Annotated in this window: 52 protein-coding genes, 1 tRNA gene and 1 other RNA gene (1 of these 54 running past the window's edge); 26 read left to right on the top strand and 28 right to left on the bottom strand. The window is 71.3% G+C overall.

What is annotated here, in order from left to right:
• On the bottom strand, positions 1-622 hold a 622-nt coding region (locus tag AB0K28_RS13580), incomplete at its 3' end, for a transposase (RefSeq protein WP_364368928.1).
• 149 nt (positions 623-771) lie between these two features.
• Between AB0K28_RS13580 and AB0K28_RS13575 the strand changes: the two genes are divergently transcribed.
• Together AB0K28_RS13575 and AB0K28_RS13570 are read left to right on the top strand one after the other, a co-directional pair.
• The gene (locus tag AB0K28_RS13575) at positions 772-1,038 is read left to right on the top strand and encodes a DUF6510 family protein (RefSeq protein ID WP_345392893.1); all 267 of its coding nucleotides are present in this window, start codon (positions 772-774) and stop codon (positions 1,036-1,038) included.
• Positions 1,039-1,131: 93 nt separating this feature from the next.
• A complete protein-coding gene (locus AB0K28_RS13570; RefSeq protein WP_364368925.1) occupies positions 1,132-2,532 on the top strand; it encodes an LCP family protein in 1,401 nt (466 codons plus the stop codon).
• Between the two features lie 69 nt (positions 2,533-2,601).
• On the opposite strand, the gene AB0K28_RS13565 is transcribed toward AB0K28_RS13570, so the two are convergent.
• A complete protein-coding gene (locus tag AB0K28_RS13565; protein WP_345392899.1) occupies positions 2,602-2,772 on the bottom strand; it encodes a DUF3073 domain-containing protein in 171 nt (56 codons plus the stop codon).
• Positions 2,773-2,858: 86 nt separating this feature from the next.
• Here AB0K28_RS13565 and AB0K28_RS13560 point away from each other — a divergent pair, with 86 nt between their 5' ends.
• Positions 2,859-3,191, top strand: coding sequence for a metalloregulator ArsR/SmtB family transcription factor (locus AB0K28_RS13560; RefSeq protein WP_043615149.1), 333 nt, complete (start codon positions 2,859-2,861; stop codon positions 3,189-3,191).
• Here AB0K28_RS13560 and AB0K28_RS13555 read toward each other — a convergent pair.
• Positions 3,184-3,363, bottom strand: a complete 180-nt coding sequence (locus tag AB0K28_RS13555; protein ID WP_345392902.1) for a hypothetical protein — start codon at positions 3,361-3,363, stop codon at positions 3,184-3,186. The two genes, AB0K28_RS13560 and AB0K28_RS13555, sit on opposite strands and share 8 nt — an antisense overlap.
• A gap of 117 nt (positions 3,364-3,480) precedes the next feature.
• Between AB0K28_RS13555 and AB0K28_RS13550 the strand changes: the two genes are divergently transcribed.
• Positions 3,481-4,359 (top strand): 1,4-dihydroxy-2-naphthoyl-CoA synthase, encoded by an 879-nt coding sequence (locus AB0K28_RS13550; RefSeq protein WP_345392905.1) that lies wholly within the window; start codon positions 3,481-3,483, stop codon positions 4,357-4,359.
• A gap of 9 nt (positions 4,360-4,368) precedes the next feature.
• Positions 4,369-5,298, top strand: coding sequence for an aminoglycoside phosphotransferase family protein (locus AB0K28_RS13545; RefSeq protein WP_364368920.1), 930 nt, complete (start codon positions 4,369-4,371; stop codon positions 5,296-5,298).
• A gap of 84 nt (positions 5,299-5,382) precedes the next feature.
• On the opposite strand, the gene AB0K28_RS13540 is transcribed toward AB0K28_RS13545, so the two are convergent.
• On the bottom strand, positions 5,383-6,306 hold the full coding sequence (locus tag AB0K28_RS13540) for an NADP-dependent oxidoreductase (protein ID WP_364368917.1): 924 nt from the start codon (positions 6,304-6,306) through the stop codon (positions 5,383-5,385).
• A 133-nt stretch (positions 6,307-6,439) separates the two neighbouring features.
• Between AB0K28_RS13540 and AB0K28_RS13535 the strand changes: the two genes are divergently transcribed.
• The 3 genes from AB0K28_RS13535 to AB0K28_RS13525 are packed head-to-tail and all read left to right on the top strand — an operon-like array spanning position 6,440 to position 13,898.
• Positions 6,440-6,991 (top strand): hypothetical protein, encoded by a 552-nt coding sequence (locus tag AB0K28_RS13535; RefSeq protein ID WP_364368914.1) that lies wholly within the window; start codon positions 6,440-6,442, stop codon positions 6,989-6,991.
• On the top strand, positions 6,991-9,084 hold the full coding sequence (locus AB0K28_RS13530) for a flotillin family protein (protein WP_364368911.1): 2,094 nt from the start codon (positions 6,991-6,993) through the stop codon (positions 9,082-9,084). The genes AB0K28_RS13535 and AB0K28_RS13530 overlap by 1 nt, the downstream gene beginning before the upstream one ends.
• Positions 9,081-13,898, top strand: a complete 4,818-nt coding sequence (locus AB0K28_RS13525; RefSeq protein WP_364368908.1) for a DNA repair ATPase — start codon at positions 9,081-9,083, stop codon at positions 13,896-13,898. The genes AB0K28_RS13530 and AB0K28_RS13525 overlap by 4 nt, the downstream gene beginning before the upstream one ends.
• Positions 13,899-14,052: 154 nt before the next feature.
• Here AB0K28_RS13525 and AB0K28_RS13520 read toward each other — a convergent pair whose 3' ends face one another.
• On the bottom strand, positions 14,053-15,681 hold the full coding sequence (locus tag AB0K28_RS13520; RefSeq protein ID WP_364368905.1) for a TlrC/CarA/OleB/SrmB family ABC-F type ribosomal protection protein: 1,629 nt from the start codon (positions 15,679-15,681) through the stop codon (positions 14,053-14,055).
• Between the two features lie 146 nt (positions 15,682-15,827).
• The gene (dapA, locus tag AB0K28_RS13515) at positions 15,828-16,706 is read right to left on the bottom strand and encodes a 4-hydroxy-tetrahydrodipicolinate synthase (RefSeq protein ID WP_364368902.1); all 879 of its coding nucleotides are present in this window, start codon (positions 16,704-16,706) and stop codon (positions 15,828-15,830) included.
• 71 nt (positions 16,707-16,777) lie between these two features.
• Between dapA and AB0K28_RS13510 the strand changes: the two genes are divergently transcribed.
• Positions 16,778-17,647, top strand: a complete 870-nt coding sequence (locus tag AB0K28_RS13510) for a LysR substrate-binding domain-containing protein (RefSeq protein ID WP_345392929.1) — start codon at positions 16,778-16,780, stop codon at positions 17,645-17,647.
• 45 nt (positions 17,648-17,692) lie between these two features.
• Here AB0K28_RS13510 and AB0K28_RS13505 read toward each other — a convergent pair whose 3' ends face one another.
• From AB0K28_RS13505 to AB0K28_RS13490, 4 genes are all read right to left on the bottom strand, one after another.
• The gene (locus AB0K28_RS13505; RefSeq protein ID WP_364368899.1) at positions 17,693-18,622 is read right to left on the bottom strand and encodes a serine hydrolase domain-containing protein; all 930 of its coding nucleotides are present in this window, start codon (positions 18,620-18,622) and stop codon (positions 17,693-17,695) included.
• Positions 18,623-18,624: 2 nt separating this feature from the next.
• On the bottom strand, positions 18,625-19,131 hold the full coding sequence (locus tag AB0K28_RS13500) for a flavoprotein (protein WP_345392935.1): 507 nt from the start codon (positions 19,129-19,131) through the stop codon (positions 18,625-18,627).
• 40 nt (positions 19,132-19,171) lie between these two features.
• A complete protein-coding gene (locus AB0K28_RS13495; protein WP_364368895.1) occupies positions 19,172-20,533 on the bottom strand; it encodes an MFS transporter in 1,362 nt (453 codons plus the stop codon).
• A gap of 113 nt (positions 20,534-20,646) precedes the next feature.
• Complete coding sequence (locus AB0K28_RS13490) at positions 20,647-21,378, bottom strand: class I SAM-dependent methyltransferase (RefSeq protein ID WP_345392941.1); 732 nt, start codon at positions 21,376-21,378, stop codon at positions 20,647-20,649.
• A gap of 127 nt (positions 21,379-21,505) precedes the next feature.
• Between AB0K28_RS13490 and AB0K28_RS13485 the strand changes: the two genes are divergently transcribed.
• From AB0K28_RS13485 to AB0K28_RS13475, 3 genes are all read left to right on the top strand, one after another.
• On the top strand, positions 21,506-22,888 hold the full coding sequence (locus tag AB0K28_RS13485; protein WP_364368892.1) for an LCP family protein: 1,383 nt from the start codon (positions 21,506-21,508) through the stop codon (positions 22,886-22,888).
• Between the two features lie 147 nt (positions 22,889-23,035).
• Positions 23,036-23,974: an ATP-binding protein gene (locus AB0K28_RS13480; RefSeq protein WP_364368889.1), complete on the top strand. Its 939-nt coding sequence runs from the start codon at positions 23,036-23,038 to the stop codon at positions 23,972-23,974.
• 77 nt (positions 23,975-24,051) lie between these two features.
• Complete coding sequence (locus AB0K28_RS13475; RefSeq protein ID WP_345392950.1) at positions 24,052-24,438, top strand: SCO5389 family protein; 387 nt, start codon at positions 24,052-24,054, stop codon at positions 24,436-24,438.
• Between the two features lie 131 nt (positions 24,439-24,569).
• Here the strand turns inward: AB0K28_RS13475 and AB0K28_RS13470 are convergent, their stop codons facing one another.
• From AB0K28_RS13470 to AB0K28_RS13460, 3 genes are all read right to left on the bottom strand, one after another.
• Positions 24,570-25,550 carry an LLM class flavin-dependent oxidoreductase gene (locus AB0K28_RS13470; protein WP_345392953.1) on the bottom strand — a complete coding sequence of 327 codons (981 nt, stop codon included), beginning with the start codon at positions 25,548-25,550 and terminating at the stop codon, positions 24,570-24,572.
• Between the two features lie 64 nt (positions 25,551-25,614).
• Positions 25,615-26,286: a ribonuclease HII gene (locus tag AB0K28_RS13465; RefSeq protein WP_364368885.1), complete on the bottom strand. Its 672-nt coding sequence runs from the start codon at positions 26,284-26,286 to the stop codon at positions 25,615-25,617.
• A 27-nt stretch (positions 26,287-26,313) separates the two neighbouring features.
• On the bottom strand, positions 26,314-27,333 hold the full coding sequence (locus tag AB0K28_RS13460; RefSeq protein WP_364368882.1) for a LysR family transcriptional regulator: 1,020 nt from the start codon (positions 27,331-27,333) through the stop codon (positions 26,314-26,316).
• A gap of 79 nt (positions 27,334-27,412) precedes the next feature.
• Between AB0K28_RS13460 and AB0K28_RS13455 the strand changes: the two genes are divergently transcribed.
• The 3 genes from AB0K28_RS13455 (at position 27,413) to AB0K28_RS13445 (ending at position 32,765) form a co-directional block, all read left to right on the top strand.
• The gene (locus AB0K28_RS13455) at positions 27,413-28,696 is read left to right on the top strand and encodes a pyridoxal phosphate-dependent aminotransferase (RefSeq protein WP_364368879.1); all 1,284 of its coding nucleotides are present in this window, start codon (positions 27,413-27,415) and stop codon (positions 28,694-28,696) included.
• Positions 28,697-28,837: 141 nt separating this feature from the next.
• Positions 28,838-29,482 (top strand): GNAT family protein, encoded by a 645-nt coding sequence (locus AB0K28_RS13450; protein ID WP_364368876.1) that lies wholly within the window; start codon positions 28,838-28,840, stop codon positions 29,480-29,482.
• 256 nt (positions 29,483-29,738) lie between these two features.
• On the top strand, positions 29,739-32,765 hold the full coding sequence (locus tag AB0K28_RS13445) for a BTAD domain-containing putative transcriptional regulator (protein ID WP_364368873.1): 3,027 nt from the start codon (positions 29,739-29,741) through the stop codon (positions 32,763-32,765).
• A gap of 275 nt (positions 32,766-33,040) precedes the next feature.
• Here AB0K28_RS13445 and AB0K28_RS13440 read toward each other — a convergent pair whose 3' ends face one another.
• Positions 33,041-34,444, bottom strand: a complete 1,404-nt coding sequence (locus AB0K28_RS13440; RefSeq protein ID WP_364368870.1) for a methyltransferase — start codon at positions 34,442-34,444, stop codon at positions 33,041-33,043.
• A 155-nt stretch (positions 34,445-34,599) separates the two neighbouring features.
• Between AB0K28_RS13440 and AB0K28_RS13435 the strand changes: the two genes are divergently transcribed.
• Entirely contained in the window at positions 34,600-34,992 is a 393-nt protein-coding gene (locus tag AB0K28_RS13435; protein ID WP_364368867.1) for a hypothetical protein, read from the top strand.
• 18 nt (positions 34,993-35,010) lie between these two features.
• On the opposite strand, the gene AB0K28_RS13430 is transcribed toward AB0K28_RS13435, so the two are convergent.
• Positions 35,011-35,604 carry a TetR/AcrR family transcriptional regulator gene (locus AB0K28_RS13430; protein ID WP_345392964.1) on the bottom strand — a complete coding sequence of 198 codons (594 nt, stop codon included), beginning with the start codon at positions 35,602-35,604 and terminating at the stop codon, positions 35,011-35,013.
• 4 nt (positions 35,605-35,608) lie between these two features.
• The gene (locus AB0K28_RS13425; protein WP_364368864.1) at positions 35,609-36,118 is read right to left on the bottom strand and encodes a GNAT family N-acetyltransferase; all 510 of its coding nucleotides are present in this window, start codon (positions 36,116-36,118) and stop codon (positions 35,609-35,611) included.
• A gap of 76 nt (positions 36,119-36,194) precedes the next feature.
• Between AB0K28_RS13425 and AB0K28_RS13420 the strand changes: the two genes are divergently transcribed.
• The 4 genes from AB0K28_RS13420 (at position 36,195) to AB0K28_RS13405 (ending at position 39,641) form a co-directional block, all read left to right on the top strand.
• Positions 36,195-36,656 (top strand): helix-turn-helix domain-containing protein, encoded by a 462-nt coding sequence (locus AB0K28_RS13420; protein WP_364368861.1) that lies wholly within the window; start codon positions 36,195-36,197, stop codon positions 36,654-36,656.
• Between the two features lie 38 nt (positions 36,657-36,694).
• On the top strand, positions 36,695-37,531 hold the full coding sequence (locus tag AB0K28_RS13415; RefSeq protein WP_364368858.1) for an SURF1 family protein: 837 nt from the start codon (positions 36,695-36,697) through the stop codon (positions 37,529-37,531).
• 10 nt (positions 37,532-37,541) lie between these two features.
• Entirely contained in the window at positions 37,542-38,285 is a 744-nt protein-coding gene (locus AB0K28_RS13410) for a tyrosine-protein phosphatase (protein ID WP_364368855.1), read from the top strand.
• 159 nt (positions 38,286-38,444) lie between these two features.
• Positions 38,445-39,641 carry an amidohydrolase family protein gene (locus AB0K28_RS13405; RefSeq protein ID WP_364368852.1) on the top strand — a complete coding sequence of 399 codons (1,197 nt, stop codon included), beginning with the start codon at positions 38,445-38,447 and terminating at the stop codon, positions 39,639-39,641.
• Here AB0K28_RS13405 and AB0K28_RS13400 read toward each other — a convergent pair.
• From AB0K28_RS13400 to AB0K28_RS13385, 4 genes are all read right to left on the bottom strand, one after another.
• A complete protein-coding gene (locus AB0K28_RS13400) occupies positions 39,638-39,985 on the bottom strand; it encodes a YkvA family protein (protein WP_345392976.1) in 348 nt (115 codons plus the stop codon). The two genes, AB0K28_RS13405 and AB0K28_RS13400, sit on opposite strands and share 4 nt — an antisense overlap.
• A 69-nt stretch (positions 39,986-40,054) precedes the next feature.
• Complete coding sequence (locus AB0K28_RS13395) at positions 40,055-41,473, bottom strand: amidase (RefSeq protein WP_345392979.1); 1,419 nt, start codon at positions 41,471-41,473, stop codon at positions 40,055-40,057.
• A 3-nt stretch (positions 41,474-41,476) separates the two neighbouring features.
• A complete protein-coding gene (locus AB0K28_RS13390) occupies positions 41,477-42,433 on the bottom strand; it encodes an LLM class F420-dependent oxidoreductase (protein WP_364368848.1) in 957 nt (318 codons plus the stop codon).
• 57 nt (positions 42,434-42,490) lie between these two features.
• Positions 42,491-43,159 (bottom strand): TetR family transcriptional regulator, encoded by a 669-nt coding sequence (locus AB0K28_RS13385; protein ID WP_364368845.1) that lies wholly within the window; start codon positions 43,157-43,159, stop codon positions 42,491-42,493.
• Positions 43,160-43,333: 174 nt separating this feature from the next.
• Here AB0K28_RS13385 and AB0K28_RS13380 point away from each other — a divergent pair, with 174 nt between their 5' ends.
• Positions 43,334-44,263: a hypothetical protein gene (locus AB0K28_RS13380; RefSeq protein ID WP_345392985.1), complete on the top strand. Its 930-nt coding sequence runs from the start codon at positions 43,334-43,336 to the stop codon at positions 44,261-44,263.
• 108 nt (positions 44,264-44,371) lie between these two features.
• Here the strand turns inward: AB0K28_RS13380 and AB0K28_RS13375 are convergent, their stop codons facing one another.
• The 5 genes from AB0K28_RS13375 to AB0K28_RS13355 all read right to left on the bottom strand — a co-directional run bounded on the left by AB0K28_RS13375 (position 44,372) and on the right by AB0K28_RS13355 (position 48,267).
• The gene (locus AB0K28_RS13375; RefSeq protein ID WP_364368842.1) at positions 44,372-45,436 is read right to left on the bottom strand and encodes an aspartate-semialdehyde dehydrogenase; all 1,065 of its coding nucleotides are present in this window, start codon (positions 45,434-45,436) and stop codon (positions 44,372-44,374) included.
• Positions 45,433-46,707: an aspartate kinase gene (locus tag AB0K28_RS13370; RefSeq protein ID WP_364368839.1), complete on the bottom strand. Its 1,275-nt coding sequence runs from the start codon at positions 46,705-46,707 to the stop codon at positions 45,433-45,435. The genes AB0K28_RS13375 and AB0K28_RS13370 overlap by 4 nt, the downstream gene beginning before the upstream one ends.
• Before the next feature lie 84 nt (positions 46,708-46,791).
• The gene (locus AB0K28_RS13365; protein ID WP_345392988.1) at positions 46,792-47,322 is read right to left on the bottom strand and encodes a DUF5063 domain-containing protein; all 531 of its coding nucleotides are present in this window, start codon (positions 47,320-47,322) and stop codon (positions 46,792-46,794) included.
• Entirely contained in the window at positions 47,315-47,914 is a 600-nt protein-coding gene (recR, locus tag AB0K28_RS13360; protein WP_219508192.1) for a recombination mediator RecR, read from the bottom strand. Before recR ends, AB0K28_RS13365 begins: the two co-directional genes overlap by 8 nt.
• Before the next feature lie 2 nt (positions 47,915-47,916).
• A complete protein-coding gene (locus AB0K28_RS13355; RefSeq protein WP_345392995.1) occupies positions 47,917-48,267 on the bottom strand; it encodes a YbaB/EbfC family nucleoid-associated protein in 351 nt (116 codons plus the stop codon).
• A 426-nt stretch (positions 48,268-48,693) separates the two neighbouring features.
• Between AB0K28_RS13355 and AB0K28_RS13350 the strand changes: the two genes are divergently transcribed.
• Entirely contained in the window at positions 48,694-50,130 is a 1,437-nt protein-coding gene (locus AB0K28_RS13350; RefSeq protein ID WP_364368835.1) for a GAF domain-containing protein, read from the top strand.
• A 230-nt stretch (positions 50,131-50,360) separates the two neighbouring features.
• On the opposite strand, the gene AB0K28_RS13345 is transcribed toward AB0K28_RS13350, so the two are convergent.
• A complete protein-coding gene (locus AB0K28_RS13345; protein WP_364368832.1) occupies positions 50,361-52,895 on the bottom strand; it encodes a DNA polymerase III subunit gamma and tau in 2,535 nt (844 codons plus the stop codon).
• A gap of 31 nt (positions 52,896-52,926) precedes the next feature.
• Positions 52,927-53,022, bottom strand: an RNA gene (gene ffs, locus AB0K28_RS13340) — signal recognition particle sRNA small type.
• Between the two features lie 105 nt (positions 53,023-53,127).
• Between ffs and AB0K28_RS13335 the strand changes: the two genes are divergently transcribed.
• From AB0K28_RS13335 to AB0K28_RS13325, 3 genes are all read left to right on the top strand, one after another.
• Positions 53,128-53,212, top strand: a tRNA-Ser gene (locus AB0K28_RS13335).
• A gap of 248 nt (positions 53,213-53,460) precedes the next feature.
• Positions 53,461-54,027, top strand: coding sequence for a hypothetical protein (locus AB0K28_RS13330; RefSeq protein ID WP_364368829.1), 567 nt, complete (start codon positions 53,461-53,463; stop codon positions 54,025-54,027).
• A gap of 81 nt (positions 54,028-54,108) precedes the next feature.
• Positions 54,109-54,552 (top strand): HIT family protein, encoded by a 444-nt coding sequence (locus tag AB0K28_RS13325; protein WP_364368826.1) that lies wholly within the window; start codon positions 54,109-54,111, stop codon positions 54,550-54,552.
• Positions 54,553-54,556: 4 nt separating this feature from the next.
• Here the strand turns inward: AB0K28_RS13325 and AB0K28_RS13320 are convergent, their stop codons facing one another.
• Positions 54,557-55,198, bottom strand: coding sequence for a LysE family translocator (locus AB0K28_RS13320; protein ID WP_364368823.1), 642 nt, complete (start codon positions 55,196-55,198; stop codon positions 54,557-54,559).
• Between the two features lie 98 nt (positions 55,199-55,296).
• Here AB0K28_RS13320 and AB0K28_RS13315 point away from each other — a divergent pair, with 98 nt between their 5' ends.
• Positions 55,297-55,808, top strand: partial view of a neutral zinc metallopeptidase gene (locus AB0K28_RS13315; RefSeq protein ID WP_364368820.1) — the 5' portion only. It continues 439 nt past the right edge of the window; the window shows 512 of its 951 coding nt (coding positions 1-512); its start codon is at positions 55,297-55,299; its stop codon lies beyond the right edge, outside the window.

Raw genomic sequence — 55,808 nt, 5'->3', positions numbered from 1 at the left:
GCTTGGGGTTGACGATCTTCTCGCCGGTCGAGAGCGTCGCCAGCGCGGTGATGCCCGCATCCACCCCGACGCTCCGCCCGGCGGGCGGGAGCGGGATGATCTTCTCCTCGACCAGGAGGGACACGAACCAGCGTCCCGCGCCGTCACGGGAGACGGTGACCGTGGACGGCCGCGCACCCTCCGGCAGCGGACGCGACAACACAATGGCCAGCGGCGTGTCCATCTTCGCCAGCCACAACCGGCCCTCACGCCAGCGGAACGCCGAGCGGGTGTACTCCGCCGACGCCCGGGACTTCTTGCGGGACTTGAATGTGGGGTAGTTGGCGCGCCTGGCGAAGAAGTTCGCGAACGCCGCCTGAAGATGCCGCAGCGCCTGCTGAAGAGGGACCGACGACACCTCCGACAGGAAGTCATAGTCTCCGCTGCGCTTCCACTCCGTCAGGCGCGCGGAGGACTCCACATAGGAGACACGGCGGCCTTCCAGCCGGTAGGCGCGGGTGCGCTCCTCGAGTGCCTTGTTGTAAACGAGACGGACGCAGCCGAACGTCCTGGCAAGCTCGCCGGCCTGCTCAGGGGTCGGATAGAAGCGGTACTTGTAGGCCCGCTTCACGATCTGCGCCACGCCCCACATGCTACCGAACGATCAACCAAAGCTCGCTCCTGTGTTCGATACACCGGTTCACCTGACGGCGAACCGGCTGCCCCTGTCCTGCCCCGCAGGGGTCCGAATCCTTCCCCGCCTGAAGGCGGGGGTTTCCACGGAGGTATCTGATGACGGCGGAACACCTCGACGGCAACGCGCTGGCCGGCCCGCTCGGCGAGATCTTCGCGGTGGACGTGGTCTCCGCGACCGGCCGCTGCGCGAGCTGCGGCCTCACCGGGCCGGTGGCGTCACTGCGCGTGTACGGGCCGGAGCCCGGCCTGGTCGCCCGCTGCCCCGGCTGCGACGAGGTGGTGCTCAGGCTGGTGCGCGGCCCCGGCACCGCCTGGCTCGACCTGCGAGGCAGCGTATCCCTGCGCATGAGCGTGCCTGACTGAGTACACTCTGGCACTGTTCACCGGCCGAGATCTGTACGGCGAGGCTCTTGGCCACGGGCGGCTACCCTCGGCCCCGGTCTAGGGGGAAGTCACGTGAGCAGCGGGCTTGTCGAGGTGCCACCGTCCGATCACCGCACGCCGCGGCGGCGCCGCCACTGGTTGCGCTGGGTCATCACGATCAGCGTGGTCGTCGTGCTCCTCGTCGTCGGGGTGGCGGTGGGCGTCTTCGCCCGGCTGACCGGCAACGTCAAACACACCGACCTCACGGCCGACGACCTCGGCGCCACCCGCCCGCCCAAGGTGGCAGGCACCGCGATGAACCTCCTGGTCGTCGGCTCCGACCAGCGCAACGGCAAGAACGCCAAGTACGGCCGGGTCGCCGGCGAGCGCACCGACACGATCATGCTGGTCCACGTGTCGTCGCAGCGCGACAACGCGATGGTGATCAGCTTCCCGCGCGACTCGCTCGTCCAGCTGCCCGCCTGCCGGGCCACCGGCGCCTTCCCCGGCCAGCAGGCCCACCTCGGCATGATCAACGAGTCGTTCAACTCCGGCGGCATCGGCTGCACCTGGAAGACGATCGAGTCGCTCACCGGCATCCACATCGACCACTTCGTGAAGGTCGACTTCACCGGCTTCAAGGGCATCGTCAACGCCGTCGGCGGCGTCGAGGTGTGCCTGCCCGAGCCGGTCGACGACAAGAAGGCGCTGCTGCACCTGCCCGCCGGGCGGCAGAGCCTCAACGGCGAGCAGGCGCTCGGCTACGTACGCGCCCGCTACAGCCTCGGCGACGGCTCCGACATCGGGCGCATCCAGCGCCAGCAGATGTTCATCGCCTCAATGGTGAAGAAGGTGCTGAGCGGCGAGACGCTCACCGACCCCGCCAGGCTGCTCGCCATCCTCGACGCGGCCACCCAGGCCGTCACCACCGACCGCGGCCTGACCCTCGGCGTCATGAAGGACCTCGCCACCAGCCTCCAGGGCATCGACGTCGGCAAGATCCGCTTCATCACCACCCCGTGGCACTACTCGCTCACCCAGCCGGGCCGCGTGGAGTGGGTGCAGCCGCAGGCGCGCAAGTTGTTCCAGATCGTCGCCAAGGACGAGAGCGTCGAAGGCGTCAAGGGCGGCCAGGAGAAGGTGGCCCGCTCGAAGATCCAGGTCGAGCTGCGCAACGGCACCTGGCGTACGGGGCTGGCGACCGAGGTGGCCGCCGCCCTCGAACAGCGCGGCTATCACATCGCCAAGATCGGCGACACCGCCCGCAAGCCGCAGAAGCAGACCACCGTCTTCTACGGGCCCAACGGCGAGACCCGGGTGCCCACCCTGTCCAAGGACGTGCTCAAGAGCCGGCCGAAGGAGCTGGCGGCGGCGCGTACGAGCCGGTTGGTGCTGGTCATCGGCGACGACTGGCAGGGGCTCAAGCCGCTGCGGGCGGGCGACACCGAGGCGCTCAAGGGTTTCGACGCCACGCACGACACCTGCGCCACCTGACCGGCGGACGCGGCGTCATGGGGGTCGCCGGAGCCCAGGGCTCCGGCGATCCGCGCAGCGGGCCCCTGGTCAACGCCCGCGTTCGGACTCCTGCTCCGACGGCGTAGGCGGGTACATCTCCTCGCGTCGCGTGTCGGCGCCCAGCTCCTCGCGCAGCCGGTCGTAGTCGATGTTGTGGTTGGCGTACTTCAGCTGGCGAGCGACCTTCGTCTGCTTCGCCTTGGCTCTTCCTCGGCCCATGGCTTCTCCCTAGTCCCCGCTGTCATGCTATCCAACAACATAGCGACTTGAAGAATTATGCAACTGAACTAGATTACTCTGAAGCTATGCACGTGGAGGTCTACCAGGCCAAGGCCGACTTCTTCCGAACGCTCGGCCACCCCGCTCGCATCCGAGTGTTGGAGCTACTCCAGGAAGGGCCACTGCCCGTCAGGGACCTGCTGGCCCAGATCGACATCGAGGCCTCGAGCCTCTCCCAGCAGCTCGCCGTCCTGCGCAGGGCCGGCATCGTGAGTGCGATCCGCGAGGGCAGCACCGTGGTCTACACGCTGGCCACGCCCGAGCTCGCCGACCTGCTGGGCGCCGCCCGACGCATCCTCACCGACATGCTGGCCGACCAGGGGGAGCTGCTCGCGGAGCTGCGCGCCGAGGTCACCTAGCCGACACCCGCCGCACGTGGCCGGGATACCACGCGGTGAAGGCGGCGGGCACCACGAACGAGAGCACTTTGATGGCGACCACCGTCGCCGTCGCGTGAAGGGAGGCGTGCAGCACCACGGTCAGGGCGATGGCGGCGACGGTGAAGGCCACCGCCCAGGCCGGGGTGAGCACGGTGTCGAGCCGGAGGAAGCGCGGGTGGTCCCAGGCTGATCTACGGCCGCCGCCTCGCCGAGAGCCGGCGCCAGTGGGGCGAATGGGCGGAAAACCAGATCGGTTAGGCTCTCGGCCATGGTCTCCGAGTTGTTCGATCCCAAGGCGTGGCAGCCCGTCGAGGGCTTCGACTTCACCGACATCACTTACCACCGGGCCGTCGACCACGGCACCGTGCGCGTCGCGTTCAACCGGCCCGAGGTGCGCAACGCCTTCAGGCCCCAGACCGTGGACGAGCTCTACCGCGCGCTCGACCACGCCCGGCAGACCACCGACGTCGGCTGCGTGCTGCTGACCGGCAACGGCCCCTCGCCCAAGGACGGCGGCTGGGCCTTCTGCTCCGGCGGCGACCAGCGCATCAGGGGCAAGGACGGCTACCAGTACGCCGACGGCACCCCCTCCACCGGCCGCCTGCACATCCTCGAGGTGCAGCGGCTCATCCGGTTCATGCCGAAGGTCGTCATCTGCGTCGTGCCGGGGTGGGCCGCGGGCGGCGGGCACAGCCTGCACGTCGTCGCCGACCTCACGCTCGCCAGCGCCGAGCACGCCCGCTTCAAGCAGACCGACTCCGATGTCGCCAGCTTCGACGGCGGCTACGGCTCGGCGTACCTCGCCCGGCAGGTCGGGCAGAAGTTCGCCCGCGAGATCTTCTTCCTCGGCGAGACCTACAGCGCGGCCGACGCCCACCGCATGGGCATGGTCAACGCCGTGGTGCCGCACGCGGAGCTGGAGGCGACCGCGCTGGAGTGGGCCCGCAAGGTCAACGGCAAGTCGCCGACCGCGCAGCGCATGCTCAAGTACGCCTTCAACGCCGTGGACGACGGGCTGGTGGGCCAGCAGCTGTTCGCGGGCGAGGCGACGCGGCTGGCGTACATGACGGACGAGGCGGCCGAGGGCCGCGACGCGTTCCTGGAGAAGCGCGAGCCCGACTGGTCGCCCTACCCCTGGCACTACTGATCCGGAGCCATGCGGATCACGGTGCCCGCCGCGCTGACCGCCTCGCACCTGCGTCACGCGGACGACGCGGGGCCCGCCTGGGTGGCCGCGCTGCCCGGGCTGGCCGAGCGCTTCCTCGACGAGTGGGAGCTGCGGCCTGACGGCGAGCCGAGCCACGGCATCGTGGCGCTCGTGCTGCCCGTGGTGCGGGCCGACGGGACGCGGGCGGCGCTCAAGCTCCAGCCCGTCACGGAGGAGACCGCCGGCGAGGCCCTGGCGCTGCGTACGTGGGCGGGCGACGGCGCCGTACGCCTCCTCGCCGCCGACCCCGGGACCGGCACTCTGCTCCTCGAACGCCTGCATGCCCGCCGCTCCCTGGAGGACGTCCCCGACGTCACCGCGGCCCTGGAGACCCTCACCGCCCTCCTGGGCCGCCTCTCCTCCCATCCCGCGCCGGCGTCCGGGTGGCGGCGGCTGGAGGACATCGCGTGGCGCATGCTGGACGAGGTGGACGCGGCCGTCGCCGCGTTGCCGCGCGAGCGGGACCGCGCCTGGTTGCGGCGGTGCGCCGATGCCGTCGCCGAGCTGGTTCCCGAGCTGGCGGGCGGGCATCGTGACCGGCTGCTGCACTGGGACCTGCACTACGCCAACGTGCTGGCCGCCGACCGGGAGCCGTGGCTGGTCATCGACCCGAAGCCGCTGGCCGGCGATCCAGGGTTCGAGCTGCTGCCCGCCCTGTGGAACCGCTGGGACGAGGCGGTGGCGACCGGCGACGTACGCAGGGAGACGCTGCGCCGCTTCGACCTCATGACCGAAGGACTCGGCGCCGACCGGCGGAGGGCGGCCGGCTGGACGCTCGGCCGGGTGCTGCAGAACTGCCTCTGGCTGGTCCGCGAAAACGACCGCGAACTGGACGACGTCCAGCTCACGATCGCCGAGGCCGTGCACACGCGCTGGTGACCGGCCGAGCGACCAGAGACACTCCACCCACCCCGAACGCCTGCCGGCCGCCCGGGCGGCCCGCCCCATGACGGGGTGGGGGCGTCAAGGGGTGATGACGACCTTGCCGGCGCCGTGGCGGCCCTCGACGTCGCGGTGCGCCTCCGCCGCCTCCTCCAGCCGGTACGTCCGCCGCACCCGCCAGGAGACGGAGCCTTCCGCGTACAGCCGCGCGTACCGTCCGAGCCGCTCGGCCGACCGCTCCCCCTGCACCAGCCGCACCCCGAGCGCGCCGGCCTTGTCGTGCTCGACCATGGTGACGATGCGCCGCCGGTCGGCGACCAGGTCGAGCGAGACCTCAAGCGCGTGCCCGCCGGCCCCGTCGAGGGCGGCGTCCACCCCGCCGGGCGCGAGCGCGCGGACCCGGTCGGCCAGTCCCTCGCCGTAGGTGACGGGGATGGCCCCCAGCTCACGCAGGTAGTCGTGGTTGGCCTCGCGGGCGGTGCCGATCACGGTGGCCCCGCGCCGCCTGGCGATCTGCACCGCCGCCGTGCCCACGCCGCCCGCCGCCGCGTGCACGAGCAGTGTCTCGCCGGCGGCCAGCCCGAGGTTGTCGAGCGCCAGCTCGGCCGTCTGCACCCCGGCGGTGAGGCTCCCCGCCACCTCCCACGGCACCCCGGCCGGCTTGGGCGTCACGTTGGCGGCCGGCACCACGACGTACTCGGCGCAGCAGTTGAGCACGTTGAACCCGAGCACCTCGTCGCCCGCCGAGAACCCGGTCACGTCCGGCCCGACCTGGTCGATCACGCCGGCGAACTCGTTGCCTGGAATGCGCGGGAACGGGATGTCATCGAGGTAGCCGGGCATCCAGCCCGCCCGGATGGCCGTGTCGAACGGCTGCACGCCCGCCGCCCGCACCCGGACTCGCACCTGGCCGGGCCCCGCCTGGGGAGCGGGCAGCTCCATCATCTTCAGCACTTCCGGTCCGCCCGTTTCCGTGAAGGCGGCCGCTCTCATCAGATCGCTCATGCGATCAAGCCTGCTACCTCAACTTGGCTTGAGGTCAACACCATATCGACTCGGGAACTTTTTCCTTTACTCGTGCTTTATCTAGATATAGTCCTATTGGACACACACGGGGACGGGGCAACACCGGGGCGGCATGACCGACTTCTTCAGCATCGCGTTAAGTTTTCCGACTGTCATTTTCACCTTCCTGCTCGGGGTGGTCGTCGCCTATTGGCTGGCCGTGATCACCGGTCTGTTCGAGATCGAGGACGACGCCGCCTGGCTGGGGTTCGGGGGAGTTCCCGCCGGCGTCGCGCTGTCGTTGCTCGTCGCGCTGGCCTGGCTGCTGTGCCTCATCGGCGCCGTGCTGACGAGCGGCGGCCTGCTGATCGTCGTGCCGCTCGCCGCGTCGGCGGCGGCCTGGCTCGCCGTCCGTGCCCTGCTGAGACCGCTGCGCGCACTCTTCCCCCAAGGGGAGACCCGCTCGCGCGACGAGTTCGTGAGCCAGCCGTGCGTGATCCGCACCGGCACCGCGACCCCCGACTTCGGCCAGGCCGAGGTCACCTCCGCCGACGGCTCGTCCGCGATCGTGCAGGTGCGTACGACCGGCGCCGACCGCCTGAAGCGCGACGACGCCGCCCTCATCTTCGACTACGACAAAGACGGCGAATTCTTCTTGGTCATGCCGTACGAAAGTGAGCACTGATGGACGTCATCTCCACCGGCTTCGGCGTATTCCTCGCCGTCGTCCTCGTCATCGTGATCGGCCTGCTGCTCGTGATCGGCCGCCTTTTCCGCAAGGTCGAACAGGGCAAGGCACTCATCGTGTCGAAGGTCAACAAGGTCGACGTGACGTTCACCGGCGCGGTGGTCCTTCCGGTCGTCCACAAAGCCGAGATCATGGACATCTCGGTGAAGACGATCGAGATTGAACGCACCGGCCGCGAGGGCCTGATCTGCCGCGACAACATCAGAGCCGATATCAAGATCACTTTCTTCGTCCGCGTGAACAAGACCGCCGAGGACGTCATCAAGGTCGCCCAGGCCATCGGCACCGCCAGGGCCAGCGACGAGACGACCCTGCAGGAGCTGTTCAACGCGAAGTTCTCCGAGGCGCTGAAGACGGCGGGCAAGCACCTCGACTTCGTCGACCTCTACACCAAGCGCGACGAGTTCCGCGACGAGATCGTCCGGCTGATCGGCACCGACCTCAACGGCTACAGCCTTGAGGACGCGGCCATCGACTACCTGGAGCAGACCGCGCTGAACCAGCTCGACAAGAGCAACATCCTCGACGCGCAGGGCATCCGCAAGATCACCGAGCTGACGGCGATCGAGCACGTGCGGACCAACGAGTACCAGCGCAACGAGGAGAAGGAGATCACCCGCCAGAACGTGGACGCCCGCGAGGCCATCCTGGAGCTGGAGCGCCGCCAGGCCGACGCCGAGCTGAAGCAGCGCCGCGAGATCGAGACCGTCAAGGCCCGCGAAGAGGCCGAGATCGCCCGCGTCCAGGCCGAGGAGCGGCTGCGCGCCCACGCCGCGAACCTCAAGACCGACGAGCAGCTCGGCGTCGCGAACGAGAACAGGGCCCGCGAGGTCGCCGTCGCCGAGAAGAACCGCGAGCGCGTGATCGCCATCGAGGCCGAGCGCATCGAGAAGGACCGCCTGCTGGAGGTCATCGCCCGCGAGCGGGAGACCGAGCTGTCGCGCATCGCGAAGGACATGGAGGTCGAGACCGAGAAGCGGTCGATCGCCGAGGTCATCCGCGAGCGCATCGCGGTGGACAAGACCGTCGCCGAGCAGGAGGAGTCGATCAAGCGGCTGCGCGTGGTCGAGGAGGCCGAGCGCACCCGCCAGCAGGTCATCATCGCCGCCGAGGCCGAGGCCCAGGAGAACCTGGTCAAGGACATCAAGGCGGCCGAGGCGGCCGAGGCCGCGTCCAAGTTCAGGGCCCGCGAGGAGCTCGTGCTGGCCGAGGCCAGGCAGCAGGCCGCCGACCTGGACGCGCGCGCCAAGATCCGGCTGGCCGAGGGCATCCAGGCCGAGACCGCCGCGGCCGGCCTCGCGGAGGTGCAGATCAAGGAGCGCGACGCCGAGGCCATCGAGAAGGTGGGCCGCGCCGAGGCTCTGGCGCTGAAGGAGCGGCTGGCCGCCGAGGCCGACGGCGCCAAGGCGATGGCCCTGGTCGAGGGCGAGCGGCTCAAGGCCCGCGCCGAAGGCGAGCAGGCCATGGCGCTGGCCGGCGCCGCGGCGGTGGGCGAGAAGCTCAAGGCCGAGGCCGAGGGTCTGACCGAGAAGGCCGCCGCGATGGCCGCGCTGGACGAGGCCAGCAGGGCGCACGAGGAGTACCGCCTGCGCCTGGAGGCCGACAAGGAGATCAGGCTCAAGCACATCGACGTCAACAGGCAGGTCGCCGAGTCGCAGGCCAGCGTGCTCGCGGCCGGTCTGGCCAAGGCCAACATCGACATCGTCGGCGGCGACACCATGTTCTTCGACAAGGTGGTCGGCTCGATCACCGCGGGCAAGGTCGTGGACGGGTTCGTGGGCCACTCGCAGGTCGCCGAGGCGGTCGTGTCGCCGTACGTGAACGGCAGCGCGAGCCTGGCGTCCGACCTCGCGCGCGTGGTCGGCGGCGTCAGCACCGAGGACCTCAGGAACGTCACCGTCTCCGCCCTGCTCATGAAGCTCATCCAGGACGGCGGCCCGCAGTCGTCGGCCCTCGGTGAGCTGCTGGAGACCGCCCGCAGGCTGGGTGTCGCGGACTCGCCGGTGGCGGCGCTGGCCGGCGCGAAGTGAGCACGCTCGAAGCGAGTCTGGAGGCGGGGACGTACGAGGTCCTCAGGAACCGCCTCCAGGCTCAGGCCAAGGCGCTCGCGGAGGCGGCGGCCAGGCTCAACGACGCGCGGCTGAAGGTCTTCGGCGGGGCCGAGCTGCGCCTGCTCGGCACCGAGCGCATCCGTACGGAGCACAACTGCGTCCCCAGGGACATCGTCTCCCTGGGCGACGTGATGTTGTTCGGCTACAACGTCTTCATCGGGCTCAAGCCGGAGACGACGGTGGCCGACGTGTTCGCCGTGCACCGCTTCTCCAGGGACGGCGACGCCTTCAGGTTCGACGCCGACCGGCTGGCCGCGCTGGACGACCCGGCGTTCAGGAAGGACTTCGCCGAGCTCTACCGCTACTACAAGGAGACCCGGCTGCAGCAGCTCAGGCGGGTCGAGGGCAAGCTGCTCGCGGTCTTCAGGACCGGTCCTGGGGACACGCGGGTGCTGCGCTGGACGGTCAGCACCGCCGGAGTCTCGAAATATCTGGATAACAGGGGTGAGCGCGACCACGAGTTCCCCCCGTCCCACGACTTCGAGTGGACCGCCACCACCCGCGACGACCACGTGCTCGGCCGCCACCCGCACATCTCCATCGACGGCGAGGTGTTCGTCGAGACCGTCGGCGGCGACCTCACCATCAAGGTCGAGGACAACACCGAGACAGGGGCCGGCATCTACTCCGAGCCCGTGGCCGAGCCGCTGCAGAGCCTCGGGGACGCCGACGTCGAGTACGCCCGCGTCGGGCCGCTCATCCTCATGCGGATCCGGCCGTACAAGGAGCCCGACTGGCGCCACCTCGTCTTCAACACCCGCACCAAGGGCGTCGAGCGGCTCGACGGCATCGGGCAGGCGTGCCAGCGGCTGCCCGAGGACCAGGGGCTCATCTTCCCCGGCGGCTACTACCTCGCCACCGGCGTCAGCAAGACGTTCGACACCGACGTGACGGACCTGGAGTTCGAGCGGATGGTGCGCTCCCCCAACGGCGAGGACGTCCTGTACGTCTTCCACGCCAGGGGCGACGGGCGCTCGCTGCTGCTGCCGTACAACGTGATCAGGAAGGAGGTGGCCACCCCGATCGTCTGCCACGGGTACTCGCTGTTCGACGACGGCACGATGGTGGTCTTCCGCGCCACCTCCGACGAGCCCACCCGGGTGCACCCGATGCAGGTGTGGCAGACGCCGTACGTGTCCGACACCTACGCCGCCACCCAGCCCGTCGGCACCGGGCCGCTGGAGCGCATCGGCAACGCCGAGCTGGTCCGCGGCATCTCCGACTGCCTGTCGGTGGCGCGGATGGTCGAGGAGATGGCGCCGTCCGCCGGCACGTTCGAGGGGCTGATCGGGGCCTGCACGCGCGCCTTCGACTCTTACCACTGGCTCGGCGAGCACGGCCTGCTCGGGCCGCTCACCGACGTCCGCGCCACCGCCGAGCAGGTGCTCGACGAGTACGAGAACGTCGAGCAGCTCACCCGCCAGGCCGCGCGCACGCTGGAGTCGGCCACCGAGGAGACCACCCAGCTCGTCCGCCGCGCCCAGGCCGACGACCCGGACACCGCCGACGCGTGGGTGACGCTGCTGGCCACGCTGCGCCGCGCCCAGGGCCACCTGGTGACGCTGCGCGAGACCCGCTACATCAACCTCGCCGCGCTCGACGAGCTGTCCGCCGCCGTCACCGAGGCGGTGGCCGGCACCGGGCAGCGGGCCGTCGCGTTCCTGTCCGGCGAGGACGCCTTCACCGCCTACCACGCCGCCGTCGAACGCCTGGCCGCCGACGCCGCCGCCATCGGCACCGCCGCCGAGGCCGCGCCCGTCGCCGACCGGCTCGCCGAGCAGGCAGAAGGGCTCGAAGTCGTCACCGAGGTCGTCGGGTCGCTGGACATCGCCGACGCGACCGTCCGCACCTCCATCCTGGGCCGCATCGCCGAGGTGCTCGGCGGCGTGAACCGGGCGCGGGCCGTGCTCGACGGCCGCCGCCGCGAGCTGCTCGGCGCGGAGGGCAGGGCCGCGTTCGCCGCCGAGTTCGCGCTGCTCGGGCAGGCCGTCACCGGCGCGCTCGCGATGGCCGACACGCCCGCGCGGTGTGACGAGCAGCTCGGCCGGCTGATGCTGCAGATCGAGACCCTGGAGTCGCGCTTCGGCGAGTTCGACGACTTCGCGGCGCAGCTCGCCACCAAGCGCGACGACGTCTACGAGGCGTTCTCCGCCCGCAAGCAGACCCAGCTCGACGAGCTTGCCAGGCGCGCCGACCGCGTCTTCGCCTCCGCGGAACGGGTGCTGGCCGGCGTCACCAGGCGGCTCGGCACGCTCGGGTCGCTCGACGAGGTCAACACCTACTTCGCCACCGACCCGATGGTGGCGCGGGTCCGCTCGGCGGCCGGCGAGCTGCGGGAGCTGGGCGACGCCGTACGAGCGGAGGAGCTCGAAGGCCGGGTCAAGTCGGTGCAGCAGGAGGCGGGACGGGCCCTGCGCGACCGCCTCGACCTGTACGACGACGGCGGCGAGACGCTGCGCCTCGGCCACCACCGCTTCGCGGTCAACACCCAGCCGATCGACCTGACGCTGGTGCCCCACGACGGCTCGATGTTCTTCGCCATCACCGGCACCGACTACCGGGCGCCCGTGCCCGAGTCGTTCGCCGACACCCGGCCGTTCTGGGAGCAGTCGCTGGTCTCGGAGACGCCGGAGGTGTACCGCGCGGAGTACCTCGCCGTCTCCCTGCTCGACGGCGTCACGGCCGGCGCGCCGCTCGCCGACCTGGTCAGGCAGGCCGCCGAGTCGCGCTACGACGAGGGGTACGAGCGCGGCGTCCACGACCACGACGCCACGCTCATCCTCGACACGCTCGTCCGGCTGCGCGAGGGGGCCGGGCTGCTGCGCTATCCGGCGGAGGTACGGGCGGCGGCGCAGCTCTTCTGGGCCTTCGGGACCGACGAGGTTTCACGTAAAACATTGGCCACCCGGGCCGTGTCGCTGGTGCGCGCGCGTGAGCTCTTCGGCTCCGCACCCGCCGTGACCGAGCTGGCCGAGGAACTGGGCACGGCCATCGCCCGCTTCTCCTCCGAGACCTCAGGATCCCCTGATCAGGGTGGGGTCGCGGGGCTCGCCGGCGAGTACCTAGTGGAGGAGCTGGGCGGGACGCCGGCCGGTTTCGTGACCGGGAAGGCGGCGCGCGACCTGCTCGACGGGTTCAGGCACGAGCTCGGCCCGGCCAAGAACCGCGAGTTCGAGGACGACCTCAAAGCGCTCCCCCTCCCCGAACGCCTCCAGCTCGCCCGCGCCTGGCTCACCGCCTACCGCCAGGGTCCCGAGCTGCCCGAGGCGGTCGCCGTGCTGCTGTGCGACCTGCCCCGCCACGACTCCAGCGCCGCCACCGCCGAGACCGTGCACGGGCTGCTCGGCAGCCATCCCCGCATCCGGGACCGCGCGCTGGAGCTGCGGCTGGACGAGATCCTGCCGCGCATCAGGCGGTTCGCGGCCGAGCGGGTGCCGGCCTTCCGCGCCTACCAGCGCCGCCGGAGCGAGCTGGTCGAGGCCGAGCGCCGCCGCCTGCGCCTCGAGGAGTACAAGCCGAAGGTCATGAGCGCCTTCGTCCGCAACCGGCTGCTGGACGAGGTCTACCTGCCGCTCATCGGCGACAACCTCGCCAAGCAGCTCGGGGCGGCGGGCGCGGGCAAACGCACCGACCAGAACGGCCTGCTGCTGCTCATCTCGCCGCCCGGCTACGGCAAGACCACCCTCATGGAGTACGTGGCCAGCCGCCTCGGCCTGGTCCTCGTCAAGGTAAACGGCCCCGCCCTGGGCCACGCGGTGACCTCGCTCGACCCCGCCGACGCGCCCGACGCCACGGCCAGGCAGGAAGTCGAGAAGATCTCGTTCGCGCTGGAGAGCGGCAACAACACCCTGCTCTACCTGGACGACATCCAGCACACCTCGCCCGAGCTGCTGCAGAAGTTCATCTCGCTGTGCGACGCCCAGCGCCGCATGGAGGGCGTCTGGAACGGCCGCACCCGCACCTACGACCTGCGCGGCAAGCGGTTCGCGGTGTGCATGGCGGGCAACCCGTACACCGAGTCGGGGCAGCGCTTCCGCATCCCCGACATGCTCGCCAACCGGGCCGACGTGTGGAACCTGGGCGACGTGCTGGCCGGACGCGAGGAGCTGTTCGCGCTGAGTTACATCGACAACGCCCTCACCTCCAACCCGGTGCTCGCGTCCCTCTCCGGCCGCGACCGCTCCGACGTCGAGCTGCTCGTACGCCTGGCCAAGGGCGACACCGCCGTCCGGCCGGACCAGCTCACGCACCCGTACACCAAGCCCGAGCTGGAGCGGATCCTGGGCGTGCTCGCCAAGCTGGTGCGCGTCCAGGAGGTGGTGCTGGCCAACAACCGGGCCTACATCGCCTCGGCCGGGCAGTCGGACGCGGCTCGCACGGAGCCGCCGTACCGGCTGCAGGGGTCGTACCGGAACATGAACAAGCTGGCCGAGCGCATCGTGCCCGCGATGAACGACGCCGAGCTGGAGGCCCTGATCGACGACCACTACCTGGGCGAGGCCCAAACGCTGACCACCGACGCCGAGGCCAACCTCCTCAAACTGGCCGAACTCCGCAACCGCCTGTCCCCCGCCCAGGCGGAACGATGGGCCGCGGTGAAGGCCGCCTACCTGAGGGACAAGGCACTGGGCGGCGCCGAGGACGACCCGATGACCCGCGCGGTGGGCGCCCTCGGCCTGCTGGCCGACCGAGTGGGCGAGGTAGGCACCGCCATCAGAGCATCAGACCACTGACCCCACCCGGCTGCCCTGCACCTGACCGCCCGCCCGCCGGCCCGAAGCCGGCCGGGCCTCAGGCAGGCGCCGCCCCAGCCCGCCGCCCGGCCGCCGCCCGGCGGCCGGTCCGCGGCCGGGCGGGCGAGTGGCGGGGCAGCGGGGCGGTCGTGGGTCAGGCTGGGGCGCCGTTGCGGAGCTCCAGGTGGGAGCCGGTGAAGGTGGCGCGTAGGCGGCGGTCGTGGGTGACGATCATCAGCGCGCCCTCGTAGGAGGCCAGCGCCGCTTCGAGCTGCTCGACGAGGTCCGGCGACAGGTGGTTGGTCGGCTCGTCGAGCAGCAGCAGGTCAACGGGGTCGCTGACCAGGCGGGCCAGCTCGACCCTGCGGCGCTGCCCGTACGACAGCTCGCCCAGGCGCAGCCGCAGGTCCGCGGGCCGGAACAGCCCCAGGGCCAGCAGCGCGTCCGCGTGCTCGTCCAGCGACCCCGGCCGCCCGTGCGCGTAGGCGGCGAGCAGGGTGCGCTCCGGCGGCCCGGCCGCCTCGTCCTGGCGCAGGAGGCCGGCCCGGCCCGTGCGCACGACCGTCCCGGCGTCCGGCCGCAGCTCCCCGGCCAGGACGCGCATGAGCGTGCTCTTGCCCGCCCCGTTCGGCCCGGTGACGAGCAGCCGCTCGCCGGCCCGTACGGTGAGGGCGTCCAGCCGCAGCCGCCCTGCCACCTCCACCCCATCGAGCACCACCACCGCCACCGGCTCGCCGGTCGCGGACACGGTGGTGGCCGAGGGGACGGTGGTGAAGCGTAGGGGGTCGGGGGGCGGGGTCAGCGGGTTGGCGGTCAGGCGCTGCACTCGCTGCTGCGCCTGACGGATGCGGCCCGCGGCGCCGTGCGTGCGGGAGCGGGCGCGCCACGCGCCGGTGCCCATGCTCGCCAGGGTCAGCTTGCGCGGCACCGCGGCCAGCCGGCCGGCATTGGCGGCGACCAGCGCGGAGTGGCGGGCCAGCTCCTGGCGCCACTCCTCGTACGCCCGCAGCCGCGCCGCCCGCTCGGCGGCCTTGGCGGCGAGGTAGCCGTCGTATCCGTCGCCGTAGCGGCGCACCCGTCCCTCGCCGACCTCCAGCACGGTGGAGGTCACCCGCTCCAGGAACATCCGGTCGTGGGTGATCGCCACGACCGTGCCCCGGTGGGCGCGAAGGCGCTGTTCGAGCCAGGCCACGGCCCGGTCGTCCAGGTCGTTGGTGGGCTCGTCCAGCAGGAGCAGCTCGGGTTCGGCGGCCAGCGTGGCGGCCAGCGCCAGCCGGGAGCGCTCGCCCCCGGACAGCGTGGCCACCGGCCGGGACCGGTCGAGCCCCGGCAGCCCGAGCCCGTGCAGCGCGGCGTCCACCCGCGCGTCGGCCTCGTACCCGCCGCGCGCCTCGAACTCCGCGACCAGCCGGGCATAGGCGTCCATGGCGGAACCGCCGGCGGCCAGCGCGTGCCCGGCCTCGCTGATCCTGGCCTCCAGTGAGCGGAGGTCGGCGAGCGTACGGTCGATCGCGTCGGCCACGGTCGCGTCCGGCGGCAGCTCCAGAGACTGCGGCAGGTACCCGACGCCGCCCGGCGCGACGACGGTCAGGTCGCCGTTGTCCGGCCGTTCGGCGCCCGCCATGAGCTTGAGCAGCGTGGACTTGCCCGCTCCGTTGTCCCCGATGACCCCGATCCGTTCGCCGGGGCTGACGGTGAAGGAGACCCGGTCGAGGACGACCCGGGTGTCGTAACGCTTGGTGATGTCGTGAAAAGTCAGTTGGGCTTGGGCAGCGGTACGCATAAAGCGCGTTCCCCTTTGATCGGTACGGAAGATGACCGATGCGGGGCGGCACGGGCGGAGCTCAGGCTCGACGCGCGTGCGCCCCGGGGGCGAAGATCACAGAGTTCCCATTGGGGGGAGAACCTAGCCCGATACCCCCTTCATGGTCAAGCCCTTAGCGCGGCCAGTGCGCGGGACACCGTCTCCTCGGCGGCGGGCAACAGCGGCAGGCGGACGTCCGGCGTCGGGATCAGCCCCTGCGCGTGCAGCACGCCCTTGATGACGGTCGGGTTGGGTTCGGCGAACAGCGCCGCCGACAGCCGGGCCAGCCGCCGCCCGAGGTCGCGGGCGCGCGCGACGTCCCCGGCGTCCCCGGCGCGCCAGGCGTCGGCCAGGTCGGCGAAGCTCCTGGTCTCCAGGTGCGCGGAGGCCAGGATGCCGCCCGCCGCGCCCAGCGCCAGCAGCGGCGAGATGACCGCGTCGTCGCCGCCCAGCACCGCGAAGCCCTCGGGCACGTCGCCCACCAGGTCGATGGCGTCCTGATCGACGCCGCCCGTCGCGTACTTGACCCCGGCGATCCTCGGGTGCGCGGCGAGCCGCCGCAGCGTGGCGGCACCGACGGCCTGCCCGGTGCGGTAGGGGATGTGGTAGATCACCAGCGGCACCGGCGACTCCTCGGCCAGCGCCTCGAAGTGCGCGACGACGCCGCGCTCGCCGGGCCGCAGGAAGTACGGCACGGTGACCAGCGCCGCGCTCACCCCGGCGGGCAGCTCGCGCAGGGCCGCCGCCGTCGTCCGCGTGTCGTTGCCGGTGACCCCCACGGTCAGCGGCGCCTGCCGCTCCTCGCAGACCCGCGCGCACGCCTCGATGACCCGCGCCCGCTCCTCCGGGGTGAGCGCCGCCACCTCGCCGGTGGTGCCCAGCGCGACCAGCCCGGACGCGCCCTCGTCGAGCATGTGCCTGCCAAGCTTCTCGACGGCGTCCACGGCCACCGCGCCGGCGGCGTCGAAGGGAGTGATCAGCGGTACGTGGATTCCTGTCAGCATGCTCCGAGCCTGCCGCCCGCCGACCCGTTAGGTCCAGCACGGATTTCTGACTTCGAGCTTAAGCTGAACTTATGCTCGACCCTCGCAAGCTCCGCCTGCTCCGCGAACTCGCCCGCCGCGGCACCATCACCGCCGTGGCCGAGGCGGTCACGTTCACCCCGTCCGCCGTCTCGCAGCACCTCGGCGCGCTGGAGCGGGAGGCGGGCGTGCCCCTGCTGGAGCGCACCGGCCGTACGGTGACGCTGACCCCGGCCGGGCGGCTGCTCGTCGAGCACGCCGACGCCGTCCTGGAGCAGCTCGAACGCGCCTCGGCCGCGCTCGCCGCCGTGAAGGGCGGCCCCGCGGGGGCGCTGCGGATCGGCGCGTTCCCGACCGCCGCCCGCGTGCTGCTACCGCCCGCCCTCGCCGAGCTGGCCGGCGCGCATCCCCGGCTGGAGCCGATGGTCTCGGAGATCGACCCGGCGGACGTCTCCGCCGCGCTGCGGGCCGGTGAGCTGGACGTGGCGCTCGTCCACGAGTACGACTTCGTGCCGCCCGTCACCGACGCGTCCATCGAGACGGAGCCGCTGTTCAGCGAGCCGATGTACCTGACCGACCGGCCTTCGATCGCCGCCGCCCGCGCCGACGCCTGGATCACCGGCAAGCCCGGCACGCTCTGCCACACGATGGCGATCAGGGCCTGCCAGGCGGCCGGTTTCGAGCCGCGCGTCCGCCACCACATCGACGACTTCGACACCGTCCTGGCCTTCGCCGCCGCCGGCCAGGGCGTCGCCCTCGTCCCCCACCTGGCCGCCACCACCCCGCCGAACGGCGTGACCCTCACCCGCCTCGACCTGAGCCGCCGCACTCTGGCGGCCTTCAGACGCGGCAACAGCGCCCACCCGGCGATCAAGGCAGCGGTGGCCTCCTTCCGCACCGCCACCGCGGCCCTCCCCCTCTGAGCCGCGGCGCGGCGCGCGGCGGCCCCCGTCTGCCGCTGCGGGGCGTCAGCGGCCGAGGACGGCGTCCAGGGCCGCTTCGGCGCTCGATTGCTCCCGGTCGTACTCGCCGGCCGTCACCGCCACCACCAACCGGTCGTCCGGGGCGATGAGGAGGCGCTGGCCGCCGTTGCCGATGGCCTGGGCCCGGCCGTCGTGGAGGTACCACTGGTAGCCGTAGCGGGTGCCGGCGTCGAGGACGACCCGGGGGCGCAGGGTCTCCTCGATCCAGGAGCGGGGCACGATGTCGCGGCCGCCGTCGAGCACGAGCTGCCCGATCGCGGCCAGGTCCACCGGACGCAGCCGCAGCCCGGACGCGGCCCTGGTGACGCCGTCGTCGCCCCTGGACCACTCGTACCGGGTGATGCCGAGCGGGCCGAAGAGCCGGTCGGCGGCGTACTCGGCGAGCGGCCGCCCCGCTCCCCTCGTGATGATCTCGCCGATGAGCGCGCTGGCCCCGCCGCAGTAGTGCCACCGCTTGCCCGCCTCCTCGACGACGGGCCGCTCCAGCACGTACCGGTGCCGGTCGGGGGCCAGCTCCATGGCGATCTCACTGTTGGCCGCGCTGGTGTAGGGGGCGTCCTCGTTCCATTCGAGGCCGAGCGTCATGGTCAGGGCGTGCTCGATCGTCAGGTGCTCGCGCCCGGCGGGCGAGCACTCGGGGAACGACGCGAGCAACGGCGCCCCCACCTCGGGCACCAGCCCTTCGCGCAGCGCGATGCCGTACACCAGCCCGACCACGCTCTTGGACACCGAGCGCAGGTCGTGCAGGGTGTCGCGGTCGAAGACGACGTGCCCGAGCGGCTCATCCAGCCGGTGGTCGGGGCCGGCGCCGTAGCGTTCGAGCACGACCTGCCCGTCGCGCAGCACGACGAGCCCGTGCATTCCCGGGGCCCGCCCGGCGTCCAGCGCCGCGTCCACCCGCTCGGTCAGCCCCATCCTCATCCCTCCAGAGAGCCCGCGGTCGCCGCACGCAGCTCGCCCAGCGCCCGCCGCCACGGGTCGCCGCCGTCCTGGTCGAGGACGACCCGCACGCCGTCGGCCCGCAGGTCGCGCAGGCTGCGCCGGTACGCGGTGCGCGCCGACAGCGCCTCGTTCACGAACGGCAGCACGACCACGGGGATGCCCAGCCCGGGCGCCTCGGCCAGCACGCCCAGCGCGTACGTGTCGGCGATCCCCTGGGCGAACTTGTTGATCGTGTTGTACGTCGCCGGCGCCACCACGAACGCGTCGGCCCTGGGCGGCTTCGGCTCATGGGGCTTGCGGTAGCGGCTGCGCACGGGCCTGCCGGTCTGCCGTTCGAGTGCGGGAACGTCGATGAAGTCGAGCGCCGACGGCGTCGCCACGACCTGCACCACCCACCCGTCGTCCTGCGCCAGGGTGACCAACCGGCTGACGTCAGCGGCGGCACCGGCGGCGCAGACGACGAGGTAGAGCACACGCACCACGCCAGCATCCCCTATTTCACCGGGAATGACGAAACGACCGTCAGGTGGCCTTGGTCGCCTCGGCGGCGGAGAGCGGCGCCGCGATGTCCTCCAGCCCCTTGCGTTCGGCCTTGACGCCCAGGAACAGCTCCACGAGCCCGCCCGCGATCATCACCAGCCCGCCGATGGTGAACGCCAGCGCCGTGTCCCCCGGCACCCCGCTCTCCACCAGCGTGGCGAACACCAGCGGACCGGCGATGCCACCGGCCGCCGTGCCGATGGCGAAGAAGAACGCGATCGCCATCGCCCTGGTCTCCATGGGGAAGATCTCGCTCACCGTCAGATACGCCGAACTCGCCCCCGCCGACGCCACGAACAGCACCACCGACCAGCACGCCGTCAGCGTCACGGCGGTGAGCACCCCCTGGTTGAACAGCCACGCCGTGCCCAGCAGCAGCACCCCTGACCCGATGTACGTGGCCGAGATCATCGGCACCCTGCCCACGGTGTCGAAGAGGTGCCCGAGCAGCAGCGGCCCGAGGAAGTTGCCGACCGCGATGACCGCGAAGTAGTAGCCGGTGTGCGTGTCGATGTTGAAGAAGGTGGACAGGATCTGCGCGTACCCGAAGGTGATGGCGTTGTAGAGGAACGCCTGTCCGATGAAGAGCGACAACCCCAGCACCGTGCGCTTGGGATAGAGCGCGACCATGGTGTGCGCGATCCGGACGAACCCGATCGACTTGCGCTGGTGGATGGTCATCGACTTCTCGGGCTCCGGCAGGTCGTCCCGGCCGATCTGCCGCTCGACGTCGTCCACGAGCTGCTCGGCCTCGCGGTCCCTGCCGTGGATGAACAGCCAGCGCGGGCTCTCGGGGACGTTGCGGCGTACGAGGAGAATGGCCAGGCCCAGCACCACGCCGAGCCCGAACGCGACTCGCCACCCGATGTTGACCGGCAGGTCGTTGAGCAGCGGCACGGTCAGCAGCGCGCCGCCGGCGGCGCCGAGCCAGTAGCTGCCGTTGATGATGATGTCGATGCGCCCGCGGTGCCTGCTCGGGATCAGCTCGTCGATGGCGGAGTTGATGGCCGCGTACTCGCCGCCGATGCCGAACCCCGTCATGAACCTGAACAGGAAGAACCACCACGCGCTGAAGGAGAACGCGGTCAGCAGCGTCGCCACGAGATAGACGACCAGCGTGATGATGAACAGCTTCTTGCGGCCGAACTTGTCGGTCAGCCAGCCGAAGAACAACGCGCCCGCGCAGGCTCCCGCGACGTAGAGTGCGGCCGCCACGCCCGCCACCTGCGCCTGCGTGATGTCCAATCCGCTGCCCGGCTTGGCCAGCTGCGCCGAGAGGTTACCGACAATGGTGACCTCGAGACCGTCGAGGATCCAGACGGTGCCGAGGCCGATGACGATCATCCAGTGCCAGCGGGACCATGGGAGCCGATCAAGCCGGGCTGGCACTTTCGTGGTGATGGTGCCGGTTTCAACATCGCTCATAAGGACCCGTGGCTACCCGGTGAACGGAATTTCTATCCGGTCGGCTTCCTGGCCTCGATGATCGTGGTGGCGAACCAGGGCCCGCCGTACCAGAACCGCCAGCCGGCGTCGCGCCGCCGTACGTCGATCACGCCGAGGTCGCGCAACGCCTGCTCGTAGTCGGGGGTGTGCTGGAAGTCGGCGAGCAGCATGAGCCCGCCCGGCCGCAGCACCCGGTACGCCTCCCGCACGGCCTGCGCGCGCCCGTCGGCCGACGGGATGTTGTGCAGGGCCAGGCTGGAGAGCACGACGTCGAACGCGTCCGCCCCGAACGGCAGGTCACGCAGGTCGCCGGTGACCAGGTCCACCCGCTCCGCGACGCCTTCCGCCCCGGCGTTGGCCTTGGCCGCGGCCTCGGTGTTGCCCGTCTGGTCCTTGGAGCGCCACAGGTCGACACCGGTCGCCCGGCCGCCGTCGGTGAGCCGCGCGGCGGCGGCCAGCAGCACCGCGCCCCTGCCGCAGCCGAGGTCGACCACCCGCTCGTCGCCGCGCAGCCGCCCGAGTTCCGCGTCCCAGACGGCGAACTTGCCGCGCCTGGTCGTGTAGAGGTAGCTGAACGCGCTGGCCAGGGTGTAGAGGCCGCCGAAGGCGAAGGCGACGCCCGCGGCGAGGATGTCGAGGACGAACGAGAGCGCCGCCAGGGCCAGCAGCGCGATCGCTCCGATGAGCAGGCCCACGAGGGGCCAGGGCGCGTCGAAGCCGTAGTGGCCGTGTCGCTTCCGCACATTCACGTTATATCTCAAGTTTCGCTTGACCGCTATTTGACCCAACCCCTCCCTTTTGCTCCGGAGGCCGGGCGCGCAGCATAACTAGGGTTGCTTGGATGGGCCGTCTATGGGGGTTTGACCAGGCATGACGGGAGTAGATCGACGCTTCGGGCTCGGCGCGAGCCTGGCGCTGACAGTGGCATCGACCCTGCTGTGGGGGGTCGCTCACCTCGCCGTGGAGCGCCGCAGAACAGGGCTGGCGCTGATGGCCGCGTACGTGCTGATGCTGGCCGGGGTGCTGACCGTGTTCACCGCGTACAGCACCAAGCTGCTGTCGCTGGCCGTGCAGCCGTACTGGCTGGCCTGGTTCACCGTCGGGGTGGCGGTGATCGCGCTGGCCTGGACCGGCGTGATCGTCTGGTCGTTCCTCCTCGTACGCCCCGAGCGCTCCGACACCGTCGGCCGCTTCCTCACCACCACGCTCACGGTCGCCCTGTGCGCGCTCGTCCTGGCGCCCACCGCGTACGCGACCCGCCTCGCCTACCTCTCCCGCGACGTCGTCAACACCCTGTTCACGCCGAGCAGCACCGCCGCGCCCGTGCTCGCCCAGGACCCGTGGAACGGGGCCGAGCGGGTCAACTTCCTGCTCCTCGGCGGCGACGCCGCGCCGGGGCGGCCCGGGGTGCGCACCGACAGCATGACCGTGGCCAGCGTGGACGTCGAGACGGGCGCCACCGTGCTGTTCGGCCTGCCGCGCAACCTGCAGCGGGTGCAGCTGCCCACGGGACCGGCCAGGGACCGCTTCCCGTACGGCTTCACCGGCGAAGGCCCCGACACGCCGGGCCTGCTGAACGAGATCTACCAGTTCGGCGAGGATCACCCGGAGATGGTGCCCGGCGTGGAGAAGGGCAAGCGCGGATCAACCCTCCTCAAAGCCACCATCAGCGACATCCTCGGCATCCCGGTGAGCTATTACGCCATGGTCGACATGAAGGGCTTCGCCGAGATCATCGACGCCATGGGCGGCGTCCAGGTCACGATCAAGGACCCCATCGTGTACGGCAAGTACCGCGAGGGCCTGCTGCCCGCCGGCACCCGCAGGCTCTCCGGCCAGGAGGCGCTCTGGTACGGCCGCTCGCGCACCGACAGCGACGACTACGTGCGCATGGGCCGGCAGAAGTGCCTGCTCAACGCCGTCGCCAAACAGGCCGACCCGGTGACCGTGCTGAACAGCTTCGAGCGCCTCGCCGCCGCCACCAAGCGCGCCATCTCCACCGACCTGCCCCAGGACCTGCTGCCCGCCGTCGTGGACCTGGCCGGCAAGGTCAAGAGCGCGCGACTGCGCAGCCTGAGCTTCGTGCCGCCGCTGATCAACACCGCCTACCCCGACTGGCACCTCATCCGCCGCAAGGTCAAGGAGGCCCTCGACCCACCCGCCGCGACCAGGACCGCACCCGCCCACGCCGCCTCCACCACGCCCACACCCACCCCGGACGACCCCCTGACGCTGGACGCGGTCTGCCACTGAGCAACCGCAGATAAGCCGCGAACCACCCCAAAGCGCCCGCAGTCCGCGCGACGCCAGGTCGAACACGCCCTCATCCCGCATGCGCTGTGGCATGATGATGTCCGTCCCCAGTGGAAACGGTTTTCATCATCATTCTTGGAGCATCCCGTGAGAGTGGCCTTCGTCGGAAAGGGCGGCAGCGGCAAGACCACGATGTCGGCCCTGTTCGCCAGGCACGTGGCGGCCCAGGGCGCCCCCGTGGTCGCCATCGACGCCGACATCAACCAGCACCTCGCCTTGGTGCTCGGCCTGGACCGTCAGCCCGAGCCGCTGGGCGCCCACCTCACCGAGATCAAAGACCGGCTGCGCGGCACCAACCCCCGCATCCCGTCCGCCGACGCCATGATCAAGACCACCCCTCCCGGCCGCGGCTCCACCCTGCTGAGCTTCGACGACCTCGCCACCGACCCCCACGGCCTGACCACCCCCGAGGGCCTGCGCCTGCTCGCCACCGGCCCGTTCAGCGAAGACGACCTCGGCGTGGCCTGCTACCACTCCAAGGTCGGCGCCGTCGAGCTGCTGCTCAACCACCTGATCGACGGCCCCGGCGAATACGTCGTCGTCGACATGACGGCCGGCGCCGACTCCTTCGCCTCCGGCCTGTTCACCCGCTTCGACCTGACCTTCCTGGTGGCCGAGCCGACCCGCCAGGGCGTCGGCGTCTACCGCCAATACCGCGACTACGCGGCTCAATACGACGTCGCCCTGGCCGTGGTGGGCAACAAGGTGCACGGCGAGTCCGACGTCGCGTTCCTGCGCGAGCACGTGGGTGACGATCTCCTCACCTGGATGGAGCACTCCGCCGCCGTACGCGCGATGGAGCAGGGCCGCCACTTCACCCTCGACGACCTCGAACCGGCCAACGCCGACGCGCTGGCCGTGCTCCGCAAGACCCTCGACGAGCAGGACAAAGACTGGGCCAGGTTCGGCCGCCAGACCGTCGAGTTCCACCTGCGCAACGCCAAGGCGTGGGGCGACGAGCGCACCGGCCTCGACCTGGCGGAGCAGATCGACCCCGGTTTCGTCTACGGCCCGGCGACCACATGACTGTGCCCGTCAAGGCTCTGGAGCGTGCCCGCTCCAGCGATCTAACGTCCGATTTGACCCATCCGAGAGGAGACAGCATGTCGCTGACCGTTCCGAACGATCTGCTCGACCAGGCCAGAGCCGGCGAGGTGGACGACGAGGCGTTCCTCGCCTGCGTCCGCGACTCGCTCCCCTACGCGTGGTCGCTGATCAGCGAGCTGGTCAAGCAGCGCGAGCACAGCGGGGCCGCGTTCGCCGACAACGAGGTGCCGCCGCCGTCGGAGGAGGCGCGCGGCCAGCTCCTGCGCTGCATGGCGAGCGACTCGATGCGCGGCGCGCTCGAGCGCCACTACGGCGTGCGCCTGGCCTTCCAGAACTGCCACCGCGTCGCCGTCTTCGACCCGTCGGCCACGCAGGCGCTCGCCGAGTTCGTCACCCCGCGCGCGCAGATACTCAACCAGAAACCGGAGCTCGTCGACTGCTGACCCCTGACCGGCGAGCCGGGCGCCCGCCCGGCTCGCCGGGCGGCTCTTCGAGCCGAAGCGGCCCGAGCAGGCCGAAGAGGGCCCACGCAGGCGCGCAGGCTTGAGCGAGGCGGAGCGAGCCGGGTCGCGTGTCAGTCGCGCAGCAGGGGCAGCACCTCGGCGCCGAAGCGGCGGATGTTCTCCAGGGTCCGCTCGTGCGACCCCATCCCCTCGACCAGCAGCACGAAGTGCTCGATCCCGGTGCGTTCCGCGGTCCGCCGCAGCGTCTCGGCGCAGTGCTTGGCCGACCCCACCGGGTGGATCTTGGTGAGCAGCTCGACGTAGTCGTCCACGTCGCGGTGCGGCCGCGGCCGGTCGTCCACCGGCTCGTACCCGTCGAGCCCGGGCCCCAGCCAGGCCGGCATCGCCCGCATGAGGTCGCGAGCCGCCCCGATCGTCGAGTCCGCGATGTACGCCACCCCGGCGGCCACGTGCTCGACCGGCGGCCCGCCGAAGGCGCGATACCGCTCGACCATGGCGGCCTTGTCGTCGTCCCCGATGTGCAGCCCGAGCAGCATGGGCAGCCCACGCTCGGCCGCCAGCCGCACGGTCGGCTCCGAGGTGCAGGCGACGACCGGCCGCATCCGGGCGGGCGGCACCATCGCGACCTCCCTGAACCGGAAGAACTCCCCGTCCGCCGCCACCCGGTCACCCGACAGGGCGGCGAGCAGCAGGTCGAGCGACTCGGGGAAGCCCCGCTCGTACCGGTCGAGCCCGGCGCCGAACACCTCGAGGTCCACCCAGGGCCCGCCCCTGCCGACGCCGAGCGTGAACCGCCCGCCCGACAGGTGGTGCAGGACGGCCGCCTGCTCGGCCAGCGCGACGGGATGCTGCGTGGACAGCACGCTCACGGCCGTGCCCAGCCCGATGCGGCCGGTCCGCCCGGCCGCGACGGCCGCCAGCGTGGTGGGCGACGGGCACACGCCGTACGGCATGAAGTGGTGCTCGGCGATCCACGCGTCGTCGAACCCCGCCTGCTCGGCCGCGACGATCCACTCGACGGCGTCGGCCAGCACCCGCCCGGCCTCCTGCCCGGGAAAGAGCCCCGCGACGACAAAGATCCCGATCCGCATGCACGAAATAGTGACCGATGACCGCCGCGAAGGCGGGCAGACATGCGGAGCTCGCCGATACCCGTCAGGAGAAGAGGCTGGCCTGGCCTTCTCCGACGAGTGGGTCGCGGTGATGCTTCAAATGCCGCCATTGGGGCAGTTCGTCAAGGTATGACCAGGAGAGCCGGTGGTGCGCAGTGGGCCCGAGCTGTGCCAGAGCCTCCTGATGCGCGGGTGAGGGGTAGCCCGCGTTCTCCGCGAAGCCGTACTCGTCGCAGCCGATCGTCGCCATGTAGGCGTCGCGCCGGACCTTGGCGAGGACGGAGGCGGCGGCGACCGAGATGCTGGCCGCGTCCCCCTTGACCTCAAGGCGCACCGGCCACGGCGCTCCGATGTAGTCGTGCTTGCCGTCGAGGATCACCGCGTCAGGGCGTACCGGCAGGGCCTCCAGGGCCCGGCGGGCGGCCCTGCGCAGCGCCTCGGTCATGCCGAGCGTGTCGATCTCCTGATGGCTCGCCTCGCCGTAGCCGACGCCGGCGGCCCACTCGGCCAGCTCGGCGGCCAGCGGCCCGCGCCTGACCTCGGAGACCTGCTTGGAGTCCGTGAGCCCGGCGGGCGGCTCCGACAGGTCGGTGACGACCGCGCAGACCAGGACGGGCCCGGCCCAGGCGCCGCGGCCGACCTCGTCGACGCCGGCGACCGTGCGCGTGCTGGGCTGGGCGAGCAGGAGCCGCTCGATGTCGTACGTAGGCGCCATGAGCGCAGACGTTATCGCGATCGCGCGTCACTCTCCGAACGATCGGCCGACCACGTCGCTGGCCGAACGTACGGGGAGGTCGAGCCCGTCCAGCGACGGCTGGCCCACCTGGGAGCGCTCGGCCGGGCGTACCGGATCGAGGTCGGCGGCGATGTAGCGGGCGGCCACGTGGATGGCCCGCAGCGTCACCGACACCGAAGGCCGGTGCACGCTGGAGGTGCGTGCGACGGCGTGCACGTCGCGCCCGACCGGGTTGCCGGGGAACCGCCGCACGGCCAGCCCGCGGACGCCGGCGGCCAGCGCGAGCGCGGGCACGGCGGCGATGCCGATGCCCTTGGCGACGAGCGACAGGATGGTCCCGAGTCCCTCGAACTCCCAGGGGCTCGGCCGGGTGCCGCCGACGTCGACGAGCAGCCGGTCCACGGCCAGCCGTGAGGGCTCGCCGTCGGGGGTGGCCATCCAGGGCTCGTCGCGCAGCTCGCGCAGGTCGACCGGCACGTCGGGGTCGGCGAGGCGGTGCTTGCGCGGCACGACGAGCACGAGGGGGTCGCGCAGCAGGGGGAAGACGCGCACGCTGTCGCTGTCGCGGACGCGGCCGTACCAGTCGTCCACGAGCGCGATGTCCACCTCGCCCGACTGCACCTCGCGCAGGCCGCGCCCGGACCTGCTCTGCCCGAGCCGCAGCGTCAGCTCGGTGTGGCGGCGCAGGGAGCGGGCGAGCGCGGGCGCGAAGGCGACCGCGGCGGTGGGGAAGGCGGTGACGACGACCCGGCCGGCCGGCTTGCCGGCGTGGGCGGACAGGTCGGACTCGGCCTCCTCGACCATCGACAGGATGCGCTCGGCGTGCATGACGAGCCGGCGTCCCGCGTCGGTCAGCTCCGCGCTGCGCGCCGTCCTGTCGATGAGCGCCGTGCCCGTCTCGCGTTCGAGCGCGACGAGCTGTTGGGAGACGGCCGAAGGACTGTAGCCCAACGACTCGGCCGCCGCCGCGATACTTCCCTTCCTTGCAAACTCGCAGATCAGGACCAAACGTCGCAATTCGAGCATCAGACTTCCTTATGCCTACCCACAAAAAGCCTCGCTTGTGCTGATGCCTTCATCCAATCACCCTGGGAACGTGACAAACATGACCGTAACCCTGTCCGCCACGTTGGCGGCCAACGAGGACATCGAGCGAAGACGGCGCGCCGGGGAACGCGTGCTCCACCTCGCCTTCGGCGAGGCCGGGCTGCCCGTCCACCCGGCGCTGCGCGACAGGCTGGCCGCCGCATCCGATTGCAACGGCTACGGGCCGGTCGCGGGGGCGGCCGAGTTGCGCGCCGCGGCGGCGGGCTACTGGACACGCCGGGGGCTCATCACCGATCCCGACCTGGTCGTCTGCGGCCCGGGCAGCAAGTCGCTGCTCTACGGCCTGCTCCTGGCGATCGGCGGCGACGTCGTCCTGCCGGTGCCCAGCTGGGTCAGCTACGCCGCGCAGGCCGATCTGGTGGGTTCGCGTCCCATCCTGGTGCCCGCACCGCCAGGAGAGGGCGGCGTGCCCGACCCGGACGCGGTGGCGGCCGAGGTGCGCAGGGCCAGGTCGCTCGGCAGGACCGTGAGCACGGTCGTGGTGACCCTGCCCGACAACCCGACGGGCCGGCTGGCCACACCCGAGACGGTGGCCCGCCTGGCCCAGGTCGCCCGCGAGCTCGACCTGACGATCATCTCGGACGAGATCTACCGCGATCTCGTGCACGAGCCCGGCCTGACCTACACCTCGCCGGCCGAGCTCGCGCCGGAGCGCACGATCATCACGACCGGGCTGAGCAAGAGCCTCGCGCTGGGCGGCTGGCGGATCGGCGTGGCCAGGCTGCCGGAGAACGGCGACCTGCGCAGGAGCCTGCTCGCGGTGGCCAGTGAGATCTGGTCGGCGCCCGCGGCGCCCGTGCAGGAGGCCGCGACGTACGCCTTCGGCGACCCGCCCGAGCTGACCGAGCGCATCACCCGCAGCCGCCGCCTGCACGGCAGGCTGGCCAGGGCCGTGCACGAGCGCTTCGCGGAGATCGGCGCCGACGTGCCCGTCCCGCAGGGCGGCTTCTACCTCTATCCCGACCTCGGCCACCTCAGGCTCGGCGGCTCCGCAGAGATCACCAAGATCCTGCTTGAGGAGCACGGCCTCGGCGTCCTGCCCGGTCACGCCTTCGGCGACGACCCCTCGGCCGCCCGGGTCCGCGTCGCGGTGAGCCTGCTCTACGGCGACTCCGCCGAGCAGCGGCAGGCCGCTCTCGACAGTCCCGATCCGCTGCGACTGCCGTGGATCGCCGACAACCTCGACTTCCTGACGACGGGCCTCAAAGAGCTGGCCCTGGTCCGTCACGGGGCAGTGAGCAGGCCGCATCCGGCCCTCGTCCCCGCCCCATGTCACGGTTAGGCGAATCTTTCCCCAAGAGCGGGTTTACCTTCCCCCAAAAGGGGCCTCTGACCTGCGGAAACGATGCCACCGTCACACCGGTGAAAAGTTGTCCCATTACGCCTGGTCACAGGGATGCCCGGCAGCCTCCATCATGTGCTCATGCCCGCTCTTGTCACCTTGTCCGGGCGCTTCGTGCGCCTGGAACCTCTCAGCCTCGCGGCGGTCGATGACCTGGTCGCCGCGGCGAGTGAAGACCGCACCATTTATGCCTTCACTCGCGTCCCGCAAGGCCGGGACGAGGTGGTCTCCTACGTGGAGGCCGCCATGGCTGAGCAGGCGGAGGGCCGCTCGTTGCCCTTCGCCATCCGGTGGCTGAACACCGACCGCGTGGTCGGTGCCACCCGTCTCATGCACCTGGAGTACTGGCAGGGCCCCATGCCCTGGCCGCCGGGTACACGAGGTGCGGTGGGCGACATCCCGTCCGTGGCCGACATCGGTTACACCTGGCTGGGCGCGAGCGCCCAGGGCACCGGGGTCAACCGGGAGAGCAAATACCTCCTGCTCTCGCACGCCTTCGAGGACTGGAACGTCCACCGCATCACTCTGAAGGCCGACGTACGCAACAGCAGATCCCGGGCCGCCATCGAGGCACTCGGCGCACACTTCGACGGGGTGCGGCGAGCGGACAGCCGAGGCGCCGACGACACGGTCCGAGATACCGCGTTCTACTCGATCCTGAACTCTGAATGGCCGGCCGTCCGCGACCGGCTGCGCATGAGGCTCGGCCTGGTCGAGGCAGCCTGAAACCCGTCCATCCAAGGCCCCATCCGGAAATCCGGGTGGGGCCGGTATTTTTCCGGCCCTGCCCGCACTCCCTAGAGACACACGCCCCCGCGATGCGTGTCCTGCTTGCCGGTTCTCATCATCCAGGGGCGGGTTCAACACCGGATTGACGACGGATCAACAGGAAAATGAACGGATCTGCCGGGATCTAGGTGGCAAAGGTCGTTGGACTTATCATTTGGGAACAAATTATCTCGCTGGCTGGGAGACGAACGGCATGGCTGGTCAGAGCGGCGAAGGCGGGCTGCGGTTCGCCGTGCTCGGTCCTGTCCGCGCCTGGCATGACGGCCAGGAGCTCGACCTGGGCACCCCGCTGCAGCGTTCCATCCTCGGCATGCTGCTGCTGCGCGAGGGCCACGCGGTCACCCCCAACGAGATGATCGACGCCGTCTGGGGCGAGGAGGCGCCGCCGCGCGCGCTCGGGGCCCTGCGCACGTACGTCTCGCGCCTGCGTACGGTGCTCGAACCGGGCAGGCCCGCCCGCTCCCGCCCCGAGCTGCTCACCTCGATCGGCCGCGGCTACGCGCTGCGCCTGCCGGACGACGCGCTCGACCTGACCCGCTTCGAACGCGGCGTCACCCAGGCCGAGGCCGCGCGCAAGGCCGGCAGGCTCGCCGAGGCGGCCCGCGAGCTGCGCGCCGCGCTGGCCCTGTTCGAGGGCGAGCCGCTGGCCGGCACCGTCGGCCCGTACGCCGAGCACCAGCGCGACCGCCTGATCGAGCGGCGCATCAGCGTCGTCGAGACCCTCATGGACGTCGACCTGGAGTTGGGCGAGCACGCCAAGGTCGTCTCCGAGCTGATCGCGCTGACCGCCGAGCACCCGCTGCGCGAGCGCCTGCGCGCCCAGCTCATGCTCGCCTACTACCGCTGCGGCCGGCAGGGCGACGCGCTCAACGTCTTCACCGAGACCCGCGAGGCGCTCATCGACGAGCTGGGCATCGAGCCAGGGCCCGAGCTGACGGCGCTGCACCAGCGCATCCTCGCCGCCGACCCCGCGCTCGCCGCCCCGCATCGGGCCGAGGAGGACGAGGAGGAGGAGCCGCCGGCCGCCGACGACGAGCAGCCCGCCGCGCTCGAGCTGCCGAGACCCGCTCAGCTGCCCGCCGCCGTCAGCGACTTCACCGGCCGCAAGGAGGTCGCGGTACGCCTGCGCACGATGCTGTCGGCCCAGCCGTCGGCCGAGGGCGTGCCGGTGGCGGCCATCTCCGGCATCGGCGGGGTCGGCAAGACGACGCTGGCCGTCCACGTGGCCCACCTGCTCGCCGACGTCTTCCCCGACGGGCAGCTCTACGCCGACCTGCGCGGCTACAGCGAGGAGCCGACCGCGCCCGAGTCCGCGCTCGGCGCGTTCCTGCGCGCGCTCGGCATCCCGCCCGACGTCATCCCCGACGGCCTCGCGGAACGCTCCGCGCTCTTCCGCTCGATCCTGGCCGAGCGCCGCATCCTCGTGCTGCTCGACAACGCCCGCGACGCCGGTCAGGTCAGCCCGCTGCTACCGGGCTCGCCGGGCTGCGCCGCGATCGTCACCAGCCGGGGCAAGCTCGCCGACCTGCCCGCCGCCCGGCTCATCGACCTCGACGTCATGGAGCCGGACGAGGCGCTGCAGCTCTTCGCCGCGGTGGCCGGCGCCGAGCGCGTCTCGGCGGAGCACGGCGCCGCCATGGACGTGGTCGCGGCCTGCGGTTTCCTGCCGCTGGCGGTCCGCATCGTGGCCGCCCGGCTGGCCGCCCGCCCCTCCTGGACGGTCGCCTCCCTGGTGCCCAGGCTGGCCGACGAGCAGCGCCGCCTCGACGAGCTGCGGGTGGGCAACCTGGCGGTGGAGGCCACGTTCGCGCTCGGATACGGGCAGCTCACCCCCGTTCAGGCCCGCGCCTTCCGCCTGCTGTCGCTGTCGAACGGCCCCGACATCTCGGCGGGCGCCGCGGCCGCCGTGCTCGCCGCCGACGCGTTCGAGACGGAGGAGGTGCTGGAGTCGCTCGTGGACGCGAGCCTGCTCGAAGCGCCCGCGCCCGGCCGCTACCGCTTCCACGACCTGCTCAAGCTCTTCGCCCGCCGGACGCTCGACCGGACAGAACGCCCGCAGGCCCGCACCATGGCGCTGCGCCGCCTGCTGGGCTTCTACCTGGCCTCCGCGCAGTCGGCGCACGCGCTGGCGTACGAGGGCAGCATGATCTCGGCGAACCTGGTCGTGGTCGGCACCGGGCGCACGTTCAGCACCGTGGACGAGGCCGTCGCCTGGCTCATCGCCGAGGGCGACTCGTTGTTCGCCACGATCAGCCAGGCCGCGTCCTGCGCGCGCACGCCCGAGCACCTGCTGCCCGCCGCCGACCTGCTGGTGGCCATGGAGCCGCTGCTGGAGTCGGGCACCCACACCCGCGAGTTCGACCAGAGCACCCGCGCCGTGCTCGCCGCCGCGCGGAAGAACGGCGACCAGGGCAGCGAGCTGCGCTCCCGGTACGTGCTCGGCCGGGTGCTGTTCGCCGCCAACCGGCTCAAGGAGGCCGAGGAGCACTTCAGGATCGTCCACGAGCTGTCGGTCGCCCGCAGGGAGAAGGTCGTCACCGGCGAGGTGCTCAACGCCCTGGCCGTCGTGGTCGGCAGGCAGCGCCGCCACACCGAGGCGCTCGGCCTGTTCGACGAGGCGATGCGCTTCTACCGCGACAACGACGTGCCGGCCGGCGAGGCGCTCGTGCTCAGCTACTCCGCCCGCGACCACCTCGGCCTCGGCCGCCCCGACGACGCGATCGCCGCCGCCGAGAAGGGGCTCGCCATCTTCACCGAGATGGGCTCGGGGGCCGGCACCGCCCGCGCCCGCTACCACCTCGGCATCGTCCTGTCGCGGGTCGGCCGGCTCACCGAGGCCGTCCACCACCACGCCGAGTGCCTGGCCTTCTTCCGTGCCAGCAAGCAGCGGGTGTGGGAGCAGCGGGTGTGCTCCCGGCTGGCCGAGACGTTCATCGCCGCCGAGCGGTACCCGGACGCCGTCCGCCACGCCGAGGAGGCCCTGGTGGTCTCCCGCGACATCGGCCACCCGTACGGCGAGGCCCTGTCGCTCACCGTGCTCGGCAAGGCGCTGCGCGGGCTCGGCAGCACGACGCGCAGCCGCGACTGCCTACGCCGGGCTTTCGAGATCTTCACCAGGCTCGGCGCTCCCGAGGCCGGCGATCTGAAGGTCCTGCTCGACAGCATCCCCGCCGACGAGCCCGGCAGCAGGAGCGGCGCCGATTCCGTCGTCGAGTCCTGAGTACAGCTCGTCGTCCAGACGTGTCATCCACACATGGTTGATCAAGGCTGTCCTTAGGGTGTCACGAAGAGCTCGTGATCGATGGAGTTCAGCCCGGCCGGCCATCTTCGGCCGCCACACGTCGCTAGGGGGCCCGGTTATCCGGATGCTCCGTATGACGGCCTGCCGCCTCACACAAGACGACCGGCCGGACCTGACACGGCCCTCGAACCCCCCAGGTCCGTGTCCTGTCCCAGAGACTCCACCCCCGGTGTCAACGTCCGATCAACAGCGAATCAAAGCAGGAAGTAGCCCTCGGCGATGAGCGGCCGCAGCGCGTCGGCGTTGGTGACCTCACCGTTTCCGACCAGCTCGGCGATGACGTTGAGCAGCGGGCCGAGCGCCAGCTGGCCGTCGCAGACGCCGGCCAGCGCGGCCTCGACGGTGCCGACCTCCCTGCTGCGGCGCAGGCCCTGCGTCTGGCGCAGCACGATGCGCATCGGGTCCTCGGCGCCCGGCAGGCCGATGCGCTCGTCGAGCAGGCCGTCGGCGGTCCGCAGCAGCGCCGACTCCAGGCCCTGCGCCCGGTGCGCCGCCGCGATGGCGTCGATGACGCCGTCCACGTAGTCGCCGACCGGGAGCGCGACCTGGTGGTCCAGGTGCTCGACGCGGACGACGGGGTCGAGCGTGCCGGAGTTGCGCATCGTGATCCAGCCGAACCCGACGCCCTCCACCCTGCGCTCCTCGAACCAGGCCAGCCACCGGTCGTAGTGCTCGGTGTAGTCGGCGCTGCCCTGCTCTGCGGCGTCGCGCAGCCACAGCTCGACGTATTCGGCCGGGTCTTGGACGTCGCGCTGCACCACCCAGGCGTCGCACCCGGTCTCGCGCAGCCAGCCGCCCACCCGGTCGTGCCAGTCCTCGCCCGCGACGTGCAGCCAGTTGGCCAGGAAGTGGGCCTGCCCGCCGGGGTTGAGGTAGGCGGGAGTGCGCCGGACCAGCTCGCGGCAGAAGTCGTCACCGGACGCCCCCGACTCCCGGTACGTCAGCCGCCCCTCCCGCTCGGGCGCGATCACGAACGGCGGGTTGCTCACCACCAGGTCGAACCGCTCACCCTCGACCGGCTCGTACATCGACCCCACCCGCGCATCGACCCCGGAGACCCCCGACAACTCCCAGCTCAGCCGGGCCAGCTCCAGCGCGCGCGGGTTGACGTCGGTGGCGGTGACGCGCTCCGCCCGCCCAGCGAGGTGCAGCACCTGCACGCCGCAGCCGGTGCCGAGGTCGAGCGCGCTGCCGGCCGGGCGGCGGGTGACGAGCTGGGCCAGGTTCGCCGAAGCGCCGCCTGCCCCGACCACGTGGTCGGGCCGCAGCGCGGGGTCGCCCGGACGTACCTTCCTGTCGGAGACGACGTAGCCGCCGGTCTCCCATGGCTGCAGGTGCACGGTCGCGGTGATCTGGTCGCCGTCGGCCGCGACCAGGCCCGACTCCAGCACCTCGGACGCGACGCCCTTGGCCGGCACGGGCACGCCCAGCCACCACAGCCTGATCAGCGTGTCCAGCGGGTCTCCGCCGGCGGTGGCACGCAGGGCCGGTGTCAGCTCCTCGCGCGCCAGGGCCGAGGCGGCCGTGGCGCCCAGGCGCTCGCGGACGCCGTCGATCGTGTAGCCGGTGTCGAGGAGGTGATGGCGCAGTCGTTCCACCTGACCATCCTTTCACCGCGGACATGCCCGCTTGATCCGACACCGAGAGTGTTCATACTGTTACTAAGACTCCCAACCGTTCTGCAAGCGGCGGACAAGGGATGCGCGATATCTCTGGAGATGCACCTCACGTCACCACCCCCAGGAGCAGGACCATGCTCATCCCCTGCTTGGCTTGTGACTCCAAGTTCCGCCCCGACGAGTACTTCGAAGCCTGCTCCGACTACAACCGCGGCCTGGACCTCGTCTCGTGGACCTGCCCGTGCTGCGGCAACCGCGACGACCTGCGGGTGCTGCCGGGCGAGCTGGGCTTCGGCTATCCGAGCCGCGGCAGGTTCGACGTGCTCGACCGCGTACGCGTGCCGGGGCTGCGCAGGCAGCGCGGCGAGCTGCGGCTGGACATCTCGCTCAACCGGTCGATCTGGCGCGTTCCAACCCGGCTGGGGCAGCCCGTGCAGGCGGGCACCTGGCCCTCGCCGCGCAGCAGCCGCGCGATGTCCTCCACCAGCGTCCCGGCCGGCTCCCCGTATCGGCGCGGAGGGCTCTGACCAGCGCGGACGTACGGGTCAGGCGGGCTGGCGCAGGCTCTGCCAGGCGGCCTCGCCCAGCGCCTTGATCTCCTCCTCGGTCGGCGTGTGCGCGCCCGCGAACCACAGCCGGCACATCTCCTGGGCGGGCCCCAGCCACAGCACGTAGCACATGGTGGGGTGCACGGGCTGGAGCCGGCCGTTCTTCATGTGCGGCCGCCACCAGTCGGAGACCTGCTTGAAGAACCCGCGCCGCGCCTCGGCCACCTCGGCGCCGCCCGGCTCGTGCTTGCGCGGCGGACGCTCGCTGATCAGCAGCCTGGCCCTCTCGGGGTGCTCGCCGGCCCAGCGCATGTGAAAGGCCACGATGGCCTCGATGCCCGCCCTGGCGTCGTCGTGACGGACCAGCTCGGCGAGGAACGCCGCCTGGTAGGCCTCGAGGATCTCGCCGTACAGCACGCCGAAGACGTGCTCTTTGCTGGCGAAGTGGTGGTAGAAGCTGCCGACGCTGACGCCGCTTTCCTCACGGAGGCTGGCCAGGGTGGTGGCCGAGACGCCGTCCTGGCTGAAACGGCGGAGGGCGCCCTCGATGATCCTGGTGCGGCCGTCGCGTCCGTTCTTCACACTCTTCACACTGTCAATGGTGTGGCACCAGAACCTTGTTCCGCAAATAGGCCAGCTGATCGATCATAGCGGTCACTTCGACCGTACCGGATTCGACCCGCATCCTGGCGTCCGGCCAGAGGCGGCGGACGAGCCTCAGCACGCGGCGGTTCTCGCCCATGACGTCCATGCCCACGGTACGCGCCCCGCGCAGGGCGGCGCCGAACAGCAGCGCGTCGACCAGCCGCGGCCCGAGCCCCTGGCCCTGCCAGGCGTCGGCGACCACGACGGCGATCTCCACGTCGGAGCACCCGCCGCCCTGGAAGCTCATGGCGTGGGCGACGATCTCGCCGTCGCCGTCGGTCGCGACGAGCGCCTCGCGCTGCTCGTCCACGGCCAGCAGCGTACGCACGAGCGCGGCGGACGGCGCGGAGACCCCGGTGAAGAAGCGCAGCGTCTGCGTGTGCAGCGACAGCCCGGCGAGGAAGCGCCGCATCCGCTCCTCGTCGTCAGGGGTCACCGTCCGCACCTGAGTTCGTTGCATGGACCCAGCCTGCCCGGGGAAGCTGAGTCTGTCAATCAAACTCAGGTATAATGCAAAAATGAACATGCCTTATCGCATGGATTTCCCAGTGGACAATTGCTCGATCGAGCGCACCCTGGAGATCGTCGGGGAGAAATGGACCTTCCTGGTTCTGCGCGAGGCGTTCAGCGGCGTACGCAGGTTCGCCGACATGCAGGCCGGCACCGGCGCCCCCCGCCAGGTGCTCAGCGCCCGCCTGTCCCGGCTGGTCGACGAGGGCCTGCTGCGCAAGGTGCCCTACCGCGAGCCGGGCCAGCGGCAGCGCGACGAATACCGCCTCACCGACAAGGGCCGCGACCTCTATCCCCTGCTGGTCGCCCTCATGCACTGGGGCGACAAATACCTCGCCGGCGACGACGGCCCTCCCGTGCTGCTCACCCACCGCGACTGCGGCGCCCCCATCGAGCTGCGCTTCCGCTGCGCCGACGGCCATGAGGTCGCCGGGCCGCGCGAGGTCACCCCCGTCCCCGGCGAGGGCGCCCACCTCACCCGTGCCTGAGTTCGGCACCACCGGTGCCGGTGCCTAGTCTTGAAGGCGTGTACCGGTTCCTGCTGACGCCTCGATGGCTCGTGCTCCACGTCGTGGTGCTGCTGGTCATCCCCGCTTTCGTGCTGCTCGGGCGGTGGCAGTTCGGCCGGTTCGAAGAGCGCTCGGCCAACAGCGAGCGGGTGACCGCCAACATCGAGGCGCCGCCCGTGCCGCTCGACCGGCTCGCCGCGCCTGGGCAGCCGGTCAAGGAGGACGACCGGTTCAGGAAGGTGACGGTCGCGGGCACGTACGACACCGCCCACGCCCTCGTCGTACGCCGCCGCCCCCAGGAGGGCCGCAACGGCTACTACGTGCTGACCCCGCTCGTCACCGGTCCGGGCACCGGCGTGATCGTGAACCGGGGCTGGGTGCCCGCCGGCGCCACCGCCGACACCCCGCCCGACGTGCCCGCCCCGCCCACCGGGCAGGTGACGGTGACCGGCCGGCTGCGGCCCAGCGAGACCGAGGAGAACAGCGGCGTACGCGACCGTGGCGGGCTGCCGTCCGGCCAGGTGCTGCTCATCAACGCGGGCGCCATCGGCAAGGGGCTGCCGTACACGCTGGTGGGCGGCTACGTCGAGCTGACCGAGCAGCAGCCCGCGGCCGCCACCGCGCCGGCGCCCGTGCCCGCGCCCGACGTCGGCTCCGGAGGCGGGCTCAACCTGGCCTACGGCGTGCAGTGGTGGTTGTTCATCGGCATCGCGATCGGCGGCTGGCTGCTGCTCATCCGGCGCGAGGCGGCCGAGCGCCGGGCGTCATCGGCCTCGGCATCGGCATCGGCCTCGGAAGAAAAGGCGGCCTCGGAAGGAACGGCGACCTCGGAGACGAAGAGCGTCGCCAATTAAGGTGTTGAGGGTGATCCGCCACATTGAGTTCACCAATCTGTGCAACTTCCGCGACGTAGGTGGATATGCCGCCCAAGGCGGGCGTATGGTCCGCTGGCAGCGGCTCTACCGCGCCGACTCCCTCGGCTGGCTGGCCGGCGACGACCTCGCCGCCTACCGGGCGCTGGGCGTGCGCAGCGTCATCGATCTGCGTCACCCCTTCGAGGTCGAGAAGGCCGGACGCGTGCCGGAAAGCGACTGCCCCCACTACCAGAACCTGCCCATCGAGGGCCGGCGCTGGGAGCTCACCCCGTACAACGAGGAGGTGGGCATCGCCCGCTACCTCGCCGACCGCTACCTGGAGATCACCGAGGACGGCGTCGCCAACCTCAGGACCGCCCTGGAGACCGTCGCGGCGGCCGACAACGCGCCCGTGGTCGTGCACTGCGCGGCGGGAAAGGACCGTACGGGCGTGCTCACCGCGCTCGTGCTGTCGCTGGTCGGCGTGGACGAGGACGACATCGTGGCGGACTACGCGCTCACCGGCCGCGCCACCGAGCGCTTCATCGCCGACTGGCGCAGGCGCCACCCTGACACGCCGCTCTGGCCGGGGTTCGGGCTGGCTCCCGCCGAGACCATGCGGCTCTTCCTCACCGACCTCACGGCCCGTCACGGCAGCATCGAGAGGTATGTCACTCAGGTGCTCCAACTTTCCCCCGACGCGGTCGCCGAACTCCGCGCACATTTGCTGACTGAGTCGAACGGCGCTGGGTAGTGGAGCGCAGGGCCTGCTTGCTGCGCGAGGCGGGCCCGTTCATCCCGGGATCGCCAGCCATCCCCCTCCCGGCGGTCCCGGGTCAACATCTTCGCGCAGAGACCCAACGGATACGTCGCAGCTTGTTCGACGTTATGCCGCCGTCGTACGGTTACGTGCGTGACTACGCCGCTGCTCCCCGATCCTGACCCCAGGCGGCGCGACTACGTGATCATCTCAGCAGACGATCACCTGATCGAGCCGCCCGACCTGTTCGAAGGGCGCCTGCCGGAGAAATACGCCGAGGTCGCGCCCAAGGTCGTGGAGACGGAGGCCGGTCACCAAGTCTGGCGCTACGGCGGCGCGACCTATCCGTGCGCCGGCATCGACGTCGGCGCGGGGCTGCCACGCGAGCAGCGGACGCTCGACCCCATCAGGTTCGAGAACATGCGTCCGGGCTGCCACGACATCGAGGCCCGCATCCAGGACATGGACCTCGCCGGCATCTGGGCCGCGCTCTGCTTCCCCGGCATGCTGGCCGGGCAGGCCGGCATGCCGTTCGCCAGGACCCGCGACCAGGAGCTCGGCCTCGCCCTGGTGCGGGCGTGGAACGACTGGCACATCGACGTCTGGGCCGGCACCTACCCCGAGCGCATCATCGGCCTGCAGCTGCCCTGGCTGCCCGACCCCGACGTGGCGGCCAAGGAGATCAGGGCCAACGCGGCCAGGGGCTTCAAGGCGGTCGTCTTCCCCGAGTTCCCGACCAGGCTGCGGCTGCCGTCGATCCACTCGGGCCACTGGGACCCGTTCTTCGCCGCGTGCGAGGAGACCGGCACCGTCGTCTGCCTGCACGCCGGCGACTCCTCCTGGTCGCCCGTGCCGTCGCCCGACACCCCCATCGAGGCCATCACCACGCTCATGCCGACGAGCGCCATGTTCGCCTGCGCCGACTGGCTGTGGTCAGGGCTGCCGCTGCGCTTCCCCGCGCTGCGCATCCTCATCGTCGAGGGCGGCGTGGGCTGGCTGCCGATGCTGGCCGAGCGCGCCGACTACGCCCTCGACCACCCGGTGGCCGGCGAGGCGTCGTGGGAGGGCGGGCTCAAGCCCAGCGAGGTGCTGCGCCGCAACTTCTTCTTCGGCACCCTCGACGACCACGCGCTGTCGGGCGTGCGGCTCGCGGTCGGCCTCGACCACGTGCTGCAGGAGAGCGGCTACCCCCACTCCGACTCGACCTGGCCCGACACGCAGAAGTCGGTGGCCCAGAATCTCGGAACGCTCCCACCGGCCGACATCGCCAGGGTCGCCTACGGCAACGCCGCCCGCCTGTTCGGTCACCCGCTGCCGTCGCGGGCCTGGCTGCGGATGGAGGAGATCTAGACCTCGTCGAGCCGGCCCTGAATGACCTCGCGTTCCCGCTGGACGTAGCGGCCGCTCTCGCCGAGCAGCGAGGCCATCAGCCACAGGAACACGCCGAAGTCGTCGGCCACCCCGATCAGCATGAGGAAGTCGGGGATGACGTCGATCGGCGAGATCAGGTAGACCACGCCGAGCCCCATCAGGGCCAGCTTGCCCTTGCCCATGCCCGCGTACTGGCCGCGCATGACCGCGCCCAGCATCCGCGGGATCGCCCTGACCCTGGTCATCAGTGGCGGCGACCCGGGCCTGGTCACCTCGCGGTAGGTCTTCCACGCCGCCGCCGCCCGTGCTGCCTTCGCCATCATGTGCAACCCCCTACCCCCGGTCTCTCACGACATAACGCGTCGGAAAGGCCAGGGGTTCCTGTCCTCAGGTCAGGGCAGGCAGGGATGTTCGAACGGCCTGGCCTGCTCGATCTGGGCGGCCACCCGTACGAGGAGGTCCTCGCGCCCGGCGGCGGCCACGAGCTGCACGCCCACCGGCAGCCCCGCTGAGGTCCTGTGCAGGGGCAGTGAGACGGCCGGCTGGCCGGTCGCGTTGATCGGCGAGGTGAAGGCGACCACCGACGCGGTACGCCCGAACGCGGTGCTGAGGTCGTCCGGCGGGATCCAGCCCAGCGGGAACGGCGCCGCCGCCACCGACGGCACCAGCAGCAGGTCATAGCCGGAGCTCCACCAGGCCGCCATCCTGCGGCGGAACCCGTCCATCCACTGCGTGGACAGCAGGTGGTCGGCGGCGCCGCGCTGGCGGCCCGCGCCGACCATGGCGGCGTTGCGCAGCTCCAGCTCCTCCATCTCCACCGGCTTGCCCCGTGCTTCGCCGAGTGCGGCGACCAGCGCGGCGAGGTTGTCGGAGACGATGGCGCCGAAATGGCGGGGGAAGTCGGGATCGGCGAGGGCCGGTGGCCCGCCCTCGGTGACGTCGTGGCCCAGCGACTCCAGCAGCGCGGCGGCCCCGGTGACCGCCTCCGTCACCTCGGGCGCCTCGGGGATGTCGCCGCGCGGGTGCGTGGTGAGGAACCCGACGCGCAGCCGTCCCGGGTCGCGGCCCACCTCGTCGGCGAGCCTGCCGGGCAGCGGCGGGGCGTCGTACGGGTCGCCCGGGTGCATGCCGGAGACGGCGTCGAGGGCCGCCGCGGTGTCGCGTACGGTCCTGGTGACGAAACCGGGGCAGGAGAAGCCGTTCCACCCCTCGCCCATCGCCGGCCCGAGGCTGACCCGGCCGCGCGACGGCTTGAGCCCCACCAGCCCGCACAGCGACGCTGGCACCCGGATCGAGCCGCCGCCGTCGCTCGCCGTGGCCAGCGCGACCATCCCGGCCGCCACCGCCGCCGCCGACCCGCCGCTCGACCCGCCCGCCGAGTACGCCGGATCGTACGGGTTCCGCGTCGCCCCGAACGCGACGGGCTCCGTCGTGATCGTGCTGCCGAACTCGGGGGTGTTCGTCCGCCCGAGCAGCACGAACCCGGCCTCGCGCAGCCGGACGACCCCGTACGCGTCGGCGGCGTCCTCGACCCCGTCGCGCACGTTCGACCCCGCGCTGTACGGCTCGCCCGCCTCCCGCCAGCCGAGGTCCTTGAGCAGGATCGGCACCCCGCGGAAGGGCGCGCCAGCCGGGATGGCGTCGATCTCGGCGAGCGCCCGCTCGAACCGCCGGTGGACGACCGCGTTGAGCACGCCGTCGGTCTCCTCGATGCGCGCGATCACGGCCTCGGCCAGCTCGCGCGGCGACACCTGACCGTCCCTGACCGCCTGGGCCTGGCCGGTCGCGTCCAGCCGCAGTAAGTCGCGCATCGCCTACGCCTCCGGTGCCAGCTCGCGGACCGCCTGGTCGATGGGCATCGCGCCGGGCAGCGGCGCGAGGACCGGGGTGTCGAGGCCGTTGGCGACGTACTCCTTGATGCGGGCCCGGCAGGTGGCGGCGTCGCCGTGCACGATCAGGTCGTCCACCACCTCGTCGGGGATGGCCTTGAGCGCGGCCTGCCGGTCGCCCGCGGCCCACGCCTCGTGCATCGGGCGCAGCACCTCGCCGCGGCCCAGCCAGTCGTGGAAGGCCGCGTAGACGGGGACGGTGAGGTAGCTCGCGAGCATCCATCTGGCGGTCTCGCGGACCCGCTCGGTGTCCTCGTCCACGCAGACGAACAGGCGGGCGATCAGCTCGGTGTCGGGGCCGATCTCGGCGCGGACCTTCTGGACGTCGGCGGGCGCGAGCCAGTTCGTGATCGCGCCGTCGGCCTCCTCGGCGGCCAGCCGCAGCATCCGCGGCCGCAGCGCGGCCAGCACGATTTTCGGTGGCGTCTTGGGCGCGCGTTCCAGCTTGAAGCCCTTGACCTCGAACGTCTCGTACGCCTCCGAGACCTTCTCCCCCGCCAGCGCCCGCTTCAGGAAGCGCAGGGTGTCACGGGTGCGCGCGTACGGCTTGGCGAACGTGCCCGCGTTCCACCGCTCGACGATCGCCGGCGACGACGCCCCGATGCCCAGCACGAACCGGCCGGGTGCGAGGTCGGCCAGCGTCGCGGCCGACATCGCGAGCAGCCCGGGGCCGCGCGTCGAGACGGGCACGATCGCGCTGCCCAGCCGCACCTGCGGCGCCCACTGCGCGGCCAGCGCCAGCGGCACGAACCCGTCGGTGCCGTTGACCTCGGCGGACCACACGTCGGTGTAGCCGAGCGCGGGCAGCTCGGCTATGAGGTCCTGCGCCTTGGACAGCGAGCGATCGTAGAAGGGGATCGTCATGCCCCAGTTCTGCGTCATACACGGCCTCCCAGATGCCACATCAGGAGGACCATACCAACCGCTCGGTATGTCGCCCTAGGCCCGCAGCTCGTGCACCGCCGCGATGAAGTCCTTCGTGATGCCCCGCAACCCCGGCAGGTGCGACAGCCCGACCAGCCGGTCCACCAGCGGCACCGTCACCTCGATCAGCCGGTACGTCCGCGCGCACCCCTCCGAGGTGTCGTGCACCCAGAACAGCACCATGCCCATCGACAGCAGCCACAGCAGCTCGGGCAGCTCCTCGCGCAGCTCGGCGTTCATGCGGTCGCGCGAGCCCTCGACGACCTCACGGTAGATGGCGATCGACGCCTCGCGCGCGGGCGAGGACTGCTTGCTGAACGGGCTGAGCGGATTGGTCGGCTCGGCCGCGTGCTTGAAGAACTTCACGGCGAACTCGTGGTAGGGCTCGGAAACCCGCACCCACTCCCGCAGCACCCCGCTCAACCTGGCCGCGAACGACTCCTCCGTGGCGAGGAACTCCCGGCACGCGGCTTCGTGCTCGGCCTGCGCCCGGTCGTAATAAGCCTGGATCAACGCCTCCTTGCTGTCGAAGTAGTAGTAAGCGTTGCCCACGGACACACCGGCCTCGGCCGCGATGGCCCGCATGGTGGTCGCGTCGAAGCCGCGCTCCCTGAACAGTCGCAAGGCCGTCTCGACGATGACCTCTCGAGTGCTCTCCGCTCCTCTGTTTCGGGCTTCGGACACGCACGTCACTTTACGTCGTCGAACACGGTTAGGTCATGGAGCCGCACGGTGATCACCGCCACAAGGCAAAGTTGCACTCGCGGTGCGAGTTATCTCCAGTGAATGGTGGGATTGTCGTTTCAGGCGGAAGGGCTATTTCCGCGAAAAGGCATCGACATGTGGATACGTGGAACAGTGCGGCTCCTGATAGTCGCGCTCCTCGGCATTCAGATCACCATAATCGCGCTGGCCACCGCTGCCGCCGCCGCCACCTACCCCGAAAAGGTGCCGGCACCGAGCGGCCTGCACGGGCCCGGCGGCTGGGAGCACAGCCCGGCCGTGCTGAGCGCGGTCTTCTCCGACGCGTACCAGATCGGGCCGCGCATCGCCTGGGCGCACCGGCGGCTGATCGAGGCCCGCGCGGAGCTCGGCGCGATGAGCGAGTGGCCGTCGTGGGACGAGAGCGACGACACCCAGGAACCCGCGTGGGAAGAGGCGTCCGACCTCGTGGAGCCGGCCAGGCCGGCCGCCGTCGAGGCGGTCAGGACCGGCGTCGCGGAGACCAAGGCCAAGCCGGTCAAGCCCAAGGCACGCCCCAAGGCGCTGCCAGGGGCCAGGAAGGCGCACAAGCAGCGCGTCCACACCAGGGCCGCCACGATGCCTCGTATGCGGGCACACGCCGCGCAGCGGCACGCTCAGGTCGATCTGACCCGGGTCCTGCCCAGGACGGCCGCGGTGACGATGTCCCACACGACCGCCGCCCACTGGCTCAGGCACGCCGGGCTGAAGACGAAGTCCACCGGCCGCTGCACCAGCAAGCACATGCGCCACTGTACGTCGCTGGAGCGCGTACGGACCGGCACGATCGCTGAGATCATCCGGCTGAAGCACAAGAGCGGCTGCCCGATCCTGGTGACCGGCGGCACCGAGCACGGCCACGCGCCCGGCCACTACAGCCACGGCAACGGCTACAAGCTGGACATCGCCCACAACGCCTGCATCGACCGGCACATCCACAAGCACTACGACAAGGCCGGCGTACGCAGCGACGGAGCCCGGCTCTACAAGGGCTCAGGCAAGGTCTTCGCCGACGAGGGCGACCACTGGGACATCCTCTTCCGGTGACAGGGCCGCGGCTCACGCAGCCGCCGGAAAAGAAAGTGACGCCGCACGAAGACGTACGGCGCCACCTCGAAGAACGGCTCAGCGGAACACGGCTTACCGGAACACGGCTTACCGGAACTCGGCCGCCACCAGCTCGGCGATCTCCGCCGCGTTGAGCGCCGCGCCCTTGCGCAGGTTGTCACCGCAGACGAACAGGTCGAGCGTGTTGGGGAAGTCGATCGCCTGACGGACACGACCGACGTAGGTCGGATCGGTGCCCACCACGTCGACGGGCGTCGGCCAGACACCGTTGGCCGGGTCGTCCATCAGCACCACCGTCGGCGCCGCCTCAAGCACGCGGTGCGCCTCGGCGACCGTGATCTCGCGCTCGAAGCGCGCGTGCACGGCCAGCGAGTGGGTGGTGATCACCGGCACGCGCACGCAGGTCGCGGAGACCTTCAGGTCGGGGATGCCGAGGATCTTGCGGGACTCGTTGCGGAGCTTGAGCTCCTCGGAGGCCCAGCCGTCACCCTTGTCGGAGCCCGCCCACGGCACCACGTTGAACGCGATGGGTGCGGGGAACGGCGAGTCGGCCGGCAGCTTGTCGACCAGCGCCTTGCGGACGTCGCCCGCGCTCTGCCCCACCGTACGGTCACCGGCCAGCGCCTCGATCTCGTCGTAGAGCCGCGCGGAACCCGCCACGCCGGCCCCGGACACCGCCTGGTAGGAGGCGACGACCAGCTCCTTGAGCGTGAACTCGGCGTGCAGCGCCCCCATGGCCGCCATCATCGACAGCGTCGTGCAGTTGGGGGTCGAGACGATGCCCCGGGGCCGCTCACGCGCGTCGAGCGGGTTGACCTCGGGCACCACCAGCGGAACGTCGGGCTCCATGCGGAACGTGCCCGACTTGTCGATGGCGATCGCGCCGCGCTCGGCCGCGATCGGCACCCACACGGCCGACACCTCGTCGGGGACGTCGAAGATGGCGATGTCGATGCCGTCGAACACCTCGGGGGCCAGCGCCTGCACCACGACGTCCTCGCCGCGTACGGACAGCACCTTGCCCGCCGAACGGGCCGAGGCGACGAGACGGATCTCGCCCCAGATGTCCTCACGCGTCGACACGATGTCGCGCATGACGGTGCCCACGGCGCCGGTCGCGCCGATCAGGGCCAGATTGGGCCTCTTGCTCATCGTCCTGAACCTCCGTACACCACGGCTTCGACCTGGTCGGCGTCGAGGTCGAAGGCGCGGTGGGCGGCCGCCACGGCCGCGTCGACACCGTCCTGCCCGACCACAACAGAGATGCGGATCTCCGAGGTGGAGATCATCTCGATGTTGACCCCCGCGTCGGCGAGGGCCGCGAAGAACGTCGCGGTGACGCCCGGGTGCGAGCGCATGCCCGCGCCGATCAGCGACACCTTCCCGATCTGGTCGTCGAACAGCAGCGACTCGAAACCGATCCGGGGCTGGATCTTCTTCAGCGACCCCAGCGCCGTCTGGCTGTCGGCCGTAGGAAGCGTGAAGGAGATGTCGGTGCGGCCCGTGGCCGCGGCCGAGACGTTCTGCACGATCATGTCAATGTTGATCTCGGCGTCGGCCAGCGTTTTGAAGATCGTCGCAGCCTCGCCGACCTTGTCGGGCACCCCGACAACAGTGATCTTGGCCTCGCTCCGGTCGTGCGCCACGCCGGAGATGATCGGCTGCTCCATCTCGGTTCCTTCGGTGTAAGGGTCGGCTACGACCCACGTGCCTTCCTTGGTGCTGAACGAACTGCGTACGTGGATCGGCAGGGAGAAGCGGCGCGCGTATTCGACGCACCGCAGGTGCAGGATCTTCGCGCCGCAGGCCGCCATCTCCATCATCTCGTCGTACGAGATCCGCGGAATCTGGCGAGCCGCGGGCACGATGCGCGGATCGGCGGTGAAGATGCCGTCGACGTCGGTGTAGATCTCGCAGACGTCGGCCTCGAGCGCCGCCGCCAGGGCGACCGCCGTGGTGTCGGAGCCGCCCCTGCCGAGCGTCGTGATGTCTTTGGTGTCCTGCGAGACGCCCTGGAACCCGGCCACGATCGCGATGTGGCCCTGGTCGATCGCCTCCTTGATGCGGCTCGGCGTCACGTCGATGATGCGCGCCTTGCCGTGCGTGGAGTCGGTGATCACGCCCGCCTGCGAGCCGGTGAACGAGCGGGCCTCGTGGCCGAGGTTGGCGATCGCCATCGCCAGCAGCGCCATCGAGATGCGCTCGCCCGAGGTCAGCAGCATGTCGAGCTCGCGTGCAGGAGGCAGCGGCGACACCTGCTCGGCCAGGTCGAGCAGCTCGTCCGTCGTGTCGCCCATCGCGGAGACGATCACGACCACGTCGTTGCCGGCTTTTTTCGTCGCGACGATCCGCTGCGCGACCCGCTTGATGCAGGACGCGTCGGCGACGGACGAACCACCGTACTTTTGCACAACGAGCGCCACGAGAGTCTCCCGGTTTGGACTGTGAGCTGCCAGTCTATCCGGGGCGTCTCGTGCGGCTGGTGGGTCGTACCAGTATGTGGATACTCAGACCGAGGTCGTTTCCTCCGCCACGTCGAGACGGGAATGCGCCGCGAGGGCCTGCAGCGCGCGCATCGCGGCGCCCGCGTGGTTGCCCCACGTGTTGAAGTAGGAGTATTGCCACCACCACAGCGCCTCGTGCGGCCGGCCCGCGTGATAGTGGCGCAGCCCGTGGATGAGGTCGGCGGCGACCGCGGTCAGGTCGTCGGAGAGCCGGTACGGCGTGACGGCCGTGTCCTTGTACGGGTCGAACACCTCGACGTAGTCGTCGACCGCCTCCAGCCGCTCGGCCAGCGCCGTGCGCACCCCGTCGATGTCGGGGTCCTCGCTCATCGGCGGCTCGTAGTTGCCCGACAGGATCACGTCGCGGTTCGCGCCCAGCTTGGCGCCCGCGAGGCTCACCTGGGCGACCTCCACCAGCAGGATCGACCAGATGGCGTCGCCGCCCTCGCCGCCCGCCATCCTGGTCAGACCGTCCACGTAGTTCTGCGCGTGCCCGGAGATCTCTTCCGCCAGAGCACTCCACTGGTCAGACATCCAGCAGCCTCCGTCCTTCGAACGCGCGGCCCAAGGTGACCTCGTCGGCGTACTCGAGATCACCGCCCACAGGCAGACCGCTGGCCAGTCGTGTCACTTTGACGCCCATCGGCTTGACCAGACGGGCGAGGTAGGTAGCCGTCGCCTCGCCCTCGAGGTTGGGGTCGGTGGCGAGAATGAGCTCGGTGACCCGGCCGTCGGCCAGGCGCGTCATGAGCTCACGGATGCGCAGGTCGTCGGGGCCGACCCCGTCGATGGGGCTGATGGCGCCGCCCAGCACGTGGTAGGTGCCGCGGAACTCGCGCGTCTTCTCGATCGCCACGACGTCCTTCGACTCCTCGACGACGCAGATGACGTGGGTGTCGCGGCGGGCGTCGCGGCAGATGCGGCACTCCTCCTCGGAGGCCACGTTGCCGCACACGCGGCAGAAGCGCACCTTCTCCTTGACCTCCAGCAACGCGTGCGCCAGCCGCTTGACGTCGGCTGGATCGGCCGCCAGCAGGTGGAACGCGATCCGCTGCGCGCTCTTGGGACCGACGCCGGGCAGCAGCCCCAGCTCGTCGATCAGGTTCTGGACGACCCCTTCGTACATGCCTAGAACCCTGGCAACTGTCCGAGGCCGCCGCCGCCCAGCCCCTGCGCGAGCGGGCCGAGCTTTTCCTGCTGCAGGTCGGCGGCCGCGCGTACGGCGTCGCGGACGGCCGCGATCACCAGGTCGGCGATCGTGTCGGCGGTGTCCTGCGCGTCGCTCGCGTCGATCACACTCGGGTCGATCTTGAGCTCCAGCAGCTCGCCCGAGCCGTTGACGACGGCCGTGACCAGGCCGCCGCCGGCCGAGCCCTCGATCTGCGCGTCGTTGAGCTCCTGCTGGGCGCTCACGAGCTGCTGCTGCATGAGCTGGGCCTGCTCCAGCAGCTGCTGCAGGTTGACATCCCCTGGGTTCACCGTCGTGCGCTCCTCGTGGCTCCGCGTTCTTGACTGCCACGAGCCTACGGTGTTTGGGCGGCGTCATGTACTGGGGTGTCCCCTTGTTTCGTGGCCTTTTCCCCGTACGAGATGCGAATTGCGCTCCTCGATGCCCCTCATGGCGGGCTTTTCCGGTGTGGAAGCGCCGTCCTGACCAGGCCCTCATGACCATGTTCTGTCGTGTGTCGGCGTGTTCTGGCCGGATCTCGGCCCCCCTCCAGCGTCCGAGACCCGGCCACCACGTCGGCGGAGCGGCCGCACCACGCCGACGCGTTGGTCAAGAAAGCTAGCGGGGGCAACGTTGCACACACGTTGCGTTCATTCAATCACCCTCCGCAATCCCCCGAACGACTTGCGCTTATGGCTCATAAGACGGATGCTCTACTTGACTACTTGGAGTGACCGATGAGTTACCCCCATCTCGACGCGTACTCCCGCCTGCTGCGCGGGGCCTACGAAGCCGTCGCCGCCGGCCAGAGCTGGCCGCACGCGCCCCGCCGCCTGATCAAGGCATCCTGGCTCCGCTCGCTCGACGCCGGCATCGATCTCGAAGGCACGAGCGCGCCGCTCGTCATCGACCCCTCCCACATCAGGGACCTGCGCGACGACCACCCGCTGCGCCCGCTGCTCCCGCTGCTCGCCCAGACCCTGGCCGGGCTCGCCGACGCCAGCGGCCACGTCATGATCGTCACCGACGGTGACGGGCACGTGCTGTGGCGCGAGGGAAACCACACCACGCTGTCGCGCGCCGACGGCATCGGCCTGGCCGACGGTCACCAGTGGAGCGAGCAGCACGTCGGCACCAACGGCATCGGCACCGCGCTCGCCACCGGCCGGCCCGTCCACGTCTTCTCCGAAGAGCACCTCATGCGGGTGCTGCACGTCTGGTCCTGCAGCGCCGCCCCCATCACCGACCCCGACTCCGGCCGGGTCATCGGCTGCGTCGACATCAGCGGCACCTCCCGCAGCCTCCACCCCGCCACCGTCGCCCTCGTCGCCACCACGGCCAAGCTCGCCGAGACGCAGCTCGCGCTGCGCATGCACGAGCGCGACGAACGCCTGCGCCGCCGCTACGAGTCGCTGCGCAGCCGGCCAGGGGTCCTGCTGTCGGCCACCGGCCGCGTCATCTCCGGCGACCCGGCCGGCGACCTCGGCGAGCGCGTCCACCTCGACGAGCGCACCCACTTCGCCGGGCGGCGCATGATCCTCAGGGACGGCAGCGTCGCCCTGCTCGAGCCCTTCTCCGACGGCTACCTCCTGCGGCCCGCTCTGCCCACCGCCCCTCCGCTGCTCACGCTTTCCTTCCTCGGCGAGCGCCCGCCCTCCGCCTCCTACGGCGACCGCGACCGCCCCTTGTCGCTGCGGCACGCCGAGATCCTCACGCTCCTCGCCCTCCACCCCCACGGCCTGACCGCCGAGCAGCTCTCCTTCCACCTCTACGGCGACGACGGCAACCCCGTCACCATCCGGGCCGAGATCCACCGGCTCCGCGCCCAGCTCGGCGACGCCATCGCGGCGAAGCCGTACCGGCTGACCTGCCCCGTCGAGGCCGACTTCCTCGCGCTGCGCCGCCTGCTGCCCGCCGGCGACCCCGCCAGCCTCGCCCGCTCCTACCCCGGCCCGCTGCTGCCCCGCTCGGAGTCACCGGAGATCCGCCGCGAACGCGACGAACTCGAAGCCCAGGTCCGCGCCTGCCTCCTGCGGCACGGGACACCCGAGGACTTGTGGACGTACGCACAGACCTGCAACGGCCGCGACGACTACGAGATCTTGGAACGCCTCGCCGCCCTCCCCCCGACCGACCCCCGCAGCGCCGCCGCCCGCTCCCGCCTGCTCTCCTGACCCCGCCCACCACCGGCTACGCGAAACCCCGCCGCGCTCAGCCGACCCGCCTCCGGCCTAGGAGCCACTCCTCTATACGGCAGCCACCTGCGGCCCCGGCCGCCCGACCGAGCTACCAGACGGACCGCGCCCCTCCTACCGGGCAGTCGCCTGCCGGCTCGGCCGCCCGCTGCGGCCCGCAGTCACCCTCCCCCTCTTCTCAAGACGCCCGCCGAAGCGCCCGGCGAGGGTCAGGGGTGATCGATCTCGCCGATGACCTTGGCGCCCAGTTCGCGTTCGAGGAGGGCCATGCCTGAGAGGGCGACCGTGTCGGCGTCGGCGTCGTTGAGTGGGTCGACGTCGTCGGAGTCGGTGGCCTTGGTGCCGCGGCCGGGGATCGCGCTCGGCCACGCGGACGTCGACATGGACGTGGACGCGCCGCCCCTGGCGCCCGGGGCACGGGGACCGGCCGCGGCCGCGGCCTTGGCGGCCGAACGGGCGGCGGCGAGACCGCTGCCCGGACCGCTGGAGACGCGCTGCCCGGCGGGGACGGTCTGCGTCAGGTCAGGCCCGGGTGGGGAGCCGGGGCCCGGGTCGTCGTCGGGGGCGTCGGGCCAGGACTCGTCGGTGGTCGCGGGGGCCGCCGCCGATGGGCCGGCCGGAGGCTGGTCGGCGTCTTGCCCGCCGCCGTCGTCGGAGGACCCGTGTGAGGCCGTACGTCCCTGAGAGCCGGACGCGCCCTGCCCGCCGCCCTGAGCGGCGTCCGAGGCCCCGGGCGAACCGGCGGACCCCTGCGCGCTCTGGACGTTCGGCCCGTGCCCGCCGGAGGGCCCGTGACCACCCTGAGCACCGTTCGCCTGACCGCCCGGCGCACCCTGATGACCGCTCGCCTGACCACCGGACGCACCCTGATGGCCGTTCGCCTGACCGCCGGGCGTGCCCTGAGGACCCCCTTGCGCAGGGGGACGGGCGGGGCCACGGGACGCCTGCGGCATCGGGGAGCCCCCGACCACGGCCTCGACCCGCCACGTGCCGCCGAGCACGTCGCCCAGCGCGGCGGCCACGACGGCGTCCTTGCCACCGCCGGTGAAGTTCTTCATCGCACCGACCTGGGTGAAGCCGAGCGTGACGAGGTTGCCCTCCACGCCGACCACCTGAGCGTTGGTGCTCACGTTGGCCCAGACGACGATGCTGCGCTGCTTGAGCGCGGCCAGCACGGCGGGCCACTGCGACTGGAGACCACCGGCTCCGCCGGCGCTCGGGGCCGCGGCCGGAGGCGTACCGCCGGAAGGAGCCGCACTGGCGGCGGCGCTCGATGGAGCGGTCCCTGCGGACGCCGCACCGGCCCCCGGACGAACCGCCTCGGGCCAGTCATCACCGGAAGCCTGCCCGGCGCCCTTCGCGTCTCCGTCCGACCCGCCGGGACCCGCCACCTGAGCCCGCGCACCCGCCCCCGGCCCCTGCGCACCGGCAGCGACGGGAGCGTGCGCAGCGGAGGCGCCAGGCGTGGCAGAGGGGGCGGAGGAGGCAGGAGCCGTCGCGGCCGCCGCGGGGGCGTGAGCCACGGGCGCGGCGGAAGGAGCGGGGACGGCCGGGGCGGCTGCGGCGCGGGCCGCCATCTGGGCCACGGTGCCACCGCGTTCGAGCCGCTCGAGCCGCGCGAGCAACGCCCCTTCACCCTGCTCGGCGCCGGGCAGCAGCACGCGCGCGCACATCAGCTCGAGCAGCAGCCGCGGCGAGGTGGCGCCGCGCATCTCGGTGAGGCCCGCGTTGAAGACCTCGGCCGCGCGGGTCAGCTCGGCCGGGCCCATGGAGGACGCCTGCTGGACCAGGCGTTCGAGCTCGTCGGCCGGCCGGTCGAGCAGCCCGCTGGTGGCCGCCTCTGGGACGTTCGCCAGGATCACCAGGTCGCGGAAGCGTTCGAGCAGGTCGGAGGCGAAGCGGCGGGGGTCGTGGCCGCCCTCGATGACCCGGTTGACCGTGTGGAAGACCCGTCCGCCGTCACGGGCCGCGAACGCGCCGACGACCTCGTCGAGCAGGTCGCCGTCGGTGTAGCCGAGCAGGGAGACGGCCTTGGCGTAGGTGATGCCGTCGTCGTCGGCCCCGGCGAGCAGCTGGTCGAGGATCGACAGGGAGTCGCGGGCCGAGCCGGCGCCGGCGCGTACGACGAGGGGCAGCGCGGTGGGCTCGAAGGGCACGTTCTCGGAGGTGAGGATCTCCTCCAGCAGCCCCCGGAGCGTCGCGGGCGGCATGAGCCTGAACGGATAGTGGTGGGTACGCGACTTGATGGTGCCGATGACCTTTTCCGGCTCCGTCGTCGCGAAGATGAACTTCAGGTGCGGCGGGGGCTCCTCGACGAGCTTGAGCAGCGCGTTGAAACCCTCGCGGGTCACCATGTGCGCCTCGTCGATGATGTAGATCTTGTAGCGCGCGGACACGGGGGCGAAGAAGGCCCGCTCACGCAGGTCGCGCGCGTCGTCGACGCCACCGTGCGATGCGGCGTCGATCTCGATGACGTCGAGGTGGCCGGGGCCGGTGGGGGCGAGCGCGACGCACGACTCGCACTCGCCGCAGGGGTCGGGCGTCGGGCCCTGCTCGCAGTTGAGCGAACGCGCCAGGATGCGCGCGCTGGAGGTCTTGCCACACCCTCGGGGGCCGCTGAAGAGGAAAGCGTGGTTGATGCGGCCCGTACGCAACGCCTGCCGCAGCGGGTCGGTGACGTGTTCCTGACCCTTGACCTCGGCGAAGGTCCCGGGTCGGTACTTGCGGTAAAGCGCAAGGCTCATGCGACCATCCCGCCTGCGAGGGGGCTCTCAACGAAGAGACCCCCCGCACACCCGCCAGAGCCCGCTTATCCTTGCTGCCTTCCGGCCCTGGGGAGGTTCACAGGATGACGCCGCGCGAGGGGTCCCTGGACAGTCTAGCCGGATGCCGCAGTGCTCGCTCCACCCCGCGCGAACCCGCCCGGCCGGAAATTCATGGTCTTGGCACCCCTGGAAGTCCGGTAAGCTCGTCGGCGGAGGATTCGCCTAGTGGCCGAGGGCGCACGCTTGGAAAGCGTGTATAGGGCAACCTATCGGGGGTTCAAATCCCCCATCCTCCGCGCCTGGTTGAGGCAGTAACGCGAAGGGGCCGACCCCATCCAAGTCGGCCCCTTCGTCGTTCCCGGCCTCGGCCGCATGCAGCGGAGCCGGCGCTCGATCCGCTCGGCGCCGACCACTTCACCGACGGCTCCCGGCCGTGAACGATCTGCCGGCGAACTCCAGCTGAAGTACCGCGTGACGAACTGCAGGACCGCCCCCCGGGGGGTGGTGTCATGATCTCGGTGGCGCCTCGTCGATGGGATCCCCGATGCCTGCTCGCTCGCTCGTGCTGCTGATCGCCGCGCTCTTATTGGGCGGCCTCGCGGCCTTCGCATACGTCCAGGACTCGAGCCTGGTGCTCCTGCGGGAGCATCTCAATCATCCGTTCGCGTTCAGCGTGCTGGCCTGCACGCTGGTCGTGCTGGCCGCGCTCGGGCTCCGGTGGAAGTGGCTACGGGCACTGGTCATCATCCTCGCCGGGCTGGCCGGGAGTGGGGCGCTGCTCATCGGCCTGTTCCTCGCCGCACTCGGCTCGCAGGAGGACATCGGCTTCGTGGACGGCCCTGACCCGTACCGGGTCCGGCTCCAGCAGTCGATGGCCGGGCTCGGGCCGGACAGCATCACGTGGCTCAGCCTGCGCAGGGACGACGGGCTCCTCAGCAGGGAGTGGCACGTCGCCTGCTTCAACGGTGACGACCCGGCCGACGCCTACGAGTCGGTCAGGTGGACGGGGACGAGTTCATTCGAGATCAGAGTGAACGATGAGCGGACGTTCCCCGTGTCCCTGGATCCCGCATCCGGCCGACCCAAGACCACGGTCGCGGTCAACTGCTGACAGCGGGCCGGACGACGCCGTTCGCTGAGCCCCTGACACCATGATCCGCAGCCGAGACGAACGCCACTGGGAGGTGCCCCCGTGCACAACCACGCACCCGTCGACTACGACTGCCCGTTCTGCGACCTCCCCTCGGAGCGCGAGCCCGACGTGGTCTACCGCGACGAGCGGGTCTTCGCGATGATCTGTCCGCGCTGGTGGCCGCGGAACCCGGGGCACCTGCTGATCATCCCCGTCGCCCACCACGAGAACCTGTACGACCTCCCCGCCGCCGACGGCCACGCCATCTTCGACGCCACCCAGCTGCTGGCCCGCGCCATGCGCACCGCGTACGACTGTGCCGGCGTCTCCACCCGCCAGCACAACGAGCCCGCGGGCAACCAGGACGTCTGGCACTTCCACCAGCACCTCTTCCCCCGCTACCCGGGCGACGACCTCTACCGCACACCCCCGCAGCCCGACTGGCTCCCCGCCGACCGCCGCCGCGCCTACGCCGACCTGCTGCGCGCGGCACTCGCCTCGTGAGCGTTCAGGAGGCCACGATGGCCTTGGAGCGGTCGGTGGCCATGGTGACGGCGAAGACGCCGAGCACCGTGCCGGTGAGGTAGCGCTGGACGCGGACCCAGACGGGGCGGCGGGCGAGGAACGCGGCGAGGCTGCCGGCCGTGATCACGATCAGGCCGTTGACCAGGGTGCCGATGGCCACCTGGACCGAGCCGAGCGCGATGCTCTGCAGCAGGACGTGTCCCATCGACGGGTCGATGAACTGCGGGAGCAACGACAGGTACAGGATGGCGATCTTGGGGTTGAGCAGGCAGGTCAGCAGGCCCATCGTGAACAGCTTGCCGGGGCGTTCGACGGGCAGCTCGCGCGGCTCGAAGGCGGAGGCGCCGCCCGGGCGGACGGCGTTCCAGGCCAGCCAGAGCAGGTACGCGGCGCCGGCGAGCTTGAGCGCGGTGTAGGCGGCCGGTACGTACGCGAAGACCGCCGTCAGTCCGAGGCAGGTCGCGATGAGGTACGTCGTGAACCCGAGGAACACCCCGACCAGCGAGATGAACCCCGATTTGCGGCCCTGGGTGATCGAGCGCGACACCAGGTAGATCATGTTGGGCCCGGGCGTCAGCACCATGCCCAATGAGACCAGCGCGATCCCGATCATGCCAGCAGTCATAGCGGCAGAGTAACTGACATATCGGGAAAAATCGCATCCGTACAGATTGCTCTGCGTAATCATTCCACTACGGGGCAGGACTGCGGCCGGAGGCTTCGATGCAGTTCGACGACGACAAACCGCTCGACCCGTCGCAGGTCGAGGACGCCCGCGCGTCGGGCCCCCGGCCCGGCGGCGGGTTCGGCAGGATGCCCGGCGGCTGCATGTTGCCGATCAGCGGCCGGGGCGGCGGGTGCCTGCTGCTCATCCTGGCGGTGGGGGCGATGTTCCTGTTCGGCATCATCCCGACGTCCTTCACCGGAGATCCTGGCGAGCAGGGCGATCCGGGCGGGCAGGGCGGCGGGCAGGCGCCGAGCGCCCCCGCCACCGGCAACCTGGCCGAGCGCTGCAAGACCGGCGCCGACGCCGACCAGTCGGAGGACTGCCGGGTGGTCGGGACGGTCAACAGCATCCAGACGTACTGGCGGCGGGCGCTGCGCGACGGCGGGGAGACGTACCGGCCGGCCAAGACCGTGCTGTTCACCAGGGCCATCGAGACGGGCTGCGGCGCGGCGGACTCGGCGGTGGGGCCGTTCTACTGCCCGGCCGACCGCCGGGTCTACCTCGACCT

Origin of the sequence: Nonomuraea sp. NPDC049504 (assembly GCF_040676845.1) — a bacterium.
Classification (GTDB): Bacteria; Actinomycetota; Actinomycetes; order Streptosporangiales; family Streptosporangiaceae; genus Nonomuraea; species Nonomuraea salmonea.
This window is presented reverse-complemented; position numbering and strand designations above follow the sequence as displayed.

Excerpts from the sequence above, each read along its gene's own strand:
- AB0K28_RS13575 (WP_345392893.1), top strand. The coding sequence starts at position 772 with ATGACGGCGGAACACCTCGACGGCAACGCGCTGGCCGGCCCGCTCGGC.
- AB0K28_RS13565 (WP_345392899.1), bottom strand. The coding sequence starts at position 2,772 with ATGGGCCGAGGAAGAGCCAAGGCGAAGCAGACGAAGGTCGCTCGCCAG.
- AB0K28_RS13560 (WP_043615149.1), top strand. The coding sequence starts at position 2,859 with ATGCACGTGGAGGTCTACCAGGCCAAGGCCGACTTCTTCCGAACGCTC.
- AB0K28_RS13550 (WP_345392905.1), top strand. The coding sequence starts at position 3,481 with ATGGTCTCCGAGTTGTTCGATCCCAAGGCGTGGCAGCCCGTCGAGGGC.
- AB0K28_RS13545 (WP_364368920.1), top strand. The coding sequence starts at position 4,369 with ATGCGGATCACGGTGCCCGCCGCGCTGACCGCCTCGCACCTGCGTCAC.
- AB0K28_RS13540 (WP_364368917.1), bottom strand. The coding sequence starts at position 6,306 with ATGAGCGATCTGATGAGAGCGGCCGCCTTCACGGAAACGGGCGGACCG.
- AB0K28_RS13535 (WP_364368914.1), top strand. The coding sequence starts at position 6,440 with ATGACCGACTTCTTCAGCATCGCGTTAAGTTTTCCGACTGTCATTTTC.
- AB0K28_RS13530 (WP_364368911.1), top strand. The coding sequence starts at position 6,991 with ATGGACGTCATCTCCACCGGCTTCGGCGTATTCCTCGCCGTCGTCCTC.
- AB0K28_RS13520 (WP_364368905.1), bottom strand. The coding sequence starts at position 15,681 with ATGCGTACCGCTGCCCAAGCCCAACTGACTTTTCACGACATCACCAAG.
- dapA (WP_364368902.1), bottom strand. The coding sequence starts at position 16,706 with ATGCTGACAGGAATCCACGTACCGCTGATCACTCCCTTCGACGCCGCC.
- AB0K28_RS13510 (WP_345392929.1), top strand. The coding sequence starts at position 16,778 with ATGCTCGACCCTCGCAAGCTCCGCCTGCTCCGCGAACTCGCCCGCCGC.
- AB0K28_RS13505 (WP_364368899.1), bottom strand. The coding sequence starts at position 18,622 with ATGGGGCTGACCGAGCGGGTGGACGCGGCGCTGGACGCCGGGCGGGCC.
- AB0K28_RS13495 (WP_364368895.1), bottom strand. The coding sequence starts at position 20,533 with ATGATCGTCATCGGCCTCGGCACCGTCTGGATCCTCGACGGTCTCGAG.
- AB0K28_RS13485 (WP_364368892.1), top strand. The coding sequence starts at position 21,506 with ATGACGGGAGTAGATCGACGCTTCGGGCTCGGCGCGAGCCTGGCGCTG.
- AB0K28_RS13475 (WP_345392950.1), top strand. The coding sequence starts at position 24,052 with ATGTCGCTGACCGTTCCGAACGATCTGCTCGACCAGGCCAGAGCCGGC.
- AB0K28_RS13470 (WP_345392953.1), bottom strand. The coding sequence starts at position 25,550 with ATGCGGATCGGGATCTTTGTCGTCGCGGGGCTCTTTCCCGGGCAGGAG.
- AB0K28_RS13465 (WP_364368885.1), bottom strand. The coding sequence starts at position 26,286 with ATGGCGCCTACGTACGACATCGAGCGGCTCCTGCTCGCCCAGCCCAGC.
- AB0K28_RS13460 (WP_364368882.1), bottom strand. The coding sequence starts at position 27,333 with ATGCTCGAATTGCGACGTTTGGTCCTGATCTGCGAGTTTGCAAGGAAG.
- AB0K28_RS13455 (WP_364368879.1), top strand. The coding sequence starts at position 27,413 with ATGACCGTAACCCTGTCCGCCACGTTGGCGGCCAACGAGGACATCGAG.
- AB0K28_RS13450 (WP_364368876.1), top strand. The coding sequence starts at position 28,838 with ATGCCCGCTCTTGTCACCTTGTCCGGGCGCTTCGTGCGCCTGGAACCT.
- AB0K28_RS13445 (WP_364368873.1), top strand. The coding sequence starts at position 29,739 with ATGGCTGGTCAGAGCGGCGAAGGCGGGCTGCGGTTCGCCGTGCTCGGT.
- AB0K28_RS13435 (WP_364368867.1), top strand. The coding sequence starts at position 34,600 with ATGCTCATCCCCTGCTTGGCTTGTGACTCCAAGTTCCGCCCCGACGAG.
- AB0K28_RS13425 (WP_364368864.1), bottom strand. The coding sequence starts at position 36,118 with ATGCAACGAACTCAGGTGCGGACGGTGACCCCTGACGACGAGGAGCGG.
- AB0K28_RS13420 (WP_364368861.1), top strand. The coding sequence starts at position 36,195 with ATGGATTTCCCAGTGGACAATTGCTCGATCGAGCGCACCCTGGAGATC.
- AB0K28_RS13400 (WP_345392976.1), bottom strand. The coding sequence starts at position 39,985 with ATGATGGCGAAGGCAGCACGGGCGGCGGCGGCGTGGAAGACCTACCGC.
- AB0K28_RS13395 (WP_345392979.1), bottom strand. The coding sequence starts at position 41,473 with ATGCGCGACTTACTGCGGCTGGACGCGACCGGCCAGGCCCAGGCGGTC.
- AB0K28_RS13390 (WP_364368848.1), bottom strand. The coding sequence starts at position 42,433 with ATGACGCAGAACTGGGGCATGACGATCCCCTTCTACGATCGCTCGCTG.
- AB0K28_RS13375 (WP_364368842.1), bottom strand. The coding sequence starts at position 45,436 with ATGAGCAAGAGGCCCAATCTGGCCCTGATCGGCGCGACCGGCGCCGTG.
- AB0K28_RS13365 (WP_345392988.1), bottom strand. The coding sequence starts at position 47,322 with ATGTCTGACCAGTGGAGTGCTCTGGCGGAAGAGATCTCCGGGCACGCG.
- recR (WP_219508192.1), bottom strand. The coding sequence starts at position 47,914 with ATGTACGAAGGGGTCGTCCAGAACCTGATCGACGAGCTGGGGCTGCTG.
- AB0K28_RS13350 (WP_364368835.1), top strand. The coding sequence starts at position 48,694 with ATGAGTTACCCCCATCTCGACGCGTACTCCCGCCTGCTGCGCGGGGCC.
- AB0K28_RS13345 (WP_364368832.1), bottom strand. The coding sequence starts at position 52,895 with ATGAGCCTTGCGCTTTACCGCAAGTACCGACCCGGGACCTTCGCCGAG.
- AB0K28_RS13330 (WP_364368829.1), top strand. The coding sequence starts at position 53,461 with ATGCCTGCTCGCTCGCTCGTGCTGCTGATCGCCGCGCTCTTATTGGGC.
- AB0K28_RS13320 (WP_364368823.1), bottom strand. The coding sequence starts at position 55,198 with ATGACTGCTGGCATGATCGGGATCGCGCTGGTCTCATTGGGCATGGTG.